The sequence below is a fragment of the Plesiocystis pacifica SIR-1 genome (assembly GCF_000170895.1).
Classification (GTDB): domain Bacteria; phylum Myxococcota_A; class Polyangia; order Nannocystales; family Nannocystaceae; genus Plesiocystis; species Plesiocystis pacifica.
This window is the reverse complement of the sequence record NZ_ABCS01000003.1, coordinates 56,357-114,027: the sequence shown is the minus strand read 5'-3', so window position 1 is coordinate 114,027 and position 57,671 is coordinate 56,357. Positions and strand designations below refer to the sequence as shown.

39 protein-coding genes (1 of these 39 cut by a window edge) are annotated in these 57,671 nt (G+C 71.1%); 20 read left to right on the top strand and 19 right to left on the bottom strand.

Annotated features, from left to right (window positions below; translation table 11 throughout):
• The 5 genes from PPSIR1_RS02565 to PPSIR1_RS02545 all read right to left on the bottom strand — a co-directional run.
• A protein-coding gene (locus PPSIR1_RS02565) for a TlpA family protein disulfide reductase (RefSeq protein ID WP_006969417.1) crosses the window boundary here: on the bottom strand, nucleotides 1-352 show its 5' portion. Its footprint begins 209 nt before the window's first position; only the first 352 of its 561 coding nucleotides appear in the window; it begins with the start codon at nucleotides 350-352; its stop codon lies off the left edge, out of view.
• 113 nt (nucleotides 353-465) lie between these two features.
• Nucleotides 466-1,293 carry a hypothetical protein gene (locus tag PPSIR1_RS02560; RefSeq protein WP_157595137.1) on the bottom strand — a complete coding sequence of 276 codons (828 nt, stop codon included), beginning with the start codon at nucleotides 1,291-1,293 and terminating at the stop codon, nucleotides 466-468.
• 25 nt (nucleotides 1,294-1,318) lie between these two features.
• A complete protein-coding gene (locus PPSIR1_RS02555) occupies nucleotides 1,319-2,002 on the bottom strand; it encodes a glycosyltransferase family 2 protein (RefSeq protein WP_006969415.1) in 684 nt (227 codons plus the stop codon).
• A gap of 149 nt (nucleotides 2,003-2,151) precedes the next feature.
• Nucleotides 2,152-3,234: a prenyltransferase/squalene oxidase repeat-containing protein gene (locus PPSIR1_RS02550; protein ID WP_157595136.1), complete on the bottom strand. Its 1,083-nt coding sequence runs from the start codon at nucleotides 3,232-3,234 to the stop codon at nucleotides 2,152-2,154.
• An 11-nt stretch (nucleotides 3,235-3,245) separates the two neighbouring features.
• Nucleotides 3,246-4,391: a radical SAM protein gene (locus tag PPSIR1_RS02545; protein ID WP_006969413.1), complete on the bottom strand. Its 1,146-nt coding sequence runs from the start codon at nucleotides 4,389-4,391 to the stop codon at nucleotides 3,246-3,248.
• A gap of 89 nt (nucleotides 4,392-4,480) precedes the next feature.
• Between PPSIR1_RS02545 and PPSIR1_RS02540 the strand changes: the two genes are divergently transcribed.
• The 5 genes from PPSIR1_RS02540 (at nucleotide 4,481) to PPSIR1_RS02520 (ending at nucleotide 9,535) form a co-directional block, all read left to right on the top strand.
• Entirely contained in the window at nucleotides 4,481-6,301 is a 1,821-nt protein-coding gene (locus PPSIR1_RS02540) for a hypothetical protein (protein ID WP_006969412.1), read from the top strand.
• Complete coding sequence (locus PPSIR1_RS02535; protein WP_006969411.1) at nucleotides 6,294-6,755, top strand: hypothetical protein; 462 nt, start codon at nucleotides 6,294-6,296, stop codon at nucleotides 6,753-6,755. The genes PPSIR1_RS02540 and PPSIR1_RS02535 overlap by 8 nt, the downstream gene beginning before the upstream one ends.
• 131 nt (nucleotides 6,756-6,886) lie before the next feature.
• Nucleotides 6,887-7,678 (top strand): FadR/GntR family transcriptional regulator, encoded by a 792-nt coding sequence (locus tag PPSIR1_RS02530; protein ID WP_045115264.1) that lies wholly within the window; start codon nucleotides 6,887-6,889, stop codon nucleotides 7,676-7,678.
• A complete protein-coding gene (locus PPSIR1_RS02525; protein ID WP_006969409.1) occupies nucleotides 7,675-8,364 on the top strand; it encodes a sterol desaturase family protein in 690 nt (229 codons plus the stop codon). The genes PPSIR1_RS02530 and PPSIR1_RS02525 overlap by 4 nt, the downstream gene beginning before the upstream one ends.
• A 16-nt stretch (nucleotides 8,365-8,380) precedes the next feature.
• The gene (locus PPSIR1_RS02520; protein WP_006969408.1) at nucleotides 8,381-9,535 is read left to right on the top strand and encodes an ATP-dependent DNA ligase; all 1,155 of its coding nucleotides are present in this window, start codon (nucleotides 8,381-8,383) and stop codon (nucleotides 9,533-9,535) included.
• Between the two features lie 57 nt (nucleotides 9,536-9,592).
• On the opposite strand, the gene PPSIR1_RS02515 is transcribed toward PPSIR1_RS02520, so the two are convergent.
• Nucleotides 9,593-10,273, bottom strand: coding sequence for a cadmium-containing carbonic anhydrase (locus PPSIR1_RS02515; protein ID WP_006969407.1), 681 nt, complete (start codon nucleotides 10,271-10,273; stop codon nucleotides 9,593-9,595).
• An 85-nt stretch (nucleotides 10,274-10,358) separates the two neighbouring features.
• On the opposite strand from PPSIR1_RS02515, the gene PPSIR1_RS02510 reads away from it, so the two are divergent.
• The 3 genes from PPSIR1_RS02510 to PPSIR1_RS02500 all read left to right on the top strand — a co-directional run bounded on the left by PPSIR1_RS02510 (nucleotide 10,359) and on the right by PPSIR1_RS02500 (nucleotide 13,420).
• Nucleotides 10,359-11,420, top strand: coding sequence for a hypothetical protein (locus tag PPSIR1_RS02510; protein WP_006969406.1), 1,062 nt, complete (start codon nucleotides 10,359-10,361; stop codon nucleotides 11,418-11,420).
• A 48-nt stretch (nucleotides 11,421-11,468) separates the two neighbouring features.
• Entirely contained in the window at nucleotides 11,469-12,878 is a 1,410-nt protein-coding gene (locus PPSIR1_RS41645; RefSeq protein ID WP_053335302.1) for an RICIN domain-containing protein, read from the top strand.
• A gap of 146 nt (nucleotides 12,879-13,024) precedes the next feature.
• Nucleotides 13,025-13,420 carry a hypothetical protein gene (locus PPSIR1_RS02500; RefSeq protein ID WP_006969404.1) on the top strand — a complete coding sequence of 132 codons (396 nt, stop codon included), beginning with the start codon at nucleotides 13,025-13,027 and terminating at the stop codon, nucleotides 13,418-13,420.
• Nucleotides 13,421-13,580: 160 nt separating this feature from the next.
• Here the strand turns inward: PPSIR1_RS02500 and PPSIR1_RS41640 are convergent, their stop codons facing one another.
• The 6 genes from PPSIR1_RS41640 to PPSIR1_RS02470 all read right to left on the bottom strand — a co-directional run bounded on the left by PPSIR1_RS41640 (nucleotide 13,581) and on the right by PPSIR1_RS02470 (nucleotide 23,485).
• Entirely contained in the window at nucleotides 13,581-14,294 is a 714-nt protein-coding gene (locus PPSIR1_RS41640; RefSeq protein ID WP_006969403.1) for a YceI family protein, read from the bottom strand.
• 69 nt (nucleotides 14,295-14,363) lie between these two features.
• The gene (locus PPSIR1_RS02490) at nucleotides 14,364-15,329 is read right to left on the bottom strand and encodes a diacylglycerol/lipid kinase family protein (RefSeq protein ID WP_006969402.1); all 966 of its coding nucleotides are present in this window, start codon (nucleotides 15,327-15,329) and stop codon (nucleotides 14,364-14,366) included.
• 25 nt (nucleotides 15,330-15,354) lie between these two features.
• The gene (locus PPSIR1_RS02485; RefSeq protein WP_006969401.1) at nucleotides 15,355-16,416 is read right to left on the bottom strand and encodes an NAD-dependent epimerase/dehydratase family protein; all 1,062 of its coding nucleotides are present in this window, start codon (nucleotides 16,414-16,416) and stop codon (nucleotides 15,355-15,357) included.
• Between the two features lie 12 nt (nucleotides 16,417-16,428).
• Nucleotides 16,429-21,225 carry an AMP-binding protein gene (locus PPSIR1_RS02480; protein ID WP_006969400.1) on the bottom strand — a complete coding sequence of 1,599 codons (4,797 nt, stop codon included), beginning with the start codon at nucleotides 21,223-21,225 and terminating at the stop codon, nucleotides 16,429-16,431.
• Nucleotides 21,226-21,228: 3 nt separating this feature from the next.
• Nucleotides 21,229-22,809, bottom strand: a complete 1,581-nt coding sequence (gene larAH / locus PPSIR1_RS02475; RefSeq protein ID WP_006969399.1) for an NPN-dependent hydroxyacid isomerase, LarAH14/15/16 family — start codon at nucleotides 22,807-22,809, stop codon at nucleotides 21,229-21,231.
• A 10-nt stretch (nucleotides 22,810-22,819) separates the two neighbouring features.
• Nucleotides 22,820-23,485, bottom strand: coding sequence for an HAD family hydrolase (locus PPSIR1_RS02470; RefSeq protein WP_006969398.1), 666 nt, complete (start codon nucleotides 23,483-23,485; stop codon nucleotides 22,820-22,822).
• Nucleotides 23,486-23,803: 318 nt separating this feature from the next.
• On the opposite strand from PPSIR1_RS02470, the gene larC reads away from it, so the two are divergent.
• The 7 genes from larC (at nucleotide 23,804) to PPSIR1_RS02435 (ending at nucleotide 33,470) form a co-directional block, all read left to right on the top strand.
• Nucleotides 23,804-25,090, top strand: a complete 1,287-nt coding sequence (gene larC, locus PPSIR1_RS02465) for a nickel pincer cofactor biosynthesis protein LarC (RefSeq protein WP_157595135.1) — start codon at nucleotides 23,804-23,806, stop codon at nucleotides 25,088-25,090.
• A complete protein-coding gene (gene larE / locus PPSIR1_RS02460; RefSeq protein WP_006969396.1) occupies nucleotides 25,087-25,920 on the top strand; it encodes an ATP-dependent sacrificial sulfur transferase LarE in 834 nt (277 codons plus the stop codon). Before larC ends, larE begins: the two co-directional genes overlap by 4 nt.
• 4 nt (nucleotides 25,921-25,924) lie before the next feature.
• Nucleotides 25,925-26,737 carry a nickel pincer cofactor biosynthesis protein LarB gene (gene larB / locus PPSIR1_RS02455; RefSeq protein ID WP_006969395.1) on the top strand — a complete coding sequence of 271 codons (813 nt, stop codon included), beginning with the start codon at nucleotides 25,925-25,927 and terminating at the stop codon, nucleotides 26,735-26,737.
• Nucleotides 26,737-27,393, top strand: coding sequence for a hypothetical protein (locus PPSIR1_RS02450; protein ID WP_006969394.1), 657 nt, complete (start codon nucleotides 26,737-26,739; stop codon nucleotides 27,391-27,393). The genes larB and PPSIR1_RS02450 overlap by 1 nt, the downstream gene beginning before the upstream one ends.
• A gap of 113 nt (nucleotides 27,394-27,506) precedes the next feature.
• Nucleotides 27,507-29,999, top strand: coding sequence for an ATP-binding protein (locus tag PPSIR1_RS41635; protein WP_006969393.1), 2,493 nt, complete (start codon nucleotides 27,507-27,509; stop codon nucleotides 29,997-29,999).
• Between the two features lie 217 nt (nucleotides 30,000-30,216).
• Nucleotides 30,217-32,190: a hypothetical protein gene (locus PPSIR1_RS02440; protein WP_157595134.1), complete on the top strand. Its 1,974-nt coding sequence runs from the start codon at nucleotides 30,217-30,219 to the stop codon at nucleotides 32,188-32,190.
• A gap of 266 nt (nucleotides 32,191-32,456) precedes the next feature.
• Nucleotides 32,457-33,470: a FliH/SctL family protein gene (locus PPSIR1_RS02435; RefSeq protein ID WP_006969390.1), complete on the top strand. Its 1,014-nt coding sequence runs from the start codon at nucleotides 32,457-32,459 to the stop codon at nucleotides 33,468-33,470.
• Between the two features lie 172 nt (nucleotides 33,471-33,642).
• Here PPSIR1_RS02435 and PPSIR1_RS02430 read toward each other — a convergent pair whose 3' ends face one another.
• Together PPSIR1_RS02430 and gloB are read right to left on the bottom strand one after the other, a co-directional pair.
• The gene (locus PPSIR1_RS02430) at nucleotides 33,643-34,281 is read right to left on the bottom strand and encodes a DUF1353 domain-containing protein (protein ID WP_006969389.1); all 639 of its coding nucleotides are present in this window, start codon (nucleotides 34,279-34,281) and stop codon (nucleotides 33,643-33,645) included.
• A gap of 130 nt (nucleotides 34,282-34,411) precedes the next feature.
• Entirely contained in the window at nucleotides 34,412-35,296 is an 885-nt protein-coding gene (gene gloB, locus PPSIR1_RS02425) for a hydroxyacylglutathione hydrolase (RefSeq protein WP_198154438.1), read from the bottom strand.
• 87 nt (nucleotides 35,297-35,383) lie between these two features.
• Between gloB and PPSIR1_RS02420 the strand changes: the two genes are divergently transcribed.
• The 3 genes from PPSIR1_RS02420 to PPSIR1_RS02410 all read left to right on the top strand — a co-directional run bounded on the left by PPSIR1_RS02420 (nucleotide 35,384) and on the right by PPSIR1_RS02410 (nucleotide 42,591).
• Nucleotides 35,384-37,138 carry a sacsin N-terminal ATP-binding-like domain-containing protein gene (locus tag PPSIR1_RS02420; RefSeq protein ID WP_006969387.1) on the top strand — a complete coding sequence of 585 codons (1,755 nt, stop codon included), beginning with the start codon at nucleotides 35,384-35,386 and terminating at the stop codon, nucleotides 37,136-37,138.
• Complete coding sequence (locus PPSIR1_RS02415; RefSeq protein ID WP_006969386.1) at nucleotides 37,117-42,111, top strand: hypothetical protein; 4,995 nt, start codon at nucleotides 37,117-37,119, stop codon at nucleotides 42,109-42,111. The genes PPSIR1_RS02420 and PPSIR1_RS02415 overlap by 22 nt, the downstream gene beginning before the upstream one ends.
• 120 nt (nucleotides 42,112-42,231) lie before the next feature.
• On the top strand, nucleotides 42,232-42,591 hold the full coding sequence (locus PPSIR1_RS02410) for a hypothetical protein (RefSeq protein WP_006969385.1): 360 nt from the start codon (nucleotides 42,232-42,234) through the stop codon (nucleotides 42,589-42,591).
• Nucleotides 42,592-42,840: 249 nt separating this feature from the next.
• Here PPSIR1_RS02410 and PPSIR1_RS02405 read toward each other — a convergent pair whose 3' ends face one another.
• Nucleotides 42,841-43,536, bottom strand: a complete 696-nt coding sequence (locus PPSIR1_RS02405; RefSeq protein WP_006969384.1) for a hypothetical protein — start codon at nucleotides 43,534-43,536, stop codon at nucleotides 42,841-42,843.
• 85 nt (nucleotides 43,537-43,621) lie between these two features.
• Nucleotides 43,622-49,132 (bottom strand): protein kinase domain-containing protein, encoded by a 5,511-nt coding sequence (locus tag PPSIR1_RS02400; RefSeq protein ID WP_086000942.1) that lies wholly within the window; start codon nucleotides 49,130-49,132, stop codon nucleotides 43,622-43,624.
• A 277-nt stretch (nucleotides 49,133-49,409) separates the two neighbouring features.
• Here PPSIR1_RS02400 and PPSIR1_RS02395 point away from each other — a divergent pair, with 277 nt between their 5' ends.
• On the top strand, nucleotides 49,410-51,491 hold the full coding sequence (locus tag PPSIR1_RS02395) for a tRNA(Met) cytidine acetyltransferase TmcA domain-containing protein (protein WP_006969382.1): 2,082 nt from the start codon (nucleotides 49,410-49,412) through the stop codon (nucleotides 51,489-51,491).
• Here PPSIR1_RS02395 and PPSIR1_RS02390 read toward each other — a convergent pair.
• The 3 genes from PPSIR1_RS02390 to PPSIR1_RS02380 all read right to left on the bottom strand — a co-directional run bounded on the left by PPSIR1_RS02390 (nucleotide 51,484) and on the right by PPSIR1_RS02380 (nucleotide 55,305).
• Entirely contained in the window at nucleotides 51,484-52,371 is an 888-nt protein-coding gene (locus PPSIR1_RS02390; RefSeq protein ID WP_157595133.1) for a CHAT domain-containing protein, read from the bottom strand. The two genes, PPSIR1_RS02395 and PPSIR1_RS02390, sit on opposite strands and share 8 nt — an antisense overlap.
• Nucleotides 52,372-52,604: 233 nt before the next feature.
• On the bottom strand, nucleotides 52,605-53,168 hold the full coding sequence (locus PPSIR1_RS02385; RefSeq protein ID WP_006969380.1) for an RNA polymerase sigma factor: 564 nt from the start codon (nucleotides 53,166-53,168) through the stop codon (nucleotides 52,605-52,607).
• A gap of 88 nt (nucleotides 53,169-53,256) precedes the next feature.
• On the bottom strand, nucleotides 53,257-55,305 hold the full coding sequence (locus tag PPSIR1_RS02380) for a serine/threonine-protein kinase (RefSeq protein WP_157595132.1): 2,049 nt from the start codon (nucleotides 55,303-55,305) through the stop codon (nucleotides 53,257-53,259).
• A gap of 560 nt (nucleotides 55,306-55,865) precedes the next feature.
• Here PPSIR1_RS02380 and PPSIR1_RS41630 point away from each other — a divergent pair.
• Entirely contained in the window at nucleotides 55,866-57,533 is a 1,668-nt protein-coding gene (locus PPSIR1_RS41630) for a serine/threonine-protein kinase (protein WP_006969378.1), read from the top strand.
• Nucleotides 57,534-57,671 lie beyond the last annotated feature (138 nt).

The following is a 57,671-nucleotide window of genomic DNA, read 5'->3' as shown; positions in this document are numbered from 1 at the left end:
GGCGCCGGGTCTCGAGCGCGCCCCGGTCGAGGTTGACCCCGTAGACCCACAGCTGCTCGTGCTCGTCGTAGAGGGCGTCGATGCTCGGGAGCTCCTGGCGGCACGGCCCGCACCAGGTCGCCCAGAAGGTCATCAGGGTCACGTGGCCCTGGAGGTCGGCGGCGCTGAGCGCCGTGCCGTCGTCGAGGGTGGTCTGGAAGTTGGGTACGGGCTTGCCGGCCTGGGCGGGCTCCGAGCCGCCGAAGCTGCAGCTGACGTCCGCGCCGCTGAACATCAAGGCGCCGACGCCCACGAGGACGGCGAAGCAAGCGGCGAGCTGGATGCGGGCGGAGCGGATCTCGTCGGGGTCCATGGGCGCGGAGCGGAGGGCAAGCGGGGTACCCTCGGGATCATTCCACAGCAATGAACAACCGGTACCCGATGGCTCCATTTCGGGTTTGAGGAGGGACGGGGGAAGTCGAGCCGTCATCGGGCCGCCGGCTCGGGCGCCACGGGCCGGCTCGTCAGCTTCGCCGTGAAGGTCGTGACGCCGATGCTAGGGTCCGGACCGATCAGAAAGTCGACGCTCGATCCAGCCTGGACCTTCACGTCGATCGAGTAGTCGACCGGATCATTGCGCATCGCGGTCGAGAACAGCAGCTCGCCATCGACGAGCACCCGCGCCTCGCAGCCGCCGCTCCAATTTTCTCCCCACGGCATGGTCTTACCCGCTCGACCCGAGATCGAGATCTCCGCCGCCACCGGACTCTTCCAGCGCCGCACGGCCCAGTGCTCGACTTGCTCGTGAGATCCCAGCGGCATCGCGGCGTTGGGGTGCCCGCCCTCGGCCCACAGCGAGGTGTAGACGCGACCGTCCTCCAAGTACCACAGCGGCCCGGTGACGAATTCAGAGTGCGCGCTCAGGCCGTTGATCGGATCGTCGCCGAAGTGCTGCAAGAGCTGGAAGTCCTCCCTTGGCGAGTAGCGCCCATCGGCGTCCGCGGATCGATCCCAGTACCCGTAGAACCAGCCGTGCTCGCCCTGCTCGCCCGAAAAGTCTGAGACCGAGTCGGCCGAGACCTCCCCGGGCGACGCGCGCTCCTCCGCGGGAGCTTCGACCGAGGCTCCCCCAGGACGGTGCTCGCTCGCCGCATCGGCGCCGACGCAGCCGACGCACAGCGCGAGCGTCCACCCCCCAACCGAGGACGCGATCTGCCGGGAGTGAACTAGGCGGGAATGAATTCGGCGGCAGCGATCCTCGACCTCGTCGAGGAGGGCGTCGATGCTGCGCACGAACAAGAGGCGCTCGGCCATGGAGAACAACAGGTGCGGCTCCGAGCTAGCGAACGCCCAGGCGCGTCAGGGCGATGCGCTTGACGATGCGCAGCCCGTCGCGGACCCGAGAGAAGTCCGTGGTCCCGGCCTCCCGCGGGCTGCGGACCACGGGCACCTCGACGACCTGCCCGCCGCGCGCGACGATCTGGCAGAGCATGTCGGTCTCGATGTCGTAGTGCCGCGCGTGGATGCGCAGGCCCTGGAAGGTGTCGCGGCGCAGGGCTCGAAAGCCCGCCTGGGTGTCGGTGACCTTGGCCCGGAAGGCGAGGTTGAACAGGCCGTTGATGGCCTGGGTGCCGACGCGGTTGAGGCCCGAGATGGCGCCGGGCTCGAAGGTGCCCAAAAAGCGCGAGCCGATCACCAGCTCGACCTCCTCGGTGAGGGCGTCGACGAGCAGGGGAATCTCCGAAGGGTCGTCCTGGCCGTCGGCGTCGAGGAGCACGACGACGTCGCCGCGCAGGTAGGGCTGGGCGTAGGCCAGGGCCGCCCCCTTGCCGCGGTTCTCGGCCAGGCTGAGCACGCGGGCCCCCGCCTGAACGGCGATCTTGGCGGTCTCGTCCCGGGAGCCGTCGTCCACGACCACGACCTCGTGCAGGTCCGGCGTGTGCTCGAGGCAGCCGGCGATGACCGAGGCGATGGCCTCGGCCTCGTCGTGGGCCGGGAGCAAGACGGTGACGGAGCGGGGCATGACTCGGGCCAGGTCATGAGTATCAGGGGAGTTTTCGCGGGGCCAGGGTTCGCGCGCAGTGGCGTCGAGGCAAGCCTCGCGGGCACTCCCGGGGAGCGGGCGACACTGCGACGACGCCGCGCCCGTACGCGCGGAGCGGTTCGGGCGAGTCAAGCGAGCCAGGGATCGGCGAGACCGATCCCTGGCTCCGCGCGAAGCTGCGCAGCCAGGACCGTGCGCAGGGCCTGGACGGCGAAGGCGGTGCACCAGCTGTTGAGGTCGGGCGAGGCATCGGGCCCGGTCCCAACTCCTGGCTCGAGGTAGCTCAGGGCGCCCAGCGGATGCTGACGCCGGGCGAGGGCCTCGACGCCCGCGGCGATGGCCGGGGCGTGGGCCCGCGGATCGACGGCGGCCCACAAGCGCACCGCCTGGGCGATGACGTCCGAGGGTCGACGCCCCGCTTCGAGGGCGCTGTCTTCGGGGCTTCGGCCCTCGCTCAGGACCCAGCACGGCAGCGCGCCGTCGGGCTCCTGGATGCTCGCCAACCACGCGGCGCCGCGGCGCAGCTGCGCGTCGAGGGGGTCGCTCGCCCCCCGGAAGCGGCGCAGGGCCAGGGCGCCCTCGAGGGCGTAGCAGCTGGCGTGGACGTAGCTGCGCCCGTCGTCGTCGGCGAGGCCAAAGCGACCGCCGCGCTCGAGCTGAAGCAAGGGCTCGAGCTTCGCCAGCGCGGCCCCGGCCTCGGCGGCCAGCTCGGGCCCGAGCTCGAGGCGGACGCGGCCCAGGGCCCAGGCCAGCTTGAGCTGGTGGCAGGCCCAGCGATCGCTCCACCGCCGCGAGCCCGGCTCGACCCCCGAGCCCGGCCAGCGCGTGGCCACGGCGTGGACCAGCCCGCGCGCGAGGCCGCGAAGCGACGCCTCGTCGACCGCGACCCCGGCCGCCCGCGCGGCGAGCAGGCCCGAGAGCGCCATGGCCGAGTCGAAGGTGTAGAGCCGCCCCGCCCGGCCGACGTAGCCCCGGCCCTCGGCGTCGACGTGGATCCGCGCGCTCAACCACCGAGCCGTGCGCTCGAGGGCCGGCGAGCCCGGGCGCGCCTGGGCCACGACGCTGAGCCACAAGCCCGCGGCCTCGGGGTAGGCGTAGCCCGGGTGCGCCGCGTTGACCCACGAGGGGATGGCCCCGCCGTGGTCGAGGGCGAGCTGCTCGAGCCAATCGAGCATGGCGGCCACGCGCCGCTGGAGCTCCGCCGTGTCCATCACCGGGCCCTTCACCGAGCGAGGACCAGCCGGAGCGAGCGTTTGGCGGTCTGGGAGAGCGTGTGCGCGGGGTTGCCCGCGAGGGCGGGGTAGGCCTCGCAGGGCGTGAAGCAGCCCCCGCACGCCAGTCGCTGGACCTCGCCCCGGGCCTGGGCCACCTCGTCGCCGTGCCACAGCGTCGCGAAGCTGTGCTCGCGCAGGTTGCCCAGCGGCCGATCCCACACGTGGCAGGGGTAGAGCTCGCCCTCGGGCGAGATGAACGCGGTGCTGCGCAGGGACTCGCAGGGGATGCCCGAGCTCTCGCCGCGCTCGACGAATTCGAGGTTGATCAGGAAGGCCAGCTCCATGAGATCGACGAGGGACTTGGGCGGCCCGCGGCGCTCGACGTGCTCGCGCACCGCCCCGCCCCGCGGGCGCCCGGGCGCGGGCTTGAGCTCGGGCGCCAGGCCCTCGCGGTCGCCGTTGCCAAAGAAGTGCTCCGAGATCTGCAGGCGGTTCCAGTGCCACTCGCGGGCCTCGAAGTCCGGGAAGCGCTCGCGCAGCGCCGCCCCCAGGGCCTCGAGGGTGGGCTGGCTCTCCCGCGTCAAGGTCGTGCCCACGAACACGTCGACCCCGTCCATGGCCCGCAGCGCGGCGAAGGTGTCCATGGCCCGGGCGAAGGCGCCCTCGCGCCCGCGGATCTGGTCGTGCACCGCCTCGGGCCCGTCGACGCTCACCGTGACGATGAGCTGGATCTCCGGGCGCTCGGCGATGAGCTCGGCGCAGGTCTCGACCACGCGCTTGGTGAACCATCCGTTGGTCGGGAAGTGCAGCACCGTCAGCGCCTGGGCCGTGCGCGCGATGGTCAGCATCAACGCCTTGGCGTCCTTGCGCAGGAAGGGCTCGCCGCCCGTGACGTCGAGCCAGGTCAGGCGCGGGAGCTGGCGCATGATGTCCGCGATCTCGGGGACCGAGAGCTCGTCGCGGCGCGGGTCCTCCCAGGTCCGGCACATCGAGCAGCGCAGGTTGCAGCGCCGGGTCACGTCGAGCACCAGGCGGTTGGGCGAGTCCGGCCGGCGCACCCAGGTCTCGGTCAGACGACCGATCATCTCGGCGCGCTTGCCCAGGCGGGCGAGCAGCGAGGCCGTGCGGGCCGGAGCCTGGGCGGGGGAGTCCAAGGACCGTCAGCATATCAGCCGCGCGCCGCCCCGGCTCCCGCCCGCCCGGTGTGCCTTTGCGTCGGACTCGGGCATCATGGGCCCGCGCGATGGAGTCCAGCGACACGAGCAACGCGAAGCCCGCAGGGCTCGTCGGCGTCCTGAGCCGCTGGTCCGTGGTCTGGGGAATCACCGCGCTCTTCGTCGTCGCCGGGCTCGCCCTCGGCCTCGGCGGCCGGGCCCTCCACGACGAGGGCGTGCTGACCTGGCACTACGCCAGCATCCTCGCCGCCGAGCCCGTCGCGGGGCTGTTCTTTCAAAAGCTCCGCCCGGTCCTCGCCCTCGTCTACGCCCCCGTCGCGCTCCTTGGCTTTCGCGCCTTCGTCGTCTTCCACGTCCTCGTCGCCGCCGCCGCCATCCCGCTCTCGGCGGCCACCGCCGCCAAGCTCGGCCAACGCCACGTCGCCGTGCCGGCCCTGGTCCTCGCGACCTCGCCGCTGCTGCTGATGACCGCCGCGGGCGGGCACTCCAACGCCGACCTCGTCACCGGCCTGCTCCTGGGGCTGTTCCTCATCCACGTCCGCGACCGACCCGTCGCCGGAGGGGCCGTACTCGGCGCGCTGCTCCTGGTCCGCTCCGAGGTCGCGCCGATGCTCGCGGTGATCGCCGCGGGCGAGCTCGCCCTGGCCTGGCGAGCGGCGGACAGCCCCTCGCGCGAGGCCCGACTCGGCGCGCTGAAGACCGGGCTCGTGCCCGGGCTGGCCATGGCGATCGTGCCCGTCGTCTACGTGCTCTTGGGGGTGCTCTACCACCGCGATCTTTTGTGGGCGCTGCACTACCCGCCCACGCTCACCGCGCCCGCCGACAGCACCTGGGTCGAGAGCGGAGACTTGCCGCGGCGCCTCGTCGAGAGCGGCGAGGCTCTGCTCGCGCTGAGCCCGGCGTGGGGGCTGGCGCTGCTGTTGCGGCCGCGGGAGCTGGTCGTGCGCGAGCGGTGGATCGGCCTGGGTGTCGCGGTGTGCGTGGTGTTGCTGCGCGGGCTGCCGATGATCGGGCTGTTCAACTTCGACACCTCGCCGCGCTACTTGATGGTCGCGCTGCCTGGCTTGGCGCTGATCCTCGGGCGGCAGCTCGAGGGCTTTGGGCGCCACGCGGGCAGCGACGATGGCGACGGGACTCGCCCTGTGGCGTGGGGCGGCGTGGTCAGCCTGCTGCTCCTCGGCCTGCTCGCGGCCCTCGCCTTCGACACCCTCCAGCTCCGCACCGAACGCGGGGCCGCGCCGCCCCTGCTGGCCTTCGTCGGCGTGTGGGCGCTGTGCCTGGCGCTGTCCTTCCTGCGCCCGCGCGTGCGCCCGATGGCGGTGACCGTGACCTGGGTGGTCGCGGGGCTGAGCGCGGCGCCCTTGCTCGGGCCCGGGACCGGGCTGGTCGTGCCGCGGCGCACCCTCGACGGCATCGCCACCTGGTGGGTCGAGTCGGGCGCGCACGCGGACGGGTTGCCGGTGATCACCAACTTCCCCCTGACCCGGCCGTGGCTCGAGCACGAGGGCTTGCTCGACGATCCGGACCGCGTCCAGCTGATGCTCCAGCACGACATGGTCCACGAGCTCGACGCCCTCCTCGACGCGGAGGTCGGCCAGGACGAGGCGATCCTGCGCGCCCTCGACAGCCACTTTTACGGCCGGCCGATCCTGGGTCGGGAGCGAGACGGCAGCGAGGTCGGCGAGGGCCGGCACCCGCGGGACTGGAGCGAGGGGAGCGTCGTGATCTTCGTCGACGACGAGCGCCTCGACCGGACCATCGACCTGGAGCTGTGGCACCGACACCTCGACATCGAGGTGCAGCAGAGCTCGGGCGGCAACGCGGGGCTGCTGATCGGGCGCATCGTTCACTGGCCGCGGCCGCCTGCGGAGGAGGGCAGCGGTGACTGAGTGGATCGACCGCGCGGTGGTCGGGCTGGCGGTCGCGCTCGCGCTGTTTTGCCTGGGCCGCTACGCGCAGATCAGCTTGGCGATCGACTTGGAGACGCACGAGGTCGTCAACGAGGCGCCGCCGCGCCCGCCTCCGCCGCCGCCCTATGGGGAGGAGGCGCGGGCGCTGCTGGGTGGGCTCGAGCCGGGCACCGAGGTCGCGCCTGGGTGGGAGGTCTTGCGTGTCGAGGGGCCACTAGATGATGGGGCGATCCGCGTGGTCCACCGACGTGAGGCGCAAGAGGTGAGCGTGTGGCTTCGGCCGCGGGGGAACGATGAGCGGCCGCCGCCGGCGCATACGGAGAAGTGGGATGTGTTCTACGACCGGCCGAATCCGCCGGAGCCTCGGATGGCGCGAGAGGCGCTGACTGCGATGATGAACAACGTGGTCGAGCGGGTCGCGGCGAACGAGTAGGCCCCTGGCGGCCGTCTGTTGGCCTGGAAGGCGGATCCGCTCCTGGACTGGCCAACCATTCGGCCGCACGCACGATGATCAAATGGTCTGACCAGTTGACCATAAAACCTCGAGGTGACATGGTCATTGAGATGTCCCTCGAGCTCGAGCCCGTCCCCCGCAGCTCCCTCTCCGACGGCGTCTTCGAGCAGCTGTGCGCCTCGATCCTCACCCACCGCCTCACCCCCGGCGACACCCTCCCCTCCGAGCGCGAGCTCGCCACCACCCTCCAGGTCAACCGCGGCGCCATCCGTGAGGCCCTCAAGCGCCTGTCCCAAGCCGGCCTCGTCGAGCAGCGCCACGGCGGCGGCACCTTCGTCCGCGACTACCGACGCAGCGCCGACCTGAGCCTCCTGCCTCGCCTGCTGTTCTCCCCCGACGGCGAGGCCAACCTGCCCGTCGCCCGCTCCATCATGGAGATGCGGGCCGCCCTCGCCCCCGACATCGCCCGGCTGTGCGCCGAGCGTCGCAGCCCCGAGCTCCTCGCCAGCATCGACGAGCACGTCGCCCAGCTCGCCCGCGCCTTCGAGGCCCTCCCGGCAGACCCCAGCCTGGCCGCCCCCGCGGCCCGCGAGCTCGAGCCCCTCCAGCTTTTGTCCCTCGAGCTGTGGGACCGCATCGTCCAGGGCGCCGACAACATCGCCTACCGCCTCGCCTTCAACACCCTGCGCCAGACCTACGAGCAGATCCGCGACGCCCTGCTCCTCCCCCTGGCCAAGGAGCTGTGCGCCATCGACCGCTACATCGAGCTGCTCGACGCCATCCGCCACCAAGACGGCTTCGCCGCCCACCGAGCCGCCACCGCCATCGTCCAGCTCGGCAGCGGAGGCATGAACGCCGCCTTCGAGCTCCTCGAGCACATCCACACGGAGGACCGCCCATGACCGCCACCGGCCGCCGCACCGTCCGCGACCGCGACCTGAGCCTGGCCCAGGCCTTCGCCGCCTTCGCCCGCGAGCTCACCCCCAAGCTCCTCACCCTCCACCTGCTCGCGTGGCTCGGCTACCGCGTCCAGGTCGCCCTCGGCGATCCGCTCAACGCCCTCACCTGGGCCGACCTGGCGATCGTCGCGGCCATCCTCGCGGTCCACCCCTTCGCCGAGTGGATCATCCACGTGTTCATCCTCCACCACCGCCCGCGCACGGTCACCGTCCTCGGCAAGCCCCTGCGCTGGGACTACGACGCCGCCCGAAAACACCGCCTCCACCACCGCGACCCATGGGACATCCGCCATGTGCTGATCCCCCTGCCCATCCTCGCCTTCGGCCTGTCCCTCAACGGCAGCGTCGCCCTGGCCGTGCTCCCCACCCCGGGTCTGGCCGGCACCTTCGCGGCCACCATCGCCGCGATCGTCCTCTACTACGAGTGGATCCACTTCCTCGTGCACACCAGCTACCGACCCCGCGGCGCCCTCTATCGCCGGCAGTGGCGGCTGCATCGCCTGCACCACTTCAAGAACGAGCGCTACTGGCTGGGCGTGACCCGGCACTTCGGCGACCGGGCCCTCGGCACCTTCGCCGACCCCGAGAGCGTCGAAACGTCCAAGACCGCCCGCACGCTGTTCGAGTGATCGCTATCATCTCCGCGTGACCCAAAAAGTCGTGCGCTCGATCGAGCTGTTCTTCCAGGAGCAGCCCTCTGACAAGGTCTACAACGCCAAGCTGCTCGAGACCGACAAGGGCTACACCGTCGCCGTCGAGTGGGGCCGCCGCGGGGCCAAGCTCAACTCCGGCACCAAGGCCATCGACGTCCCCCTGGCCAAGGCCGAGAAGGCCTACGACAAGGTCGTCAAGCAAAAGCAGCGCAAGGGCTACGAGGTCCTCAGCGACGACAACTTGCCCGCCGAGGTCGCGCCCGAGCAGGGCCAGGGCTCGGCGAGCAAGGCGGGCATCGAGCGGCGCGGACGCGTGGGGCCCATCGCCCAGCTGCTCAACAACGCCGACGGGGACGCCCTCGACGGCTACTTCGCCGACGCCGAGATCGTCGCCCAGCAAAAGCTCGACGGCATGCGCCTGCTCGTCCACGTCCGCGACGAGGGCATCGTCGCGACCAACCGCGACGGCCAAGAGACCAGCCTCGGCGGGGCCCTGCGAGACGCCTGCGCCCTCGCCCCCAAGGGCACCAGCCTCGACGGCGAGCTGCTCGTCGATCCGCCCTGCTACTGGGTCTTCGACACCCTCGCGTGGGCCGGCGAAGACCTGCGCCAAGAGCCCTACGCCAAGCGCCACGCCGCGCTGAAGCGAAAGCGCAAGCTCTTTGCTTCCCCGCTGCTCGAGCTCGTGCCGCTGGCCAAGACCGAGGCCGACAAGCGCAGCCTGTTCGCCACCTTGCAGGCCCAAAGGGCCGAGGGGATCGTGTTCAAGCGCAAGGACGCGCCCTACATCAGCGGCCGCCCGCCGTCCGGGGGCACGCAGCTCAAGTACAAGTTCGTCAAGACCGCCGACGTGTTCATCACCGCCAACGCCGGCAACGCCTACCAGATGGCCGTCTACGACGACGCCGGCAAGGCGCGGCAGGTCGGCAAGGTGTTCGCCGGGACCACCAACGACAGCCGCGCGGACCTCGACGCCATGCTCAGCCGCGGCGAGACCCCCGTCGCCGAGGTCCGCTACCTCTACGCGACCAAGGACGACATCCTCTACCAGCCCGTGTTCGTGCGCGCGCGGACGGACAAGGCGGCCGAGGCCTGCGTGCTGAGCCAGCTCGAGTACACCGACCGCAGCAACGTGGCGAAGCTGTGACGCGAAACGAGCGGCCCGCACCGCGGACCGCCCGAATTCGCTGCGGACCGCGCTGGCTCAGTTGACGATGATCCGCGCCTTGCGGACGTCGGACAGCAGCTCGACGGTCTTCGCCGCAACCGTCAAGTAGCGACCTGCATCGATGTTGAACTTGTCGGTGATCCACGCATCGACCACGAAACGCTGCGACTCCCGGCTGGGCTCGAAGGTCGTGTCCGTGACGAGGTTGATGACCACCTCTTGCTCTTCATGTGCCCCCTCCAGGGTCTCGTAGACACCGCCTTCGGACAGCACAATTTCACTGCCCTCCTCGGCCGAGTAGTTTGGCGGAACGATACCCTTGGGCAGCTCACTGGCCTTGAACTCGTCTTCCTTACCCTCCGGAGCCAGGTTCATCAGCTTCCCTGTCTTCCACAGCTTGAAGTAGCCGCACCCCATGGGCGGAGGCTCAGCGTGTTGGTCTCCGTGGACCGAGGGCACGTGGCCGAACGCAGCGACGTCGCGAGTCGCTTGGACCAGCCCGGCGACGTCGCGAGCGTCGCGCATCGAGGCGATGGCGTAGACCCCACCGAGGGTCTTGGGCCCGTTCATGGCCGGGTGGAAGGAGGGCCGCCCGTCGACGCACTTCATGAGCCCGTCGCCGCCGACGTCGACGATGTCGCTGACCTCGCTGCGGGGCACGATCGTCGCCGTCCAGCCGCGCGCCTCGAGGGCCGCCTTGATGTCTTGAGGGGTCATGGGCGCATCATACTGCCCCCGCGGGTGGGTGTTGACCCAAATGGCGGGGGCTCGGGTCCGGGCTCCGCTACCATCGCTGCGCACCATGGGCATGATCTCGCGCAAGAAGCAGCCCTACCCCATCTCCCCGGGACTGCGCGCCTACCTTCGCCGGCACCGGCGCGAGGTCGAGCTGCCGATCCGCTACGAGGACCTGACCTACTACGGCGATACGATCCCCGTCTACGACAAGCGCGGCCGGGACACGCTGTGGGAGAGCGTGCTCTACCCCGCCCACGAGCGCCGCCGGATCCACCGCGAGCTGGTCGGGACCTACGCCAGCTTGCGGGTCACGGGCGAGCGCGGGCTGATGGAGCACCTGGTCACCGACCGCGTCGACGTGTGCTCCTACGGCAACACCCAGCCCTTCCGGGTCCGCATCCTCAACACCCTCAACGAGAACTTCGACTACTTCTACGTCAAGAAGGCCGACGCCTCCCGGGTCTACGGCCTCGAGCTCGAGCACATCCTCTCGCCCAACCGCCTCGAGTTCATGACCTGCGGCGACACCCTGGTCGAGGAGCACATCGCCGGCATCCCCGGCGAGACCTTCATGCGCGAGTATCTCGAGGACAAGCACCTCGACGAGGTCCGCCTGGCCAAGGAGTTCGTCAAGTTCACCGAGCGCTGCTTCGTCCGCCTGCTCGGCGACATGCACTCGGGCAACTTCGTCGTCGACATCACCCCCGACTTCGACGAGACCAGCTACCGCCTGCGCGCCATCGACTTCGATCAGCAGAGCTACGAGAGCAACATCCGCGTCTACCAGCCGAACTTTTACATCGAGAACAACCCGATCGTGTTCCTGGGCATGAAGTGCATGGAGCCCAAGACCACGCTGCAGTACCAGCAAGAAGAGCGCAGCCTGATCCGCCACCGAGCGCGGACCGAGGCCGCCCGCCTGCGCGATCTCCTCGACACCATGAAGGCCGACCACCTCGCCCCCGAAGAGCACCTCATCGCGCTGCGCGACGACCTGGCCACCCACTACGACGACCCCAGCTTCCGGGCCTGCGCGAGCATGGGCGCGCTCGTCGAGGCCTCGCTGGCGACCCTGGGCTGGGAGCCGAGCCGCGGTTCGCGAGCACAATCGGTCGAGATTGGCTGAGACCGGCTGAGATTGCTGCGGCGTAACGTGGCCCGCAGCTTGGGAGCCATGGCAGCGATCACGCTTCATCCCCAGCAACACATCGTCATCACCGAGCGCGGCACCGGCCGCGTGCTCACGGGCCTGGACAAGGGCCAGCCCGCCCAGCTGCGCGAGTGGACCGGCGCCCCCAACCAGCAGTGGGTCATCGAGAACATCGAGGGCCGGCTGCGCAACGTCGGCACGCAGCTGTGCCTCGACGTCAGCGGCGCGTCCAAGGACGACCGCGCCGCGGTGATCTGTTGGGACGACAACGGCGGCGCGAACCAGCGCTGGCGCCTCCAGACCCTCGAGGGCGGCGGCTCCCGCCTGCTCGCGGGGCACACCGGCAAGGCCCTGACCCCGGCGGGCGGCGAGCTCGTTCAGGATCACTGGACCGGGGCCGCGAATCAGCGCTGGGAGGTGGGCGCCGTCGTCCACGACAACCAGCGCGTGGCCTTTCGCTCCCACCACGGCAAGGTGCTGTCCGCCAACCCCAGCGGCGCGCTGAGCAACCTCGTCACCCACGTCAAGTCCTGGGAGCACTTCACCCTCGACCGCATCGGCGGCGCCGAGGATCGGGCGCTGAGCTACGGCGACCAGGTCAGCCTGCGCAGCCACCACGGCGCCTACCTCTCGGCCCAGCCCGACGGCGGCCTGGTCGCCGATCGCTCCGCGGTCGACAGCTGGGAGCGCTTCACCCTGACCCGCACCAACGGCGACGCCTCGCCGGGACCGATCCGCATGGACCACGTCATCGCCCTGCGCAGCCACCACGGCAAGTGGGTCATGGGCCACAGCGACGGCACCGTCAACGCCCAGGCCCCGAGCCCGCGCAGCTGGGAGCACTGGCGGCCCCTGCCCATCGACGGCTTCCCGCTGCGCTTCGAGCACGTGAGCTGGGCGAGCGCCCACGAGGCCATGCTCGTCTACGTCTTCTACGCCCACTGCGTCCGCCCGGCCGTGGGCATCGAGGTCGACGTCGCCAACTTCTTCTCGGACGTCGGGGTCTACATCGCCAAGTTCGGGGCCTCGGTCGCCTTCGAGGGCGCGCCCAAGCCGGGCCTGCTCCTGGCCGCCGCGGGCGGGGCGATCGCGGGCGGGGCCGAGATCGCCAAGTGGATCGACTCCGACCGCGACCAGGACGACCTCTTCGTGCGCCGCGGGGGCAAGCGGATCTGGCCGTCCGGCGAGGACTACGAGGGCATGAAGGGCGGCGACGCCCGCGACCTCGACCTCCAGGTCGAGTTCACCGGCTCCGTCGACATCGAGCTGATGGACTACGACAGCGGCAGCGCCGACGACGTGCTCGGGGTCCTGCGCGTGAAGGCCGAGGGCCTGGAGCTGGTCAACGGCGGCTCGCAGCCGTTCACGGCCTTCGTCGGCTCCAAGGCCGAAGACTCGCTCTACGAGCTGGTCTACGTCGTCGCTCGGGCCTAGCAACGAGGCTCGGGAGTGGGCCCCCAGAGAATTCTTCCGCGGCGAGTGTAGGGATCCCGAAGGGCTCAACACCATGGAGAGTGAGCGCCGCGGCACACACCGACGCGGCGCCGCCCCCAGCCACAAAGACCCGAGGAGCAAGGAAAATGGGAGACTTCGTTCAGTTCTACACCAACGGCGGCCTGTTCATGCACATCATCACCCTGACGATCGGGGCCGCGGTGGCGATGCTCGTCTACGAGTCGGCGCTGAAGCGTCAGGACAGCAAAGAAGGCGAGCCCCAGGGAGACGAGGCGCCCTCGCCCTACCTCCACCTCGCCGACCGCCTGGCCTGGATCGCCGTGGGCCTCGGCGTCGTCGGCTCGCTGTTCGGCTTCTTCGACATGTGCGCCGCGCTCCAGAGCATCGACCCCGAGCTGCGCGTGGACGCGACGCTGCGCGCCTCGGGCATCGTGCCCACGACCCTGGCCTGGGGCTTGATGACCGCCCTGCCGGTGTGGATGGCGACCACGGTCCGCGGCCTGCGTCGGGCCCGGGCCTGAGCGCCAGCCCTTCAGTCACCACGCATCGGCCGCGGGGCTCTGTCCCCGTGGCCGATTGCGCGTGCAGCCGTTCGGCTCAGGGACTGTGAAGTTTTCACAGTCCCTATCTATTTTAGCCGTCGTGGACGACGCCACGCCCTCCCTGCCCCACGTCCTCGACTCACTTGGGCCGCGGGAAGCTCAGGTCGATCTCCAGAGCCACCGCGTCGTCCGCTAGCTCCGCCTCCATGCCGGCGTAGGTGATGCCGAAGGCCTTGGCGCTGATGTCGAGGGAGGCGCTGGCGCGGACGAACTCGGCCTCGCGCTCGAGGGTCGCCTCGAAGCTGAGCTCCTGGGTCACGCCGTGCAGGCGCATGGGGCCGGTGACGGTGTAGTGCCCGGGCGTGTCGGCGACCGGGGTGATCGCCGTGGCCTCGAAGCCCGCCTCGGGGAATGTCTCGGCGTCGAAGAAGTCGGCGCTCTTGAGGTGGTGGGTCAGCCCGGGCTGATCGGCGACGACCGAGCCGGTCTTCACCCGCACGGCGAAGGCCATGGGCTCGCCCTTTTCGTCGAGGGTCAGCGCGGCCGAGAAGTCCTCGAAGCTGCCGATGTGGCCGATGGTCGCTCGGGCGACGGCGAAGCCGACCTTGCTCGTCTTGGGGTCGGCGCGCAGGGCCACGGCCTGCTCGATGTCCCCGTCCCCGCCGCTGACGACCTCGTCCGGCGCTCCGACGTCGCCGCCCTGGCCCGGGTTCTCGCCGGGGCTCGCTTCAGCAGCAGGCGCGGGTGCCTCGGCCGCTGCCTCCAGCTCCTCGTCCTCGTCTCCGGGGCATCCCAGGGGTCCGAAGCTCGCGAAGAGCAGCGCGCCGCCCAAGGTCACGATCGCCATGCGCATGTCCAGACCCTAGCAACGCCCGCGCCCTCGCCCCAGAGCCGGGCGCGGGCAAGGACTGCGGCGTTGGACTCAGCCGACGCGCAAACGCAGCGCGTCGACCTGGAGCTCGAAGCGCGCCGGCAGCTGGCCCACGGGCTCGCCGTCGACCTCGATGGGGACCACGGCCTGATCCCACACCGGGCGCATCTCGACGCTGCGCGCCCGCCCGTGCTCGACGCCGCGGACCCGCAGGTGGCGGCCGTCGAAGACCTTGGCCAGGGTCGCGACGAGGGTGCGGCGGGACATGCCGGTGACCTCGACGCAGTCGAAGGCGCCGTCGTCGATGGCCGCGTCGGGGCACACCCACATGCCCGCGCCGAAGTACTGGCCGTTGGCGACGATGCCGAGGGTCAGGTCGACGCGGCGCTTGGGCCCCTCGTCGCGGCGGACCTCGACCTGGACGTTGCGCCAGCCCGAGATGCCCTGGAGCGTGCCCAGCAGGTACTTGAGGGTCGGGCCGAGCTGGGCGTCGGAGTCGTTGACCCGGCGCACGACGTCGCCGCTGACGCCGACGCTGGCGACGTTGAGGAAAGGGCGCAGCTTGGGCTCGCCGTCGCGGCCGACGTAGCGGGCCACGCCGTAGTCGACGCGCCGGGCCTCGGCCGCGCACAGCCGGTCGACCTGGCGCGAGAGCGAGGACCGCCCCCACATGCGCTGGAAGTCGCCGCCCGTGCCCGCGGCGAGCACGGCCAGGGTCGCCTCGGGGAAGCGGTTGCGGCCGGTCTCGGGGTCGACGAAGCCGCCGAGCACCTCGTTGGTGGTCCCGTCGCCGCCGACGGAGATGATCGTCGAGGCCCCGGCCTCGAGGGCCTCGCGGCACAGCCAGGTCGCGTGCTCTGGCGCCTCGGTGTAGCGCGCGCGCAGCCCCGGGAAGCGGATCCGCATGGTCTCGCGCAGGGTCTTCCAGGTCTCCTCGGCCCCGCCGCTTTGCGCGTTGGGGTTGACGATCGCCACCGTCGGGCCGGTGGTCGCGGGGAGCTTGGCGACTGCGCTCATCGAAGAGACCTCGGGCTCGACAACCTCAGCGGGCGGGACGCAGCACCACGACCCCGCGCGCGCGCAGGTCGGCGACGGTGTCCGCGAGGGTCAACATCGGATCGCGCGCGGACCAGCCCAGCTCGTTCTCGGCGCGGGTCGAGTCGACGTACCAGTAGTACTGGGCGAGCTCGATGCTGGCCTCGTCGGGCAGGGCGTCGTCCTCCCCGAGGATGTCCTGGGCCTGGCGCACGAACCACTTCGTGACCCGCTTGACCGCCTTGCGATCGGGCAGCGCGAACACGGCCCCGCCGAGGTCGGCGACCCGCGAGATGCGGTTGACGAAGGTCTGGATGGTGCAGTTGCAGGACACCAGCAGGTAGCGGCGCCCGGCCTTGCCCGCGTCGAGGGCCTGGATCATGCCCCGGGCCGCGTCGCGGGCGTCGACGAAGGCGTAGCCGCCCGCGGGGACCACCGGCATGCGCTGCTCGAGCACCCGGCGCACGTCCTCCGTGGAGCTGCCGTGCAGGTCGCCCGGGCCCAGCAACAAGGCCGGGTTGACGATGACCACCTCGAAGCCCTCGACGTTGCGCTCGAGGGCCGCCTGCTCGCCGTAGTACTTGGAGCGGTAGTAGGGCCAGCGGTTGATCAGCGACAGCGGCGGCGAGTCGTCCTCGTTGGCGACCTGGTCGGGGTCGTCGCTGACCCCGATGGTCCCGCTGGTGCTGGCGACCACGGCCCGGGTGACCCCGGCGGCCTTGCACGCGTCGAGCACGACCTCGACGCCGCGGATGTTGACGCGGGTCATCTCGACCACGTCCGTGGAGCCGCGCGAGACCTTGCCCGCGCAGTGCAGCACCGCGACGCAGCCCTGGGCCGCGCGCTCGATGCTCTCGGCGTCGAGCACGTCGCCCTGGGCCAGGGTCAGGCCTGGCAGCTCGCGCAGGCGGGCCGCGGAGGCCGAGTCGGGGTCGCGGACGAGGGCGACGACCTCGCGGGCTTCCCCCCCTGCCTCACTGCTTTGAGCGCCAGAGGTCAGCGCGACCGCGACGTGGTAGCCCAAAAAGCCCGTCGCGCCGGTGAGCAGGATCTTGCCGGTGTCAGCCATTCGCTCAGCTCCTCACAGGTTGAAGGCCCGCTGGAAGACCTGCAGCAGGGCGATGTCGTTGGACTTGACCTTGCCGGCCACGAACTCGGCGACCGAGGGCGTGTAGCTCTCGCGCACGATCTTCTCGAAGATCTCGACGGAGGTCTTGAGCACGCAGTCGGCCTTCCCGCCCTCGGGGCGCCCGGGGACGAACTGTGCCGCCTCGGCGGTGAGCTTCAGGGTCCACTTCCCGTCGGGCGCGCTGCCCAGGGAGAAGTAGAAGCTGGTCGGCTTGTCGACGGCTCCGGCGACGAAGCGGCCCTTCAGATCGTCGAAGATCTTGGCCGTGGCCGAGGGCCCGGTGTCGACGGCGATGGGCGCCGCCGCGGCTGCCTTGACAGCCTCGGCGTCCCCGCCCGCGGCGGCGACGGCCTCGACCCGCGCGGCGGCCTTGACGTTCTCGGTCTCGAGGTCGAGCTGCCCGCCGTCGCGCAGGGCCGCGACGGCCGCGTGGGCCAGGCGCGCGACCTCGCGGTAGGTGTCCGAGCGCTTCATGCCCTTGGTCCGGACCTGCAGCTGCTCGACGGTCAGCGGCGGCCCGATGCGGACCTCGACCTTGCGGCTGCGCGGGACCGTGGCGCCCTTGGGCAGGGCCTTGTGCGTGCCGCCGAGCCACAGCGGGAGCAGGTCGACCTGGTGGGTCATGACCAGGTGGCCGATGAGCGGCATGAACTCGCGCATGACCCCGTCGGTGCTGCGCGTGCCCTCGGGGAAGATCAGCACCGTGCGGCCGCGGTCGAGGTGCTCGCCGGCCTGCTCGAGGGCCTTGCGCAGCCCCGAGCGCCGGTCCAGCGCGGCCATGTTGGTGAAGTTCTCGAAGTAGGCTCGGGCCCACTTGTTCTTGAAGAAGTAGTCCTCCGCGGCCAGGGCCACGATGCCCGCGCCGTAGCTGCCCAGGCCGTACTTGGCCAGGCCCATGTCGAGGTGCGAGGCGTGGTTGCAGACCACCAGGGTCGGGCGGTTGTGGGGGATGTTCGCCTTGCCCCGGATCTTCACGTTCATGAAGGTGTCGTAGAAGCTCAGCTGGCCCACGGTCAGCGCGGCCTTGGCCGGGTCGCGGATGAACTCGGGGACGTAGAAGCTCTCGTCCTCGTCCTTCTCGATGGTCCGGGTGCGCGAGGGCTCGGGCTTGGCGGCCCGCCCCGACACGCGCAGGAACACCTCCTCGAGCTCGCCCACGGTGCGCAGCTCGGACAGGTTGACCTCGGCCAGCTTGGGCGCCGAGGCCTCGAGCACGGAGGTCAGCTCCACGACCATGAGCGAGTCGAAGCCCAGGTCGTTTTGGATGTCGTGCTGGGGCTGGACCTCTTCGGGCTTGCGCTTGGCGATGGACGCGATCGCGCTGCGGACCACCGAGGCGGCGCTGCCCTTGCCGCCCCGACCCCCGCTGACCTTGGCCGCGGCCACGGCCTCGGCGGCCGAGCGCAGGGTCTCGAGGATGCGCTTGACCTCCTTGCGCTTGACCTTGCGGGTGGTCGTGCGCGGAAGGTCGACGTCGGTGAAGTGGATCACCGTGGGCCGCATGTGCCGGGGCAAGTTGGCGATGGCCTTGCGCAGCTCCTTCTCGCACTCCTTGCGCCGGGCGACGCGGTCGAGGGTCTCGCCCTCGAAGCCCTCGTAGTCGGGCACCACGAGCACGGCGACGCGCTCGGCCCCTTCTTTTTCGCGGTCGGGGATGCCGACGATCGACAGCTCCTTGACGAAGCGCGGGAGCCCGAGCATGACCTCGACGTCGTCGGGGTAGACGTTCTCGCCCGAGGCCGAGAGGATGACCTCCTTGGACCGGCCGACGATCTTGAGCCGGTCCTTGGAGTCGAGCTTGCCCAGGTCGCCGGTGCGCAGCCAGCCGTCCTCGAGGACCTCGGCGGTCGCATCGGGGGCGCCCTCGTAGCCGACCATGACGTTGGGGCCGCGGGCGAGGATCTCGCCGACGCCGTCGTCGTTGGGCTCGTCGATGCGCAGCTCGACGCCGGGGATGGCCTTGCCCACGTTGCCGCCCTTGTTGCGCGGCGAGGCCTTGGACAGGGTCAGCACCGGCGCGGCCTCGGTCAGGCCGTAGCCCTCGGCGAGGTGCAGGCCGAGGCCCTGGAAGGTCTGGTGGACGTCCTTGGGCAGGGCCGCGGCGCCGGAGACCAGGTACTTGAGGTTGCCGCCGAGCTGCTGGTGCACGGGCCCGAACAGCACCCGGCCCAGGTCGACGCCCAGGGTCTTGCCGATGTTGCGGTTCAGGTCGAGGGTCAGATCGAAGATCTTCTCCGTCAGCCGGCCGCGCTCGCGGACCTCGTTGACGATGCGCCGCTCGATCAGCTCCCACAGCGCGGGCACGCCGATCATCCCGGTGATCTGCGCGGCCTCGAGGCCCTCGACCATGCGATCGCCGTTGATCTCGTCGAGGTAGACCACCCGGGCCCCGCGCGAGATCGGCAGCAGCATGCCGCAGGTGAACTCGAAGGTGTGGTGCAGGGGCAGGACCGAGAGCACGCGGTCTTGGTGCTCGAGGGGGAACAAGGGCGCGAGCGCGGCCACGAGCGCCGTGAAGTTCTCGTGGGTCAGCATCACGCCCTTGGGGTCGCCGGTGGTCCCCGAGGTGTAGAGCACGCTTGCGAGGGTGTCGTCGCCGATCTCGACCTCGGGCAGCGCGGGCGCGGGGGCGTCGGGGCCGACCTCGGCGGCGACCTCGTGGAGGTCCCAGCGCGGGCACGACTCGGGCTCGAGCTCGACGACGTGGTCGTCGAAGAGCGCGAGCTTGGCCCCAGACTTGTCGAGCACCGTCGCCAGCGGGCCGGCGGCGTAGTCCTTGTCCACGGGCACCGCCGCGGCCCCGCAGCGCAGGATGCCGAAGTAGGCGATGCCCCAGCAGGGGTGGTTGCGGCCGCCGATGGCCACGCGGTCCCCGGGGCGGATGCCGTGGGCCCACAATTTCTCGGCCACGGACGCCGAGCGGCGCTCGAGGTCGCGGTAGGTGATGCGCGTGAGCGTGGGCGGGTCGCCCTCGAGGCGCTGGAACACCAGCGCGTGCTCGTGGCGCTCGCACATGTCCTCGAGCATGGCCACGAGGTTGTCGTGGCGGCGCCGGGGCTTGACCTCCTTGCGCAGCTTCTCCTCGAGCAGCGGGATCGAGTACTCCTCCACGCCCTTGTGGTGGATCTCGAGCCAGTACTCGCGCCAGTCGATGTCCTCGGGGTTCCAGGGCAGCTTGGCCCGGTCCGCCTCGCTCAGCGAGGCCATCATCGCCCGGGTGTTCTTGGCCGAGAAGCGGAACTCGTTGCGGGTGATGAAGGGGATGAAGGCCTCGAACACCATCTCGACGTTCGAGGCGGTCTTGGCCAGGCCCTCGGCCTGCTTGCGCACCGGCGCGGTCCAGCGCTTGGCCGGGGTCTCGTCGAAGCGGCCGAGCAGCTCGGCGACCTGGTTGGCCCGGCGCTTGACCGTGGGCGAGGACACCCGCTCGTAGCGCTCGAGGGGCACGATGTCCGGCTCGAACAAGGACTGGACCTGGTTGACCAGGGCGTTGCCCTTGCTGCGGTTCTTGTAATAGCGGCGCTTGGCCAGGCCGATGAGCTCGCCAGCGCGGCGGGTCTTGAGCGGGTTCGAGTCCGAGGAGCAAAACTGGTAGCAGACCTCGTAGCGGTCGGCCATCAGGGCCGCGAGCGCGCCGATCATGCCCGCCGAGCACAGGTCGACGGGGATCGCGTCGTAGTAGCAGTGGTCCCCGACCGGGATGTTCGCGTGGCCCTTGTAGGCCAGGTACATGATCGGCGTGGAGGTCGAGATGCCCTCGCACCAGCCGACCTTGGGGAAGCTGATCGCCGACTCGACGATGGCCGGGCGGACGATGGTCAGCTTGATGCCCGAGCGCAGCAGGACCTGCTCGCCGATGCTCTTGGTGTAGGTGTAGATGTTGGGCCAGCCCCAGAAGGTGGCCCGCTCGGCGCCGGCTTCGATGAGCCGCTCGCGGACGAAGCGGCGCTTGACCTTCTCGAGCTCGTCCTCGAGGGCCTTGCCGCGCAGGGGCTCGTGGCGCGCCTTGAGGCTGCGCTTGGCCTCGTCGAGGAGGTGAGACTGGCGCGGGGCGTCCTCGGCCCGGCGCCGCGTCGAGGCGACCAGGTCGGTGCACTCGGCGATCTCGCGCTCGGCGTCCCAGTGGCTGACGTCGAGCTCGTCGGCCCGGGGGAAGGGGAACTCGAGGGTGTTGCGCTCGGGGATGACCCCGTCGCGGGAGCCGACGACGTAGCAGGTGCTGGTGTGCATCACCGGCACGTCGAAGCCCGCCTTCTCGCTGAGCGCCTTGCACAGGGCCACGAGGTTGCGGGCGCCGTGGGCGTTGACCTTGAGGGCGTCGTCCAGCGGCGGGTTGAAGTCGACCACGCCGGCGACGTTGACGATGGCGTGGATGGGCTCGTCGATGGCCTCGACGTCGATGCCCATGTTCGGCCGGGTCACGTCGCCGTTGACGGCCACGACCTTCTCGCGGAAGAAGGCCTCGGACGCGGCCCCGGGGCGGCGCTCGCGGATGCAGTCGAACACCGGCGAGGGCACGATCTCAGTCCACCAGCGCTCTTCCGAGGTGATGGTCTTGCGCGCGCGGACGACCGTGTAGACCCGGCCGATCTGCGGGTAACGGTCCAGGAGCATGGCCAGCCAGACCTTGCCCAGGAAGCCCGTCGCGCCGATGACGACGATGTTCTTGCCCGCGAACACGGCGCCCACGTCGATGGGCGGCAGCTCGCTCGCGGGGGCGGCAGCGGAGGTGGTGTCCAGCTCGGTCACGGCTCAGACCTTCATGTCCGTCATCATGATCGGAGCAAAGTTGGCGCAGGTGATCTGCGGGTCCCTGGGCGCGCTCTCCTTGGCCATGCGGATCGCCTCGGTCATGTTCGGGGCGGTCTCGTAGCCGAGGATCTCGGGCACGTACTCGTTGTCGGCGCCGACGACGATGCAGCGCCCCTGCCAGGCGCGGCCGGCCTCGCCCCAGTACCACATGTAGAAGGGGTGGTTGGGGTGGTAAGCGTTCCCGGTCCGGTACATGCGGATGTAGGCCGGGTTGCGCGAGAACTCCTTCTCGAAGCGCTTGTGCAGCTCGACCGCGTCGCGGGTCTGGGTCAGCAGCTTGTGGAAGAACTCGACGTAGGGCGCGTGCTGATCGTGGTCGAAGCGATCGCTGCACGGGTGGGTGATGATCATCGTCCCGCCCTTTTTGAGCAGGGGCTGACCGCGGTGCAGGTTGTGCAGGTAGCCCTGCGCCATGACCTGGACCAGCAGCGGGTTCAGGAAGGCGTTGACGTTGTAGGGCGAGATGTAGGGGATGCCGGTGATCTGGATGTCGGCCTGACCCTGGATCGGCACGCAGTACTGCTCGTAGCACTTTTGCACCGAGCGCGCGTGGGTCGGCTCGGTCGCGCCGGCGAACACCCCGGTCACCCCGTAGGGCGCCGGGAAGCGCATGAAGATCTCCTCGCGCAGGCCGTTGGGGCACTTGTCGAGGGCGAACAGCACCGTGCGCAGGGCGAGCTTCTCGCGGGTCGTGTACTCGTCCGGGTTCTTGCCCAGGAAGTCGAGGTTGCGATCGAACATCCGGTTGTTGATCGTCGTCTCGATGTGGAACACGTCGAGCTTGTCCTGCACGACCTTGCCCACGCGATCGATGATCGTCTGGATGTGCGAGGTCTCGGGCTCCATGTAGCTCCGAGTCTTGCGCAGGGCGTAGGGGTTGTGGTGCGCCGACAGGGTCTTGCCGCCGCACAGGCCCACGCCCACGGACTTGTGCCCGCCGTTCATGGGCACGAAGTTGAGGTTGACGTAGATCAGCAGGTCGGCCTCGACCGCGGCGCGGTTGAGCTCGACGACCTCGTCCTTGTCCGTCAGCCCCAGCTCCGCCATGTTGGCCGAGTCCTCGGCGTCATGGTTGTAGAGGTGGTCGGGCCAAAAGCGGTCGAAGATCCGCTTGCCGACCATGCGCTGGATCTCGCCCTCGGTCATCCGCCGGTGGTAGGCGAGCGCGATGATCAGATCGATGTCCTCGACCCCGTAGTCGTCGAGCATCTCGAGCACCACGCTCAGCACCCGCTCGCGCACGTCGGGGGTGCGCATGGGCGGCAGCGGCATGGAGATGTCGTCGATGGCGATGGCCACCTTCATGCCCGGGCGCAGCTTGGCGTAGAGCGGCTCGCAGCCCAGGGGGTGGGTGATGGCGTAGCGGATCGCCGCGTCGAGGTCCTTGATGGGCTCGAGGGGGGCGTTGGGGTAGATGCAGCGCGTGCCGACGGGGAGGTCGACCTCGATCAGGGTGTCGCCGCAAAACTGCACGCGCGGGGCGCTGTGCTTGTCGGTGTAGACGATGTTGGGGCTGGTCATGTCGTCTGTCCTAGTCGTGCGCGAGCTCGATGATCGGCCACTGGTAGGTCCGGGCCAGGCGCAGGAGCTGAGCGTCGGGGTTGATCACCGCGGGGTGGCCGACGACCGAGAGCATGGGCACGTCGGAGTAGGAGTCGGAGTAGCCAAAGCAGTCCTCGAGCTCGTGCCCGTGGTCGCGGGCGTGCTCGGCGATGAGCCGTGACTTGGTCGGGCCGGCGACCACCGGGCGCAGCAGCTTGCCGGTGGCGTAGCCCTCGTGGATCTCGAGGCGGTTGCCGACGTAGTGGTCGGCGCCCAGGTCCTCGGCGAGGCGCTCGAGCAGGAAGTCGAGCGCGCCGGACACCAGCACGACCTCGTGTCCGAGGTCCTTGGCGCGGGCGACGATGTCCTTGGCGCCGTCGTAGATGTTGTCCTTCATGCACCAGCCGTAGGCTTCGTCGGCGAGGACCTGGATCCGGTCCTCGGACGTGCCGCGGAAGCACTCGAAGAGCAGCTCGTTGAAACTTCGACGGTCACGCATTTCCGCCACGAGCAGCTTGGGCGCGCGCATCAGCAGGCGTCCGAGCTTCTTGGCAGAGCGCAGCGGGTTGATGTCGTTGGCCATGTACCAAACGGCCGTGTGCATCAAGTTGCTGCTGACCAGCGTTCCGTCGACGTCGAAGTAGCTCGCAGTCATGGGGGCCTCTTCGGCGGCGGGGGCCGAGACGGCGCTCGATAACCCGACATGGCGTTTGGGTCCAGTCGTGAACGGGCCTGCACGAGGGCGAATGGGCTTCGCGACGATGATCCGCGGCCTTTGGAGGGAAGTTAGAGTCCGCGAAAAATCCTGCGCAGGTGCGAAGCTCGACGACGGCAAGAGCAAGCGCACGCAATCCCTTCGACGCCTTCGTGGCACGACGTCGACGCGCGCAGCGTCCGCTCAATCCGGGGCGCGGGCGACCCTGCTCGGCTGACGCTGGCCGCCGCGCCTAGGATGCTGTACAGACGCAGAACCGTGTCCACGGCCAATTCCAGCGCGCGCACCGTCGGCGTCGTCGATCCTTTTGGTGGGCTCGCGGGGGACATGTTCCTCGGCGCCCTCTTGGACCTGCGTGACGGCGAGGGGCAGGCGATGGTCGAGCCCCAGTGGCTGCGCGGGCAGCTGGCCAGCCTCGATCTGCCCGACTGGCAGCTCGAGGTCGAGGCCACGAGCCGGCGACACCTCGGCTGCACCAAGGCAACCTTTGTCGTTCCCGACGAGGAGGGTCACCGCCACCTCCCGGAGATCCGCGCGCGCATCGAGGCCTCGGCCCTCAGCCCGCGGGCCAAGGCCATGGCCGATCGAAGCTTTTGCGTGCTGGCCGAGGCAGAAGCCGCGGTCCACCGCATCCCCGTGGAGCGCGTGCACTTCCACGAGGTCGGGGCCGCGGACGCGATCCTCGACATCTGTGGCGTGAGCGCGGCCCTCGACCGCCTGGGCGTCGACGAGCTGGTCTGCGGGGCGCTCCCCGGGGGCTCCGGCACGATCCGCTGCGCCCACGGAGACATGCCCGCGCCGGCCCCCGCGGTCGTCGAGCTGCTCACCGACTTCGTGGTCCAGCCCGGCGTCGGCGAGGGCGAGATGGTCACGCCCACGGGCGCCGCCTTGCTGCGCGCCTGGGGCCGACCGCTGCGCGCCGGCGAGCTCGCGGGCACCCGGGCGCTCGCGGGCTACGGGGCCGGCACGCGCAGCTCGAGCATCGTCCGCGTCAGCCTCATGGAGCCCCGCGCGGCCGCCCACGCCAACGCCTCCCAGTCGCAAGCAGGCAGCGATCTGCTCCGCGACGAGGTCCTCGTGCTCGAGACCCACCTCGACGACGAGACCCCCGAGCGCCTCGCCTGGCTGTCCGAGCGCCTGTTCGAGCTCGGGGCCGTCGACGTCGCCTACGCGCCGCTGACCATGAAGAAGGGTCGGCCCGGCGTCGCGCTCACGGCCTTGGTCCCGCCCAGCCGGCGCGAGGCCGCCATCGCCTGCATCCTGCGCGAGAGCGCGGCCCTCGGCGTGCGCGAGCGCGTGTCGGCGCGCACCGTGCTCGCCCGGCACAGCGAGACCGTCGCCACGCCCTTCGGCCCCGTGTCGATCAAGCGCGCCGGCGAGCGCTACAAGATCGAGCATGAAGATCTCGCCCGCATCGCGCGCGCCCGCGGATTGAGCCTTCAAGCGGTGCGCGACGTGCTTCGCGGCTACATCGCGGCCGAAATCGTGGCCAAGGTCCTGGGCAAACAGCAGGCCAAGGCCAAGGCCGAAGGGAGCCCGGGATGAACGCGCACCTTCCGCATCCGACCATCGCCGAGGACCTCGCGCGCCTCGAGTCGACCCTGCGCCGCTACGGACCGACCGTCACCGCCTTCTCCGGCGGCGTCGACTCGACCCTCGTCGCCGTGGTCGCGGCCCGGGTCCACGGCGAGCGCGCCCTCGCGGTCACGGGCGTCTCGCCCTCGCTGGCCGAGAGCGAGCGCGCCTTCGCCAGCCGCGTCGCCGCCGAGCTCGGTCTTCGCCACCGCCTCGTCGACACCCACGAGATCGAGCGCGCCGGCTACCAGGCCAACGCCGGCGACCGCTGCTACCACTGCAAGACCGAGCTGTTCGAGCGCCTCGTCGTCTTGGCCAAGGCCGAGGGCTTCGCCTGCGTCGTGTCGGGGGACAACCTCGACGACCTCGGCGGGCACCGCCCGGGCATGCTCGCGGCCGAGGAGAACGCGGTCCGCAAGCCCTTGATCGAAGCCGAGCTCGGCAAGGACCAGATCCGCGCCCTCGCCCGGCACCTGGGCCTGCCCAACCACGCCAAGCCGGCCGCGCCCTGCCTGGCCAGCCGCGTGCCCGCCGGCACCCGCGTCGACGCGAAGGTCCTCGCCATGGTCGAGGCCGCCGAGGCGGGCGTGCGCGCCCAGGGCTTCGCGGTGTTTCGCGTCCGCCACCACGGCGAGGTCGCGCGCATCGAGGTCCCCGCCGCCGACCTGCCCCGGGCCATCGAGCGCCGCGTCGAGCTCATCGCCGCGTGCAAGCGCGCCGGCTACCTGTTTGCGACCCTCGACCTGAGCGGCTTCCGCTCGGGCTCCCTCAACGTCCTCAACCCCAAGGTGCGGAGCTAGAGCGATGAGCGCCGCGGCGACCTCTGCCCAGATCCTCGACGCCCTGCTCGCCGGCGAGCTCGACCGCGACGCGGCCCTGACCAAGCTCGAGGGCCTGCGCCCTTCGGCCCCCTCGGCCGTGGAGGCCCTCGACGACTACGCCCGCATCGACCACGACCGGGCCAAGCGGCGCGGCTTCCCGGAGGTCATCTACGGCCCCGGCAAGACCACCGAGCAGATCGTCGGCATCTTCGGTCGGCTGGCCGCGCACAACCCCAACGTGCTGTGCACCCGGACCACGGCGGAGACCGCCGAGGCCGTGCGCGCCCGCCTGGTCGAGGACGGCGTCGGCGTCGAGGCCCTCGAGTACGAGCCGCGCTCGGGCCTGCTGAGCCTGTGGCGCGAGCGGGAGGTTCGCTACCCCGGGACCATCGCGGTCGTGTCCGCCGGCACCTCGGACCTGCGCGTCGCCGTGGAGGCCGAGCGCTGCGCGACCATCATGGGCAACCGCGTCGAGGCCCTCGCGGACGTCGGCGTGGCGGGCCTGCACCGCCTGCTCGCCGTCCGCCCGACCCTCGAGCGCGCCCGAGTCATCGTCTGCGTCGCCGGCTTCGAGGCGGCCCTCCCCTCGGTGGTCGCCGGCCTGGTACCCTGCCCGGTCATCGCCGTACCGACCAGCACGGGCTACGGAGCGAGCTTTGGCGGCCTCTCGGCCCTGCTCGGCTGTCTGACCAGTTGCGCCGCGGGGGTGACTACGGTCAACATCGACAACGGCTTCGGGGCCGCCTACGCGGCCACGCTCATGAACCGCCTCGGGACCGAGGACCCCTCACGCTGATGCTCGCCGCGCTCACCGGACTGCTCGTTGGAGCCTGGCACGTCGTCAGCGGTCCGGATCACCTCGCCGCCATCGCGCCCCTGGCCAGCGAAGAGGCGAGCGGTGACGAGCGACCGGACTGGCAGGGCGCCCGCGCGGCCACGGCCGTCGGCCTGGCCTGGGGCAGCGGCCACGCCCTCGGCGTGTGGCTGGTCGGCGGCATCTTGCTGGCCTTCTCCTCCGCCCTGCCCGAGCACGCCCTCGAGAGCCTGAGCGTGTGGAGCGAGCGCCTCGTCGGCGTGGCCATCGTCGGCGTCGGGCTGTGGGGGCTGTGGCGGCTCCGCTCGGGCCGCGACGCCGGTCACCACGACCACGACCACGGCGCCCCCGCCCACGGCCGCCGCTCCGCCGGCATCATCGGCCTCGTCCACGGCCTCGCCGGCAGCGCCCACGTCTACGGCGTGCTCCCGGCCCTGGCCCTCGGCTCGACGGCGAGCGTCGCCTACCTGATCGCCTTTGGGCTGGGCTCGATCGTCGCCATGGCCGCGTTCGCGGGCTTGCTCGCCGGTCTGCTCCGGCGCCTGCCGGGCACCCGCGAGACCGTGCAGCGCTGGGCCCTGGGGCTGAGCTCCGTCGCCGCGGTGATCATCGGCGCGGCCTGGGTCGCGCTGAGCTGAACGGCCCTCACCGGCCCTGATCGCCCCCAGCCCGGCCTGGGGCCGCAAATAGTGGTCCTAGGACCACTCTGGCAGAGCTTGACGGCCGATCCAGGGTGCGCCACCGTCCGGACGTGGTGGGCGCTCGAGACGAGACCGCAGACATCCACGGGGAGGCCCTCGGCCTCGCCCTCGACGGTCACGGACCGATCGCGGTGCACGTCTGCGACGCGCCGGGGCTGTTCGTCGAGCGCTTCTCCGAGCTCATCGACGGCCGCGAGGACGGAGCCCGCCTGGTCGCCTCGCCCTGCGCCGACGATGCCTGCTTCAACGCCCTCGACAAGGGCGTGGAGGTGCTGGTCGCGTGGATGGCCGGCGACGCCGAGCTGGGCGCGTCGATGAGCGAGGCCCTGGCCGCGGAGGCGTTCGACGTCGAGTCGCTGACCCGCGTGTTCCCCCGCTTCGCCCGCCTGCCCGTGTTCGCCGAGGCGGCCAGCCCCGCGCCCAAGCTCCCCGGACGCACCGGCCGCGAGCCCCACGAGCAGCGCCTGCGCGGCTTCCGGGCCTTCCGCCGCCTGCTGGTCCTGCTCGGCCGCGAGCGCCCCATCGCCCTGCACCTGCGCGACCTCGAGCGAGCCGACGCCGACTCCCAGGCCCTGCTCGAGGTCCTGCTCGCCGACCCCGTCAACCCCGAGGGCACCGGCGAGGGCGCGGCCTTGCTGTGGGTCCTCGACTACGCGACCGAAAAGGGCGCGGACGAGTCGAGCGAAGCCGAGGCGGTCCGCGAGTCGACGCCGGCCTGGCTCGCCGCCCGGCGCCTGGCCGACGAGGGCGAGCTGATCGTCCTGCGCGGAGAGGGGCCCGCCGCGACCCCGCCCGCCCCCGAGCCCCCCGCGGCCGTGGCCCTCGACGACCTCGACGCCCTCGTCGACGCGGGCTTCCTAGCCCTCGAGCGCCTCGCCTTCGCCCGCGGCCACGACCTGCTGCTCGCCGCCCTCGAGCGCTCGGCCAGCGGGCGCGAGCCCAGCCTCTCGCCCTCGCGCCGGGCCGAGGTCCTCGAAGGCCTCGCCCAGGCCCTCGTCGAGCTCGGCGAGCGCCGCCGGGCCGCCCGGCGCAAGCTCGACGCCGCCGAGCGCCACGCCGCCCTGTCCAAGCACGAGCGCGCCCTGGCCCTCGAGCTCGACGCCGCCGCCCTGCTCATCGCCGACGGCCGCCTCGCCGACGGCTGGCGCGTGCTCGAGCCCCTGCTCGTCCGGCTCGACGTGCCCATCCCCGGCTCCTCTGCCGAGGCCTTGCTGCGCGCCAACTGGCGCCGCGGTCGGCTGCTCATGCGCCGCCGCGAGCTGACCGCCCCGGGCATCCGCGAGCACGCCTCGCCCCAGACCCGCGCCCGCCTCGACGCGCTGTGGTTCACCGCCACCCGCCTGGCCGTGGTCAGCCGCGCGCTCTCGGACGCGCTGCGGACCTACCACCTGGACCTGGTCCTGCGCCACGGCGACGAGTCCGACCGGGCCCGCGCCCTCGCCTACGAGGTCGCCGTCGAGAACCACATCGGCGCGCCCTTCGATCGCACCGCCCGGCGCCTCTACGAGGCCTGCGCGGAGCTGTGCGAGCGTACCCAAGACGGCGTCGACGAGGCCTGGCGCCAGACCGCGAGCGCGTCCAACGAGTTTTGCATGGGCCGCTGGCACCGCTGCGCCGCCGCCTGCGAGGCCGCCGACGCCCGCCTCGAAGAGCACGAGGGCGTCGCCTGGGAGCGCTCCATGGTCGCCAGCTACCACTGGTTCGCGCTGGCGTGGATGGGCAAGTTCAACCGCCTGCGCCCCATGCTGGCCACCGCCGCCGCCCTGGCCGAGACCCGCGACGAGCCCTTCAACCTGCTCGAGGTCTACGCCGGCCAGCCCGTGCTGATGTGGCTCGCCGACGGCAAGGGCGAGCTGGCCCGCGACCGCGCCCAGGCGGCGCTGGCCCGGGTCAGCGCCCCGCCCGGGACCCACTGGCCCGTGGCCAGCTACCGCCGCCAGCACTACTGCGATCTGGTCGCCCACACCCACGCGAGCCTCTACGCCGGCGATCCCTCCGCGGCCTGGGCCGCGCTGCTGCACCAGTGGCGCGAGCTCGAGATGGCCTACTTCGTCAGCATGCGGACCGTCGGGCTCGAGCTGCGCTTTGCGCGGGCCCGCGCCGCCATGGGGCTGGTCGAGGCTCGGCGCCGCGGTCAGCTCGACGAGGCCCGGCTGCACGCCCAGCCAGGCGGCGCCGGCTGGGACCCCGCCCGGTGGACCGACGCGCGCTTGCTCGCCGACGCGCGCAAGCACATCGACGCCATCGCCAAGGATCCCATCGCCTGCTTTGCCCCGGCCATGGCCAAGCTGCTCGACGCGAGCTACGTGAACCTCGAGGGCGATCGGGCGCGGGCGCGGGTGCTGTTGGACGAGGCCGTGCGCGGCTTCAGTGCCGTCGACATGCGCCTCCACCGGGAGTGCGCGCGCTTGGCTCTGGGTACGCTGATCGGCGGGCAGGAGGGCGAGGACGTCCAGGCCCAGGCCCAGGCGTGGATGGACGCGCAGGGCGTCGTGGATGCTCGGCGGCTGGCGGCCTCGCAAGTCGTCGGCTTCGGGCTGTGATCTGCCCCCGCAAGAGTTGGGGGACCGGGGACGCTTCGTCGCTGTCCGATCCTCCGCGGCGGCGGAGTAGTCCCTCGTCGCGGCCCGCTCTACCGATTGGGGTCGAGCGGAAGTGCGCTCTGGGCCGCTTGGCCCGCCGAAAATAGCGACTCGCTCGGCCTCTCGCACTGCGCTTGTCTCTTGAGCGCGGCTTCTCGCCCTCGCTAGCGTTTTGGGCATGGAACGAGATGTTCAGATTCTGGTGCGGGTCATCAACCTGGCCAAGGCCCTCGGCGCGACCGAAGCATTGGGGGTCGTCCTCGAGAACCCCGACGCCATCGACGTGGATACCCTGGTCGTCCCGATCTTGGCCGCGGCGCCCCACGCCAGCGAGCTGACCATCGATCGCGTCCGCTTCGTGGGCAAAGGGCGCATCGAGGCGATGCTCTCCGCGGTGCTCGACAAGGGCGCGGCGCCAAAGGAGGAGGGGCAAGCCCTCGATCCCGAGTTCATCCGCAAATACTTCGGCGTCGAAGTCGACGAGCAGGGCGGGCTGATCCGAGATGGGGAGCGCGTCGAGGGCTGGACGAATGCACCACAGCCCTCGGCCGACGCCTCCGGTGATGGCGGGGAGGGTGATGGCGCAGGAGCGGACGAGGCGTCCGCCGGAGGAGGAGAGGTCCTCGACATCGAGCTGCCCGAGGCGCTGCTCGCCGAACTCGACGGGGTCGAGGGGGGAGGTCCCGCGAACGACGACGGGGGCGCCCGGGAGAGCACCCTGCGGACCATGGCGGAGTTCAGCGCAGGCCTGGGCCTGGCGCTGCTCGGGCGCGACTGCGACGACGCGGCCACCAGGCTCGAGGCGGCAAGCGAGCGCGTGTCGGAGCTCGGGGCCGAGGAGGACGACCCCTTCACGAGCATCGCCGGGGAGCTCGCGCGCGCAGCCCAGGAGCTGCGCGACGGCACCCGCCCCGATCGCAACGCCCTCGCGGAGCTCGCGGGGAACTTCGACGTACAGCTGCGCGTCGAGGCCGAGCAGCCCGAGGCCCAGCAGGGCGACCTCGATGGCATCGACGTCATCGACGCCATCAATGGCACCCTCCGGGCCCTCGCTGGGGACGTCCGGGACCTCGAGGGAGCTCTCGAGCGCCACGCCGAGGCGCCGCGGGTGCTCGAGACCTCCCTGCTCGCGGGCGCGCCTCCTTTCGAGGCGATGGCCGCGGTCCATTCCTGCGCGGCCCTGAACGCCGCGACTACGACCTTGGCCCTGCGAGCCCTCGAGCTCAACAGCCAGCTGGTCACCTTGAGCCCGAAGCTGCCCCTGGCCTTCATCTCGCTGTTCGGCAAGCCCTGCAAAAAACCCGGGCTGATCAGCTGCCGGATCGTCGAGATCAAGGCTTTTCCGCTGACGCGGAGCATGACCTTGGCGGGGGCCTTCACCCTGCCTTCGGGCTTCATCACCAAGGCGACGCAGTTCAACACCGTGGTCCAGGAGATCGTAGACCTCATGAAGAACAGCAAGTTCCCCAAGGTCACCGCGGCTCAGATCGCGGCGATCTTGTCAACGGACACGCTGAAGAAGCTGCTCAACCTGGTGCTCAAGAAGATCATCCCGCTGGCCAAGCTGCGCGAGTACTTGGCCCTGAGGCTGGCGGCGATCCCTGGCCTGGGCCTGTTTGCGGGCACCCTGGCCGGGGTCTACGCGGTCTCGGTGGTCTCGACGGCGGCGGCGCTAATCCTCGCCGAGGCGGCGCTGGGGAGCGCCTCGCTGACCCAGCTGGGCTTTTGCGTGACCATCGAGGTCAAGGAGTGCAAGGCCAACGGCTGGTCCAACGTCGGCATCGGCCCGACCAACCAGATCGTGACCTCGTACCGCCGGGTCAAGCTCAACCCGGTCACGTCGATCGACTCGGGCTCGCCGACCTTCGAGGCGACAAACCTCGGCATCGAGGTCAAGCGCATCCTCTTGCTGCAGTCCCTCAAAAAGCGGCTCATCGAGGCCCAGGCCAAGCGCCGGGACAACTCCCTGACCAAGGCCGAGAAAGTCGCGCTCGCGGCCGAGGTCCGGACCCTCCAGGTCAAGATCAAGGCCTTCGCCGACGCGCAAAAGGCCATCGACGCCGTCGAGGCGGGGGCCCTGAAGTTCCTGTGCGGCAAGGTCACCAAAGCCGGCTCGGTCAAGGGCCTCGACAAAGAGGCGAAGTGCCGTTGAGCGGCGCGCGGCTCAGCTGGCGAGGGCCAGCCACGCACCGCCGATGATCACGGCGGCGCTCGAGGCCAGGCCCCGGACCCAACGCTGCACGGTCTCGCGGGAGCCAGGCACGATGGCGAAACAGCCTCTGGGGAACTGGGTCTGAAGTCCGTCCCGAATCCGAGCCGGTCGTCCCGGCCCTGGGCCGTGCCGTCGCCCCGGCCACGCGCAAGTCCTCGAAACTCCTGCGTCTGTCCCTGGCCCGGACCTCGCAATGGACCGGCGCCATGGACCGCTTCACCGGCGCCCACGAGGGCCTCGTCGAGATCCTCCAGGTCATGCCCCGGCCGCGCTTCGCTGCGCTCGTGTGCCCGCTCGTCGGGATCAACCCAGACGAAGTAGCGACCATCCACGAGTGCCCGAGCAGCGTCCTCTTTCCCCCGAGCTTCAACCCCGCGCCCGGCCTGGCCCGCGGCCTCGTGCGCGGTCGCTCGGCCTACGCCGACCTCGTCGTCGAGCTGCGCACCCACGGGGGCCGACGGCTGCGCGTGCTCATCCTCGAGGTCCAGCTCAGCTACGACCGGGGCAAGCGCGAGCTGTGGCCCCTGCTCGAGGTCGGCGTCTCCCGGTCGGCCGACGTCGCGGCCCGGTTGATCGTCCTGTGCCCCAACCCCGAGCTGCGCGCCAAGCTTCGCCGCTTGGTCGTTCCCCACTGCGTGCGCTCGCCCGTCCTGCTCGAGGCGGAACACATCCCCATGATCTGCAACTACACCCAGGCCAGGGCCCGGCCCTACGAGACCATCCTCGGAGCCGTCTTCCACAGCCGTGAGCCCCGGGTCAACCAACTCGACCAATTTCGCAAAATCGCCGGCCTACGCGCCGCCTACGTCGCGCTAGCGACCCTCGATCCTCTCGCCCAAGTCCGTCTGTCGACCGTCATCATGTCCATCGCCCCCGAACCCCTCATCGAACGAGCCCTCACCGAACTCCGCGACTCCGGCGAGTTCCCTCTCCGCCGCTTCGAGCTCTTCAGCGAGACCGAGCGCGGCGGCCATAGCTTTGCCCGCGGCCACCGGGAGGGCCGAGCCGAGGGGCTCGAGGAAGGTCGAGCAGAAGGTCGAGCAGAAAGCCTAGAAGAAAGCCGGCGAGCTCTCCGCGCCCTCGTCACCAAGCTCCTCGAGCAAAAGTTTGGCCCCCTCGCGCCCGAACACCGGAGCGCCCTCGCTGCTGCCTCCAGCGCCGAGCTCGAGCAAATCGGAGCGCGCTGCGTCGACGCCGTCGACATCACGGCAGTATTCTAGTAGGACATCGGAGAAGTCCTCACGACACCTCGCTTGGTCTTTTCGCCGAGCTCTTTGTCACCAAAACTTGCGGTGGGATCCACCACAGCGGCGTTTGGCTCCGCGATCTCGACGAAAATCCACGGCGCGAGGAGCCGCGATGACTTCTCCGATGTCCTGCTAGCCTCGAACCTCAGAGCTCCATGCGACTGGGGTCGATGTGCTCCCAGTCGTACAACCTCAAGTCCGCGAGCATCTCATCGTCGAGTTCGTCGTTGTCTCGCTCGACCTGACGGCCACCCAAGAACCCTTGGGGGGTGGTCTTGGTCCCCAGTAGAGCCTGGATGTCCCTCTGGATCTCCCGACCGAGCTCGATTTCCTCCTCGAGCGTGAGTTCATGGTCCTCGCCACCGTGAGTCCAGAACCGATTGTGTTTCGAGCCATAGGTCCGAACTCCCCACCTCATGTTTCTCGCGCGCCCGGGTCGTACCCCGTGCTGGAGCAGCATCATGTAAAACAACTCGTCAATCTGCTCTCGCACGTCACCTCGTCGGTTCTTCTCGAGCCCCTGGTCAACCTTGGCAAGGATGTCGTCATAGGGAGGATGCCTTCGAGCTGCCGGGGTCTTGTAGAGATAGTCATGGACAACTGCGGCGCGCTCGTACTTGGGCATGAAGGGGTGCCCCATCGCGGTCCATAGGTACTTTGGGATGCTTGCGCCATCAAAGTGACGAAAATTCCTGGGGACGAACGCGTCGGCTTTGAGCGCGCCGATCCTCGTCGTGAAGTCAAAGACCAACACTCGCTTCCCCGCGTCATCGTGGACGGTCACCGGCCATTTGTGTGTCATCGACACGACTATGCCATGGCCATGGATGTCGAGCCGACTCCGTTCTGCGATGATTTTGCAGCGCTCGGGTCCAGCGACTAACCCGAAAGCCGATGGGTTGCGCCACCACCAACTACAGCGGCAAGTTCGACTCAGGCAGCTGCTTGTAGGCCTTCCCGTCCTTGAGCGCCCGTAGGGCGGCGAATGCTTCCGCGCCGTCGTTCAAGCTCGCCTCCGGGCTCCCCGCCCGCAGCGAAGCGAGGATCGTCGGCGAATCCACGCGCAAGAACGGATTCGTCGCGCGCTCGAGGCCGATCGTCGAGGGCACCGTCGACTCCCCGCGCGCTCGAATCGCCCACACCTCGCGGATGCGCTCAGCCAGCGCGGCGTTGTCCGGCTCGACGCTCCACGCAAAGCGCAGGTTGTCCTGGGTGTACTCGTGGGCGCACACGACCTTCGTCGACTCGGGCAGCCCAGCCAGGCGCTGCAAGCTCGCGTGCATGGTCGCCGCTGGGCCGTCGAAGAGGTAGCCGCAGCCCCCGGCAAACAGCGTGTCGCCGCAGAACAAGAGCTCACCGAAGCGATAGCTGACGTGCCCGTCGATGTGCCCTTCGGTGAGCATGACCTGCCCCTCGAGCGCCCCGAGTCGAACCACGTCGCCCTCGTCGACGGGCTCGCCCTTGGGACCGTCGAGGCCGGGGATGGTGCCCAAGCGCGAGCGGCTCCCCACCACCCGCAAGGCCCCCAAGCGCTCGGCCTTGTCGAGCGCTTTGTGCAGCCCGATGTGGTCCGGGTGGGTGTGCGTGGTCAAGATCGTCGTCAGCCTGAGCCCGTGCGCCTCGACGTACTCCAGCACCGGCTCCGCCACGCCGCCGTCGATCGCCGCCGCCTCTCCGGTCGCCTCGCAGACCAACAGCCACGTGAAGTTGTCCGTCCAAAAGGGCACCTGATGGAGCGTCGCCGCCCCTCCTGCGTCGACACTCATGGGGGCTCGGGGCGCGCTCACGACGTGCTGCATGCCCCGACTCTACCCCTAACTCGGCTCCACCTCGGCCTCCGGGTCCCCGCCCCCGGGGTCCGCGCGCTCCGCTATCATTCCCCGCGCATGGCGAAGCGAGACAAGGACAAGGCCGGCGGCGAGGCCATCAACGTCGGCCAGGCCCTCGACAACCTGGTCCACCAGTTCTCCGATCCCTGGTCCTTCCTGCGCGAGCTGATCCAAAACGCCATCGACGCGGGCAGCTCGGAGATCGACGTGCACATCGAGCACCAGCCGCCGGACGACCCCAGCGGCGACGACCCGGGCTTGATGGTCATCGAGATCGTCGACACCGGCGAGGGCATGGACCGGGACATCATCGACACCCGGCTGACCCGGCTGTTCTCCTCGGCCAAGGACGGCGACTACACCAAGATCGGCCGCTTCGGCATCGGCTTCGTGTCGGTGTTCGCCATCGAGCCCGACGTGGTCTGCGTCGACACCGGGCGCGCGGGCGAGTACTGGCGCGTGCTGTTCAAGGGCGACCGCAGCTTCGAGCGCATCTCCCTGGACATGCCCGTGGAGGGCACGACGATCCGCATCTACAAGCACGCCGACGCCGACGCGGTCGAGGACGCGCGGCGCCGGGCCGGGCGGGTGCTGGAGTATTGGTGCAAGCACGCCAAGGTCGAGATTCGCCTCGACGGGCGCCAGATCTCGCGGCCCATGGCGCTGGGCGATCGGGCCAAGGGCGCCCGGGCGCGCTGCGTGATCCGCCACGAGGAGGAGGGCACGCGCGTGCTCCTGGGCCTGAGCCCCAAGACCCAGGCGCTGCGCGGCTACTACCACGGCGGCCTGACCCTGCACGAAGAGCGCGAGAGCGAGGACTCCGAGCTCGACGCGGCCCTGGCCCACCTGACCTTCAAGATCGACTCGCGCTTTTTGGAGCACACGCTCACCCGCGACAACGTCATCCGCGACGAGAACTACGCCAAGGCCATGGGCATCGTCCTCGACCTCGCCCGCGGGCCGCTGCTGGTCGCGCTGTTCGACGCCATCGAGGCCCACACCCGCGCCCAGGACGAGGCCCGGAGCTCGGGCGGGCTGGTCCCGCCCCGGGACGCCGAGCTCGACGCCCACCTGCGCCGGGCGCTCTACCGCGTCGCCAAGGGCGACCTCGAGCTGCCCAAGGGCCTCGGCGCCCGGCCCATCCTGCCGACCCTCGACGGGCCGCCCTGCTCCCTCGACGAGGTCCGCAAGGTCCACCGCGGGCGGCGGACCAAGGTCTGGGTCGGCGCCGAGGCGTCGCCGGTGACCCGGGCGCTGCGCGAGCGCGGGGATCTGGTCCTGCGCGCCGAGCCAGACACGGCCCTGCGCTTCGCGCTCGAGCGCCACCTCGACGAGGCCCTGCCCACGACCCAGGAGCTGTGCACGGCCCTCGAGCTCGACCCCCAGAGCCCCGCGGCCCAGGTCGAGCGCCCCCGCTGGCAGGCCCTGCGCGCCGCCTTGACCCACCTGCTCGGCGTCCAGGGCCTGCGCGTGTCGGCCCTGCACCTCGGCCACCTCGACTACCCCGGCTCGCCCGTGGCCGAGCGCGTGGCCATCACCCAGGGCAGCTTCGGCGAGCTCACGCCCACCGCCGAGGTCGGCGAGCTCGGCAGCGGGTGGTTGACCAGCAAGCGCTGCGTGGTCCTCAACGCCGACCACGGCACGGTCGCCCACCTGCTCGAGCTCGCCGGGGCCGAGCCGGAGCTCGCGGCCTACCTGCTGCTCAAGCTCTTTTACCTGCACGGGGCCGAGGGCGAAGGCCTGGACTCCACCCTGGACAGCACCCTGGCCACGGCGGCCGCGGAGGCGCGATGGCAGCGCTCGACGCCCTGATGTCCGAGCTGAGGGCCGACGGCGCCCTCGACTCGACCGGACAGTTCACCCTCGACCGCGAGCAGGCCCGGTCGAAGATGCAAAAATTCCAGCTCGCCGACGCGCGCCGCTACGTGCTCGAGCTGGTCCAGGCGGCGGTCCTGCGCGGGGCGACGCACATCGCCTTCGACATCGACGCCGACGACATGCGCCTGTCCTTCGACGGCCAGCCCTTCACCGCGGCCGAGGTCGACGACCTCTACGGCTCGCTGTTCAACGACGAGCAGGGCCGGGCCGTCGAGGGCGTCCGCCAGCTCGCCCTGGGCCTCAACGCCGCCCTGGGCTTGGCGCCCAAGTACATCCAGCTCGACAGCGGAGGCGTGGCCGTGACCATGCGCCCGGGCCAGGAGGACGCGATCAGCGAGCGCGGCGCGGCCCTCGACGGGACCACCGTCCACGTCCGCCAGCGCCTGTCCAGCCGGGTCGTGCTCGACTTCTTCCGCAAGTTCGCCGGGCGCCTCGAGGAGACCCGCTACCTGCGCGAGCGCTGCCTGCACGCGGCGCCGACGATCACCGTGGGCGGCAAGCTGATCTCGGCCGCCGGGGAGACCGGCGCGAGCGCGAGCCTGACCCGCTGGGCGCCCAAGTCCCTGGCCGAGGTCGAGTTCACCGGGGCCGGCTTCCGCGGGCGCATCGCGATCGTCGACGACCCCGACGTCGCGACCTTGCGCCTGGTCAAGAGCGGGGTGTGGATCGACCTGCGCCGCCTGCCCCAGTGCGGCACCCACCTCGTCGCCTACGCCGAGAGCGAGGCCCTGCGCAAGGACGTGTCGCAGGCGGCGATCGTCCAGGACCAGGCCTGCGTCGACATCGTCGACGCGCTGTGGCGAGCGCGCTGGCGTGCCTGGGCCGCGGCCCTCGAGCGCCACGCCGCGGTGCCCAAGCGCAGCAACCACATCCGCCAGCTGGTCCGCACCCAGCTCCTCGACCACTCCTCCCTCGACAACATCACCGGGGATCCCGTGGCCCTCGCGCTGTGCGAGCAGGTGGTGTTCGTCGACTGCCGCCAGGGCGGCGGGCCCAAGCGCGAGGTCAGCCTCGCCCAGCTCATCGCCCTCGTCGAGGCCGACGAGACCCCCGAATTCGCCGTCCAGCGCTTCACCGAGATCGCCCGGGAGGGCGCGCCGATCGTCGAGCTGACCCAGTCCGAGGCCACGCGCCTGCGCCGGCTGCTCGGCTCCCTCCGCGACCGGACCCGCGACCTGCACCGCCTCGAGCAGCGCCTGCACGGCTACGCGCTGTTCAAGAGCCGGAGCGCGGAGGCCGTGGTGCCCACGCGCCAGGGCATGCTGGTGCGCCACGACTTCGAGCTGAGCACCGACCGCGGCGCCGTGCGTGGCCAGCTCGCCGTGGACTCCGACCTGTTCACGGCCCCGGAGCGCGACCACCCCCTGCGCGCGTGGTTCCTCGCCGAAGGCTGCCAGCTCGGGCGCACCGAGTTCGACGTCGCCATCCCCAACCTGTGGCTCGCCGTCGAGGCCGAGTTCACCCCGACCTGGACCTACGACGGCCCCGAGCTCGACGCGGTGTTTTGCGAGGTCATCGCCCGCAGCCTCGCCCAGCTCGGCGGGCTGCTGCGCATGCTCCACGCCCGCGCCGGCAACCAGGACCAGCGCGCCGCCGCCCGCGGCCTGCTCAAGCGCTGGCTCTCGCTGATGCTGGTCCCGGGGCGGCTGCAGCGGGTGTTCGAGATCATCGGCGCGGACGAGTCCGACGCCGAGGCCTGGGCCCTGCCGCGCGCGACCTTGGTGCCCGAGCTGAGCCTCGAGGCCCTCGCCCACCCCGAGCGCGTGAGCCCCTCGGACCAGGTCCAGCCCGCGGACCTGGTCAGCATCCTCGACCTCCCGCTCTTCCTCGACTTCGAGAACAACCGGCTGAGCGTGCGCGCCCTGGCCTTCTTGCTCGAGCGCGACGGCGAGCTGCGCTACCTGCCCTGGCGCACGACCATCGAGCCGCTCCAGGCCCTGCCCGGCGTGCTGCGCCTGGGCGTCGACGACCTGGCCATGGTCAAGGTGCTGTTCGGCGCCGACAAGGTCCGCTCGTGGGCCGACGACCTCGCGCGCCGCCGGGCCAAGCGCGAGCACATGGCCAAGGAGCCCCAGGGCTTCGGGGCCGCCCTCGAGCACTACGTCGAGTCCCTCCGCGCCCAGGGGGTCGAGGCGCCCCCCTTCACGCGCAAGCTCCCAGGGCCCCGCGACGGCTTCATCGCCCTGGCCGTCGACCCGCGCTTTGACTTCTCGGCCCCCGGCGAGTGGGACGAGGCCATCGAGCGCGACGAGAGCGACGCCCGCAAGTCCAAGAAGCACCGCAAGCGCAAGTCCAAAAAACCCGACAGCCCGTCCATCAAAGAGCTCGCGGATACCCTCGACGAGAGCTGGGTCGAGGTCCTCCACGAGCGCCGCCCCCTGTGCGACTTCCCCCTCCGCCTGGGCCTGCCCCTGCTCATCGCCTACGTCGAGGACCCCGCCCTCGCGCCCACCCCGAGCTGGGACGAGGTCGAGCGCGAGACCGAGGCCTTCGTCGAGCTGCGCCTGGCCCTGCGCGCGCAAGGCCTCGCGCTCTTCGACCAGGTCGTCGCCGCCTACACCCCCGAGCGCATCCCCAGCCGCACGACCCGAGACTGGCTGGCCAAGTACTTCCTGGTCGCCGCGGCCATGGAGCTTCACGAGCGCGCCCGCGGTCGCAAGCGCGGCAAGCGACGCAAGGACCGCGGCAAGGACGAGCCCCAGGCAGCAGGGACTCCGGTCTTTGACCGCGTCCGCGAGCTCGCCATCTTCCCCACCGTCGATCGCCGCATGGTCAGCTTCGCCGACGTCCAGGCCGACCTCGCCGCGCAGCTGGCCGACAAGCCCAAGCGCACCCCCGAGCTCTACCTCGTCAGCGACGAGCACCCGTGGGCGAGCCTGCGCGAGCCGAGCATTCTCCGCCTCGACGACCAGCAGCGCGAGGCCCTCGAGCTGATGCTCGAGCACGCGCGCAGCGGCCCCGAGCCGACCTTCATCGACGGCAGCGAGCGCATCCGCCTGGCCTACCTCAACAGCGAGATCGAGGGCCTCCCGCCCATGACCGAGGTCGCCCTCGACCCCGAGTCGGTGTGGGCCAGCGCGCCGATGTCCGACGCGCGCTGCGAGGCCGTCGTGGGCCTGTCTCGGACTCGCCGCAAAGGCATGCACATCGTCGTGGGTACGGCCGGCAAGCGCGTGAGCGAGGTCGGCCACGACTTCGCCCTGCCCCTCGACGCGGTCATCCTCGACAAGGACCTGCCGCTGCTCTCGGCGACGGAGGTCGACGTCCGCAGCAAGCGCTTTCGCAACCACCTCCGCCGGATCCGACGCTCGGCGCCCGGGCTGATCCTGATCCTGTGCCAGCGGCTCCAGGACAGCCCGGCCGCGCGCACGCCCCAGGCCCGCGGCGTCGTGCTCGCGCACCTCGACGACGAGCTGCGCCAGGGCAACGAGCGCCGGGAGGCCCGCGAGCGCGCCCTCTCGGCGTGCATGCGCCTCCCGCTGTTCACGGACCTGTTCGGTCGGGTCTGGTCCCTGGCCGAGCTCGTCGACTTCGTCGGCGGCGAGGGCAAGCGGGTCGACGTCCTCGACATCAAAAAGGGGCGCGACCCCGCCGTGGAGTTCGCGTGGGCCCGGGTCATGGCCATCACCGACGACCAGATCGACGCCGAGGCGCTCGGCTGGCTCGTGCTCGTGCTGACCGGGGCCGAGCGCGAGGTCGTCGCTCGCGTGCTCGAGCCCAAGACCCTGAAGCTGGACCACGAACAGCTGCGCGAGCAGATCCTCGCGCGCGCCCGCGCCCCGAAGGTCACCGTCCCCAAGAAGCTCGACGCCGTGTCCATCGTCAACCGCAAGGCCCAGGCCTCCGGCGGCCTCGACTGCACCCTGTGGCTGCCCCTCGACTGCAGCCCCTTCGAGGCCGCCGCGGACGCGCAGCTGCGCGTGATCTTCACCCGCGGCAAGACCCCGGTCGTCCAGTGGAAGCTCGTGCCCTTCCTGCCCTGCCGGGCCGTGGTCACGGGCGCGGCCGAGGGCGGCTCGATCACCCTCGACGGCCGCTCGCAGGCCAGCCTCGAGCGCCAGGTCGCCGTGCTCTACGAGAGCCTGCTGGCCAAGGCGCGCGGCAACAAGCTGCCCCGCGCCCAGCAGGACCTCGCCCTCGAGTACCTGGTCTTCGTCCAGGACGCGCTGACCAAGCTCTCCCCCGATGACGAGCAGTACGGCCGCATGCGCAAGCGCTTGACCAAGCTCAGCGCGGGCATCGACGAGCTCATCCCGGCGAGCCTGCGGCTGAGCCTCGAGCGGATCCACGCGCCCCCGCAGAGCCCAGCAGAGGCCAAGAACGAAACCGCGGCCAAGGTCGAGGTGAAGGCAGCCGCCAAGGCCCCCGAACCCGAGCCAACGCCCGAGCCCGAGTCGGCGCCCCCCGAGCACGGCGAGCTATTTGGCGGCGCGGGCTCGACCCCCGCCAAGCTCGAAGCCAAGCCCGAGTCTCCAGCCTACGCCAACGGCTCCGAGCGCCTGCTCGCCGCCCTCGAGGAGGGCCTGCGCTGGACCTGGGAAGTCCACGGCGAGAACGTGCTGACCTTCAACGCCCTCCGCGACATCCGCCTGGGCCCCTCGGAGCGCCCCGCCGAGCAGCGCATCGCCGAGACCGACGCCCGGGGCATCGTGGTCAACTCGCTGCACCCCATCGTCCAGCGCCTGCTCGCCGTCGACCTCGCCGAGCCCCTCGACGCCGTCGACCTGACCTTCCTGATCACGGCGATCTACTCGCTCATGAACCGCTTCGCCTCGGCCATCGAGGACGCCCACGAGGAGGCCTACCTCGGGCGCCTCGCCGAGACCCTGGCCGTCGGCGCCCGCATCCAGGGCAACCAAGTCGTGGACGTGGGGCATGGAGGGCGTGGCGTCGTCCACGACGGCTAAAAACATCGAGCACCCCTTCGAACACTCGGGCTCGAACAGACCTCCAGGTCAGTCCTCCGAGGGCAGCGTCAGTGCTACGCTGAGAGCTCCCCGCCGGCGACTGTTGACGGGTGTTGGACGATGGCCCACCTCGACTTCGCACCGCGAGCGCTCCTGCTCGCCCTCGTCGCGGGCTGCCCCCTCCCCGACGCCGAGCTCACCGAGGGCATCGAGTACACGGAGCAGGAGTGCGAGGGGATGGTCTCCGAGCCGGGCGCAGGCGAGCTCGGCCGCTTCGTCCTCCCCAACCACCACGCCCACGAGTGCCCCCCAGTCTTTGATCCCGAGCTGTTCAACGACGTCATCGAGCACGCCTGCATCCGCGAGACCGTCGCCCTGTCCGTCGAGTGCGGGCCCTTTCGAACGGTTGAGCAGGACTGCGGCTACCTCGTGGTGCTCAACCACGCCGACGAGCTCGACTGCCCGCCGACGGGGCCCTGAGCTCGCTCAGAGGGTCGGCCAAAACGAGTTTTGCCCGACCCTCTGTCTACTTTAGCCGTCGTGGACGACGCCACGCCCCCCTGCCCCACGTCCACGACTCAGGGACTGTCAAGGAATCCACGCCCCCGCTTGCGGGGGCGACCACCAGCCTTCTCGAAGGTACGAGCTCCATTGCCCACCGAGCCAAAGCGGAGGAGCGGAGCGACGAAGCGCCCCCGGTCCCAGGCGCCTGTGGGGGCAAAACAGAACTCAGAGATCGCCGAGCGGGTCGAGGTCTGCGGGCGCCCGGAGACCGCCGCGCCGGTGCATCTCCCGGTGCTTGGACGGGTCCTTGGGCCTCTTGGCCTGCTCGGGCTCCCTGTCGGCGCCGGGCTCATCGCAGGGTTCATCCTTGGGTTCATCCACGGGCTCGAGCTCCGGCGGGACGAGCCCACCCTCGACGGGCTCGAGCTCGATGGGCTCAGCCCGGAGACCGCCCGCGACGGCGTAGTCCGGCTCCGGCTCGTTGCTGCCGTCGTCGTCGCAAGGGATCACCTCGTCCGCCGGGACCTCGACGCGAAGCGGGTCCTGCTTGGGCTCGGCGTCGCCGTGGGGGGTGCACGCGGCGAGCAACATGCCGCCGAGAGCGAGGGACAGGCGATGGTTGGCGCGCACCGTCGGGGCCCGGGTCTGGGCCCGAGTCAGCGCCGTCGCGGGCACGAAGGCCGGCTCGGGGCGAAAGCGGATCGAGCCGTCGCTGCGCGGCACGTAGGACACGCAGATGTCCTTGCCAGCCTCGCGGTTCATGAGCGCCCGCGCCTCGGACTCGGTCATCTGCGAGAGCAGGTGCACGTCCTTGGTGCAGTGCTCGCAGAACATCTGACGGTCCTTCGCGCTCACCCCGCTGCGATCGAGGTTGATCGGGCAAGGGCTGGTGATCGGGAGCTGGTCGACCTGGATGCTCATGTTCCCCGTCAACGAGGCTAGCACCGCTGGGCTTGCAGGCAGGCCCGCGGGCGCGATCGCCCCTCAGTGTCCCGACGCGCCTCGTTCACTGCGCCGCGTCGAGCTCGTCGAGCGGGCCGGCGTCGAGGGGCAAGAGCAGGTGGAAGGTCGTCCCGACCCCGGGCTCGCTGTCGAGGCCGAGCTGGCCGCCGTGCTCGACGGCGATCCCGTGGCTGACGGACAGGCCCAAGCCGGTGCCCCGGTCGCGGGGTTTGGTCGTGAAGAAGGGGTCGAAGATCCGATCGCGGACGGCGTCGGGGATGCCGCCGCCGCGATCCTCGACCTCGAAGCGGATCCACCGGCGACCGCCCTCGTCGACCTCGGCCGCGCGGATCGTGATGCGCTTGTCCGGATGCTCGCCGCCAAAGCGATCGTTGAGCGCGTCGCGGGCGTTGGTCAGCAGGTTCATGATGACCTGACGAATCTGCTGCGGGTGGCAGCTCAGGGCCGGCAGCTCGGGCGAGACGTCGACGGTGAGCTCGACGCCGTCCTTGCGCATCAGCGTGCGGACGAGCGGGAGCGTGGAGTCGATGATGCGCTGCGGCGCGATGCGTTCGTGGTCGGGCTCTCGCTCCTGGCGCGAGAAGGTCAAGAGGTCCCGGACGATGTGCATGACCCGCTTGCTCTCGCCGGTGATCTCCGTGGCGAACTCGGTGATCGCCGGCTGGCCCCGGGCCTCGTCGAGGATCAGCTCGGCGTAGCCCATCACGCCCTGGATCGGGTTGTTGATCTCGTGGGCCACGCCCGCCGCGAGGGTCCCGAGGGACTCGAGGCGCTGGTTTTGGCGGACCTGCTGCTCGAGGCGCTTGCGCTCGCTGACGTCGCTGAGGATGGCCAGCAAGCGCCCGCTGCTCGAGTCGACGGGGGCGATGCGGGCGACGAAGCTGCGCCGCTCGCCGGCCTCGTCGAGCAGCTCGAGCTCCCGCTCGCGGATGTCGGCGAGCTCGACGGCCTCGCGGATCGCCTCGCGCCACGCCGGCCGGCTCTCGGCCTCGAACAGCGCCTCGGCGAGCTCACCGACGAGCGCCTGCGTCGAGAAGCGGCCGAGGGCATGGTTGATGAACTCGACGCGGCCGGCCGTGTCCATGACCAGGATCGTGTCCGGGGCCCCGCTGACGAGGGAGCGCCAGCGGGCCTCGCTGCGCTGGAGGGCGTCGTAGAGCTGAGCGTTGTCGAGGGCGCTGGCGGCCTGGGCGACGAGGAAGCGCAGGATCTCGAGGCGCTCGCTGGGGAAGCCGTGGCTCGACAGGCGGTTCTCGAGGACCAGCGCGCCGACCCGGCGCTCGTGCTTGTCGATCGGCAGGCACAGCAGCGAGCGGACCATGTTGGTCGAGATGTAGCTGTCGCCCGCGAAGCGAGGCACGCTCGCGGCGTCGTCGAGGATCACCGGCGTCCCCGTCCGCAGCACGTAGTGGATCACGCTCATCGGCAGCTGGTCGTGGAGCTCGGCGATCGGGACCGGCTCGGGCTCGGTCCGGGTCTCGCGGCCGTCGCTGTGGGCGACCACGCCGAGGACCTCGCCGCGCGCGAGCAGCAGCACGCCGCGGTCGGCTCCGGCGCTGGTCACCGCGCCGTCGAGGACCCGGCCGACGACCTCCTCGAGGCGCAGGTCCTCGCTGATCAGGTTCATGGTCTGCACGACGGTCGTGAGGTCGAAGATGCCGGGGCTGGAGGAATTGCTGCTGCCCGAGAACGCGCTCTCGCTGAACAAGGAGGTGCTGCTGTGGGTCTGGTCGTCGTCGGCGAGCCCGCGGGTCAGGGAGTCCTCGCTCGCCGCCTCGAGCCGGGCGACGACCGCTCGGGCGCCGAGCCGCCGCATGGCCTCGAGGGCGAGGTCGCGAGCCCCGCGGGCCTCGGCGCGGCGCTCGAGCTTGCGCGCGAGGTCGGCGAGGCGCAGGCAGGCGAGGCCCTCGAGCAGGGGGTGGTCCTGGGCGTGGGCGAGGTCGCTGGCCCGGCGGTACGCCGCGATCGCCCGCTCGCCGCGGCCGCGCAGGCGCTCGCTCTCGGCGCGGAGGATCTCGAGCATCGCGCCGAAGTTCTCGGGCGCGGCCTGGCCGTACTGACGCGCGGCGCTCAGGTAGCGACGCAGCCGTCGACGGATCCGACGACGCTCGGCGGTGGGTCGGGCCCGCTCCCAGCGCTCGACCTCGACGATCGCGGCCCACATCGCAAAGGGGATGATCTGCCAGGTGCCGAACAGCGTCTGCTCGAAGCCCTCGACGTCCTCGGCGAGGTCGGCGAAGGCCCCGTCGAAGCGATCCAAGAGCACCTTGGCGGCCATCCGGGCGCTGGTGTCGAGCGCCATCGAGAGCGCGCTGATGTTGGCCTCGCGGCCTTGCTCGCGTCTGATGAGCGCGTCGATGTCCTCGAGCTCGCCGGTCAACAATCGGGCGAGCAGCAGGTGCCGGGCGGTGCTCGAGCGCTGCTCGGCCGAGCCCCAGCGATCGACCTCGACCTGCCAACGCTGGCCGCGCTCGATCACGTCCGCGAGGTGAGCCCCGGCGTAGAAGGTCTGGCCGAGGCCGATGACGATCGACCAGCCGCCGAGGTCGAGCTCGCCCGCCTCGGCGAGCTGCGCCACGAGGGGCTCGAGCTCGTGCTCGTAGCTGCGGAAGGGGCGACTGAGCGGCCAGATGAACAGCGCCGCCGAGGACATCACCGGGGCCCGGGCGGCGGCGATGAAGGGCTGCTCGCACAGGGCCAGGGCGTGGTCGCACAGCTGCGCAGCCTCGACGGGCTGGCGCAGAGCCGTAGCCGCCGCGATCGCAATCTGCGAGAGCGCGATCGGGGCCAGCGGATCGAGCTGCGCGCGGGCGCCGAGGTGAATGTGAACCCCAGACAGGACCACGAACAGGTTCTTGTCCTCGAGGTAGGCCGGGGACTTGAGCGCCTCGATGATGCGGCTCGCGGCGATCGCGTTCGGGTCGCTCAGCGCGGGCCGGGCCAGCCACTGCTCGCGGGTCACGGACTTGACCTGCAGCCAGGCGCGCGCGACCCAGAGCACGACCCGGGGGGTCGAGCAGCGCGCGGGGAGGTGGATGCCGTAGCGACGCAGGCCCGCGAGCCCGACCTCGAGGGCCTCCGCGGCCCGCTGGCGAATGAGCAAGATCGACACCCGCCGCGCCACGACCCGGCTGTGGTCCTCGGACCCGAGCTCGCCCTCGAGCAGGGCCTCGAAGGCCGCGTCGGCCCCGTCGGCGTCGCCCGTGAGCGCGAGCGACTGGGCCCGGCCAAAGCGCGCGCGCAGGCGCAGGGTCGGGCGCGCGCCGAGGACCTGGGCGTCGAGCAGCGACGTCGCCTGCTCGAAGTAGGGCCGGGCCACGGCCCACGCGGCGTTGTCGAGGGCGCGCTCCCCCGCTTCGGTGGCGAGCTCGGCGAGCAGCACCCGCTCGTCCCCCTCCAGCTGGCCCCCCGCCTCGGCGCCGCGGAGGTGGTCGACGAGCTCGAACAGGCGCTCGCCGAGCCCCTCGCGCCCGAGCTCGGCGAGCAACTCCCGGGCGATCCGAGCGTGGAGGGCCGCGCCGCGATCGACGTCCGCGAACCCGCGGGCGAGGACCTGGAGCTGCTCGTGGGCGAAGCGGTGGCTCCCCGAGCCGGCGTCGATGAGGCCCTCGCGCTCGATGCTGCGAAGCGCGGCCGCGAGGGCCTCGCCGTCGAGCTCGGCGACGCGCGCGAGCAAGGTGATGTCGAACGCGATCCCGAGGTGGGCCGCGCAGCACAGCACCCAGCGCGCGTCCTCGGGCAGGCGGTCGAGGCGGGCCGTGAGCAGGCCGAGCACGTCCTCGGGCAAGCTGGCCGCGGCGAGCGCGTCGAGGTCCCAGGTCCAGCCTCGGGCCCCCGGCTCGAGCAAGCGCTCGGACACCAGGTGGACCAGGAATTGACGCACCAGCAAGGGGTTGTTGCCGGTCTTGCGCGCGAGCAGCTGGACCAGCTCGCCGAGCTCCTCCAGCGGCCGCCCGAGCACGTCAGCGAGCAGCTGCCCGAGCTCGGCCTCCGCCAGGGGCTCGAGCGCCAGGCGCTCGACGGGGCGCCCGGCTCGCTCGATCGTCTCGAGCAGCGCGGCGATGGGCCTGTCGCTGGCCTCGTCCTTCCCGCGGTAGGCGAGCACGAACAGCACCGACGGCCCGGGCTGCTGGATCAGATCGTCGATGAGCTCGAGGCTCGCCACGTCGGCGTGGTGGAGATCGTCGAGCACCAGGACCAGGGGTCCGGCCTCGGCGAAGGCGCTGAGCAGGCGCCCGAAGGCCAGCTGGAGCCGGTTGCGCGCCTGCCCGGGCTCGATCGCCGGGGCTGAGGGGCGCTCGCCCAGGACGAGCTCGAGGTTGGGGACGAGGCCCGCGACCACGCCCGCGAGCGGCCCGAGGAGCGCGCCGAGTCGCTCGCGCCAGTGCGCCAGCGCGTCCTCGCTCTGGGTCAGCACCCGACCGACGAGCTCGCCAAAGGCGGACGCGAACCCGCTGTAGAGGCGCGGGGACTCGCCGGCCTCGAAGCGACCCAGGGCCAGCTCCCCCTCGACGGCGAGGACCCTGGCGTCGAGGCTGTGGACGAGCGCGCTCTTGCCCACGCCGGCGCCCCCTTCGAGCGCGACCACGCGCCGGCCCTCCCCGTCGACGACGGCGCGCAGGGCCGCGGCCAAGCGCTCGACCTCGCCAGCGCGGCCGTAGAGGCGATGGGGGAACTGCAAGGTCGCGGCGTGGTCGCGCAGCCCGAGGGCGAAGTCGGGCTCGGCCTCGCCGGCCGCCAGCGACTCCGCGAGCCGCTCGAGATCCACGAGCAGGCCCCGGGCCGACTGGTAGCGGAGCTCCGGGGCCTTCTCGAGCAGCTTCATGACCATCGCCGAGAGCACCTCGGGGAGCGCTGGGCACCACGACCTCGGCGGCTTCGGACGCCGCGCGAGGTGGGCGTGGACGATCTCGAGCGGGGTCACGGCCTCGAAGGGCCGGCGACCCGTGAGCAGCTCGTAGAAGGTCACGCCGAGGGAGTAGAGGTCGCTGCGAAAGTCGACCCCGCGCTTGGTCCGTCCGGTCTGCTCCGGCGACAGGTAAGGGAGCGTGCCCGCGAGCAGATCGGGGTCGTGGATGCGCCGGTGGCTGTCCTCGAGCAGCACCGAGATGCCGAAGTCCGCGAGGTGGACCGCGCCGGTGCCCCGCTCGATCAGCACGTTGCTCGGCTTGATGTCCTGGTGGATGACGCCGCGCTCGTGGACCGCGGCGAGGATCTCGACGAGGCGGATGGCGACGGGCAGGAACACCCGGACCTCGAGCGCCCGGCCGCCCGCGAACTGACGGAGGTTGCGCGAGTCGACGGACTCGAGCAAGAGCACGAGGTTGTCCCCGAGCCGCTCGAGGCCGATGGGCTTGACGACCCCGTCGATGTCCAGGGACTCGAGCAGGCGAAACTCGTGGCGCACCCGAGCCTCGACGCCGGGCGCGTCGACGTGAAAGACCTTGGCGATGACCTTGCCGTCATCGCTGTCGCGGACGATCTCGTAGACCCGCTTGCGCGCTCCGCTTCGGAGCAATCGCGAGCGGCCGTAGCCTGCCAGGGGGAGTGACACGATCCTTCGAGTCTAGGCCGTTTTGGGTTGGAGAATTTTCTCGCGCAGCACTGTAGTGCTCGGGAGTTCGCCAGATCACCAAGGCTGCGTGGGACATCGCAATCGGAATTGCGACCGGAATTTTGTGCTGGCGGTGGCGCGATTCGCAATGCGCAGAGCACGACCTTCCGAAACCGACCCTGTCGAAACGAGCATGAACCCGGCAGTCACGGCAGCTCGAGCGGACGGCGCAGATCGAGCTCGGGCTCGGACCGCCGGGGCTGTTAGATCCCATGGGGTGACCGGCCCCGAGCTCAGCGAGCGCCACCGCCGATTGCTCGTGATCCGCGACGAGGCGGGCCTCGAGCTGGTCGCTCGGGGCATCGCGGAGAGCCTGGGCCCGCGCGAGCGCCCGGGCGAGCTCGCGTGGGTCACCGCCGAAGCCCTCCCCCCGAGCCTGGCGACTTTGCCCGGGCTGCGCAGCGTCCCCCTCCGCGAGCTGGGGCGATGGCTCGGCGGGAGCTTCGACCTCGTCGGCGTCGACGCCCGCGGCGGGCTGGCCATGGACGCCCTCGGTCAGGCCCACGGCCTCGTCCGCGGCGGCGGTGCCCTGATCCTCGACCTGCGCGAACACCCAGGCGCGCGATCGACCCGCGGGCGCCACCTCGCCGCCTTCCCCCACGGCGTCGAGGATGTCGGGGCGCGCCTCGCCGCCCACGTCGAGCGCACCCTCGGGGCCGCCGCCACCCCGCTCGAGCGCTGGCTCGCTCGCCCCCCGAGCGCGCGCCTGCCCCCCGACGCGGCGCTCACCGGGAGCGCCGAGCAGGCCGAGCTCGTCGCCCGCCTGCTCGCGCTGTGGTCGTCGCCCGAGCCGACCCGCGCGGTGCTGCTCGCCGATCGCGGCCGGGGCAAGTCGAGCGCCCTCGGCCTCGCCCTCGCCGGACGGACCGGGCAGGGTTCGCTCGCGATCACGGCCGGCTCGGAGCGAGCCGTCGTCGAGCTGCGACGCTTCGCCGGGCCGCGGGCGCCCTTCGTGCCCATGCTCGAGCTCCTCGCCGAGGACGCCCCCCGCTTCGACACGATCGTCGTCGACGAGGCCGCCCAGCTCCCCGTCCCCTTCCTGCGCCGCCTGGTCCTGCGCCACCCCGAGGCCCACCTCGCCTTTGCGACCACCACCCACGGCTACGAGGGCACGGGCCGCGGCTTCGGCCTGCGCTTTTTGAGCTGGCTCGAGGGCCGCGGGCCGGTGGCGCGCTTCGAGCTGAACGCCCCGATCCGCTGGGCCGCCGGCGACCCCGTCGAGCGGGCCGTGTTCGAGGCCTTGCTCCTCGACGCCGAGCCTGCCCGCCTCGAGGCCGCCCCCGAGCTCGCCCGCTTGCGCTTCGAGGCCGTGGACCGCGACGCCCTCGCGGCCGACCGCCCCCGCCTGCGCGAGCTCTTTGGCCTGCTCGTCCACGCCCACTACCGGACCACCCCCGGGGACCTCGAGCGCCTGCTCGACGCCCCCAACCTCGAGCTGCACGCCGGCCTGCTCGACGGCCACGTCGTCGCCGCGACCCTCGTCGCCCGCGAGGGCTCCCTGCCCCCCGAGCTGTGCGAGGCCGCGGCCCAGGGCAAGACGCGGCTGCGCGCCCACGCCCTCCCGGACACCCTCGTCGCGCACCTCGGGCGCACCGCGGCCGGCGAGCTCGACATGCGCCGCAGCGTCCGGATCGCCGTCCACCCCCGGCTGCGTCGTCGCGGCCTCGCCACGGCCCTCGTCGAGCACGTCCACCGCCACGCCCCGCCCTCCGTCGAGCTGTTCGGCACCCTGTTCGGCGCCACCCCGGGCCTGCTCGCCTTTCGCCGCAGCCTCGGCTACCGGCTCGTGCGCGTGAGCGCGTCCAGGGGCGCGCGGGCGGGGGAGCCCTCGGTGATGATGCTGCGCCCGCTGTCCGACCGCGCGCGAGCCCTCGTCGACGGGCTGCGCCGCGAGCTGGCGAGCGAGCTCGCCGTGCAGCTGCAGCTGCTCGCCGCCGACGACGGCCTCCCCCTCGAGCCCGAGCTGGTCGCCGCCCTGTCCGCGGGCCTCGACCTCCCCCTCGACGACGCCCCGCCGACTCCCGCCCAAGCTCGCCGCGCCGCCCGCGGCTACGCCCACGGGCCGCGCACCTTCGAGTCTCGCGCCACCGCGCTGCGGGCCTACCTCGCCCTGCCCGAGGTCCAGCCCCGCCTCGCCGCGCTCGAGCCCTCGCTGCGCCGGGTCGTCGAGACTCGAGCCCTCGCGCTGCGCAGCTGGAGCGACGCCCGAGCGGCCGCAGATCTCGACAGCTTGCCCGCGACCATGCGCGCGCTCCGGAGGGCCTTTCGGGCCCTGGTGTCCGCCGATGCCATCAGTTGAACGCCGCCGGCCCGCGGACGGAGCCGTCGGGGCTGAACAAGACCGGACGAATGCGGCGCCCGCCCACGGCCAGGGCCCCGTTCAAGCCATCTTCGTAGGCCGCCTCGATGCCCAGGTTGCGACCGAGGCTGCGGTAGAAGAAGCGAGAGAACTCGACGGCGGCGAGGTCCTCCACCGGCCCGTCCATCGCCACGATGTAGTCGATCCCGCGGGCGCCGCGGGCCATCGAGGCGGTGTCGCAGGCGCTCAACACCAGCACGCGGACGCGACCGCGGACGAGGTTGAAGAACGCGTCCAGGGCGATGGCTCGGGGCTCGCCCCCGCCGTCGCTCATGATCAAGCGGCGTTCGTCGAAGTGGCCGGAGAAGTGCAGCACGTCCAGGCGCTCCGACAACAGCTCGTCGTGGAGCTCGCCGAGGGTCACGCTGGGGCGAAAGTCGATCTCGAGGCTCGACCCACGGGTCGCCTCTCGGACGCCGCGCTGCTCGGCTCCGAGCGAGAGCGGGTCCCACCCCGAGGGGCCGCTCATGGCGTAGAGCACCCGACGAACGGCCGAGCTCGATCGCCGGCTCGCCCCCCTCGTCGCCGCTCCCCCGCGCCGCCCGAACATCGGACTGAGCCCGCCCACCCCGCTCTCGCCCACGGCCCGAAAGCCAGCGAGGGGCGTCGAGGCGAGGTCCAAGGGGCCCGCGAGGATTGGGACGATCTGCAGTCGCCCCTGCCGGGCGAGCCCGGCCGCGAACTCGAGCTGCGCGCGACGAGCCTTCGAGGCCACGAAGGCCGGGCTCAACAAGGGCATGTAGAGCCCCGCGGCCGACAGCATCGCCCGCGCCTTGAGGGTAGCGATCCGGCTGCCGTTGGTCTGCAAGAGTCGAGTCACGCACAGCTGATGCGCGCGCTGGAGGGGTGCGAGGCGCTGACGAACGCGCTGGTAGAGCTGCACATCGTCGTTGCAGTAGGCAATGTTGACGACGGGAGGAGGGGAGATGAGTCGGTGAATGGGATGAGCGTCGGGTCGAGCAGGCATGACGAGGGGGGCTCGGGTCGCACGCGGGCGCGGCCGAGTTCGGGGAGTCGAGATTGGCAGGAGGAACTATCGGGATTGAATCGGGCTCACTCGCGCCGGTAGGCGTGGACGACGGCGGCCTCGTCTGCGCGCATGCTCCTGAATTCGGCCTCGTTGAGCGTCGCCTGGAGCGAGGCGCGAGCCCGGTTGATCATCCGCTTGACCGTCGCCAAGCTGACGCCCACCGCCTCGGCGACCTCCGCCAGGCCGAGCTCCTCACCGAAGCGAAGCTCGAACACGATCTGCTCATCCACGGGCAGGCGCTGGAGCGCGGCGGTCAGCCGGCGGCTCTGGTCCAGCTGGGTGCTGATGCCCCGCGCGTCCCCGAACACCTCCGCGATGCTCACCCGCGAGGACTCGAACACCTCGGTGGGTCGCTTGCGCTTGTAGTAGTCGATCAGCTTGTTGCGGGCGATGGTCCACAGGTAGGCCTCCGGCCGAGCGATGCGCTGAGGGTCGGTGCGCACGAAGGCCAGGAGCGTGTCCTGGGTGAGGTCGTAGCAGTCGGGCTCGGCGACCTTGGCCCGGAAGAAGCGCTTGAGCTTGGGCCAGTTGGTGCGCGAGATGGTGGCGAGGTGCTGTGCTGTATGCGGCATGGAATCGGCCTTCATGAGCTACGACTGTCGACCTGGGGTAAATGGCTCACGCTGGAGAAACTTTTTTGGCAGAGCGTTGTCGCGGGTCACGAACGGCGTTTAGTCAGCGCTTGTAGCCGATGACGACCCCAGGCTCCGCTCCCCCCGTACTCCCGCGGACAAAGTCCCAGCCCATGAGCGCCCACTTCAGCGCGTCCGGCTGGGCCGCGTCGTGCACCAACAAGTGGCCGTTGGAATTGATCTCGGCGACGACCGGGTGAAGCCGGGTACCGCTGCTCGCAACCCCGGCGAGCGAGCAAGGACCGGCGCCCCTCGACTCAGGCTCATACAGCGTGAGCGACCAGCTCCGCGTCGAGCCGTCCTCGCCCCGGACGTGCATGCGCCAAACGCCCTGCTGGAGCCCGCGCAGCTCCGCGCACCTGCTCCAGTCGCTCTCCAGCCGCAACGGCTCCCAGTCCCCACCGAACAACCACTTCCCCGTCGAATGGGGCTCGATGAAGTCCTCGCTCGGGGGTCCACAATCCACGATCTCGACATCGTCGGTACGGCACTGTGTTCGCTGGCACTCGACCGTCGCCTGGCTGCCACCGCACAAGACCGAGCACTGCGACGGGCAAGGTACATCCACCAGGCCCTCGACCGCGGGCAAGGGACGGTTGCTGCGGGCGCCGAAGGCTGGCCCAATTCTCAAGGGCCGCGAGCGGCCCCCGGTGTTGATGAAGCGCCGATAGTCGCCCACCAAGGCCCCATCACGCAGCATCAGGCTAAAGACGATCGGGAAGCTGTCCTTGCGATCTTGGAGTATCCAGCGACCTTCGAACTCGACCTCGCCCGCGAACACCTGCGCCTCGATCTTCGTCGTGCCCGTCGGCGGATCGTCGTAGTCCCGGTTCTCGGACCCCACCTTGGTCAGCCGCGCCTCGAAGACGCACCCCGACTCCGGCGGCCCCACCTCGAGCTCGTAGATTCCTTGGACGTTCCGGTTTTGGTAGCGAATGTCCCACAGGTCGAGGCCGCGCAGCTGCCAGCTCCCCCGGAGCCCTGCGACCAGAGCCTCGTCGCACACGCCCACCCTCTCGGGGAGCGAGGGCGCTCGCTCGGCGGCGACCTCTGCCGTGTCCGGCGCATCGTCGCGCTCTCGCCAAGAGCGCAGCCCCATCCACGCGAAGCTCAACACCACCGCGGCCGCGGCCGCGCCCAGGCCAAGCGCCACCATCCACAACCGCGAGTCCTTCGCGCGCGCCTCGTCGTCGAGGGTCGTCCAGCGCCACTGATCGCCCCACTGCGAGGGCAGCTCGGCCAAGAGCGCGTCGAAGTTCGAGTAGCGGTGGGCCGGATCGAAGGCGAGCGCGCGCGCGAGCACGCGACCCAGAGCGCCGGGGAAGCGGCTCGCGTCGACGTAGACCAGCCCGGCCTCGGTCCTCGGCGGCGGCGTCCCCAACAGGGCCTCGTAGAGCGCGACCCCAAAGCTGAACTGGTCGCTGGCGGCGCTCGCGTGGCCCACACGGGCCTCGGGCGCCATGTACTCCCGCGTCCCGACGATCTCCGGCGCCCGCCAGTGGACGAGGGTCCCCGGGCCTCGATCGCGCGGCCGCCCGTGCAGCGCCGGCTGGTTGCTCGCCAGGCCAAAGTCCACGACCCGAGCCTGGCCGTGCTCGTCGAGCATGACGTTCTCGGGCTTGAAGTCTCGGTGCACGATCCCAGCGGCGTGGGCGTGGCTCAAGCCCCGCCCGATCTGAGCGAACACGGCCAGGACCTCGCTGCGAGACAGCGCCCCTCTCCCGAGGGTTCGGCGCAGGCTCTCACCGCGCACGAATTCCATGGTCATGAAGAAGCAAGCGACGATGACCGGCGCGGAGCCTGGGAGCGCGCCGATGTCCTCGGGCTCGAAGGTCAGCGAGCCATCCCCAAAATCGTAGACCTTGACGATGTTCGGGTGCTCGAGCCGGGCGAGGGCCTGGGCCTCGTTGGCGACCTCGTTGGCTCGGCTGCCCGACTGCGCGCCAGGATAGAGCTTGAGCGCGACCTCTCTACGCAAGTGCAGATCGTTCGCCAGGCACACCAGCCCGCGAGCGCCCCGACCGAGCAAGCGAAGCACCTGGTAGCGGCCGCCGACGACCACGGGCTTGGCCAGGCCGAGCTTCTCCAGCATCAGCTTGGATCCCACGATGTTCTCGATGTCGACGAGACCGAGATCCGAGACGACGACGCCGTCGCCTCTGCCAGGATGCTGTCGAACGCTCACTACCCAGTCATTGTCGGGGGAGTTGGTCGCCCGTGACTACTGGCTGTTTGTCGCGTTCTGGTCGCTTCGAGTCGGTAAAAAGGGCAAGTTCGCCCATCCAGCACGCCTCGACTCGCCGCGGGGAACCCTCGGTGATGATGCTGCGCCCGCGCACCGATCGAGCGCGGACCCTCGTCGACGCGCTGCGCCGCGAGCTGGCGAGCGAGCTCCCCGTGCGGTTGCGAGGGCGACGCACGAGCGGCCGCAGATCTCGACGCCTGCCGCGACCATGCGCGCGCTCCGGAGGGCCTTTCGGATCTTGGTGTCCGCCGATGCCACCGCCGACTCGCCATCGTCCCCATGAGCTGACAGGGGCGTGAGCCCCATCTTGAACACTTCACCGAGCGGACGACCGAGGGGTCGCTCGCGTGGTGTGGGAACACGGAAAGGCCCCCGCGACGCCGAGGCCCTTCCGCTAGACTCCCACCGTGGGTGAGACCCGCGGCCGAGGCGAGGGTGAGCCCCTCGCGCCCCAGGACATGACCCAGACCTTGGGCGAAGAGGCCCGCGCGAGCGCGTCCCACCGAGACCTGGAGCTCAACCTCGAGCGGCAGATCGGGCGCCGCTTCGGTCGCTTCGAGCTCCTCGAGGTCATCGGCGCAGGGGGCATGGGGGCCGTGGTCGCGGCCCACGACGAGCAGCTCGATCGCACGGTCGCGCTGAAGTTCCTGACCCGCGCGCGCCAGGGAGAGGTCGCGCGCCAGCGCCTGCTCCGAGAGGCCCGCTCCCTCGCGCGCCTGTCCCACCCCAACGTCGTCTCGATCTACGACGTCGGCGAAACCGCGGGCTTCCCCTACCTGGCCATGGAGCTCGTCGAGGGCGATACCCTGCGGGCCTGGCTCGAGCCAGAAGGACCGGCTGGAGCCGAGCGCAGCCGACTCGAGATCCTGGCCATGTTCCTCGCCGTGGGTCGCGGGCTCGAGGCCGCCCACGCCGACGGCATCGTTCACCGCGACTTCAAGCCTGACAACGTCCTCGTCGGGGTCGACGGGCGCCCGCGCGTGGTCGACTTCGGCCTCGCGCGCCTCACCGACAAGCTCGACGAAGACGAGCTCGGCGAGGGCGAGGACGAGGACGCTCCCTCGCTGTCGGCGACGATGTTCCCTCCGCCGGCCAGCGACTCCCTGACCCGCACGGGGGCGCTGATCGGGACCCCGAGCTACATGGCCCCGGAGCAGTGGTCGAGCCTGCCCACGGACGCGCGCACGGATCAGTTCGCCTTTTGCGTGGCCTTGTTCCGGGCGCTCTACGGGCGCCCCCCCTTCGAAGCCGAGACCATGCCCGCGCTGATGGCCGAGGTCCTCGAGTCCGAGCCCGCCGCCATCCCCAAGACCCAGCGCGTGCCGGCGACCCTCCACGCCGCCCTCCTGCGCGGCCTGGCCAAGGATCCCGACGCGCGCTGGCCCAGCAAGGGGCCGCTGCTCGACTGCCTGGAGCACTCCCTCGCCGCCGTCCAGCCGGGGCTGTTCGCGGGCCGCCCCCAGAAGCTCCTGGTCCTGCTCTTGCCGCTGTTTTGGACCCTACCCATCACCTGGTTCGTGCTCGAGCGCCTCGGCCTCGTGGCCTACCGCGAGTCGTACTGGGCGCTGGTCTCGGGGCTGCAGATCCTGACCATGATGGGCGGCGCCCTGGCGCTGCGCGGCCTGATCATCGAGCACGTCGGCGAGCCGCGCATCATCGGCATGCCGGTGCTGATCGCGACCTTCGTCCTCGGCCATCGAGCGATCGCCCTGGTCAGCGGGACCTCCCTCGAGATCATGTTCGCCTACGACTTCCTCGCCATCGCCGGCGTCGGGGCGATCGTCTCCTATCTCGTCGACAGGCGGCTGTGGCCCGTGGCGCTGTTCAACCTGTTCATGGCCGCGCTCGCCACCTCGGCGCCGGCTTGGGCCCCGCACATGTGGGTCGCGTTCAGCGTGTGCATGCCCCTGATCGCCGCGCTGAGCCTGACCCGAGTGACCGACCGACTCCGCGGAGACGCGACCTTGACCCGGACCGCGAGCAGCTCCCACTCCGACGGCCCCGGGAGCCGCGGCTCCGTGCGCCAAAGGGGGCGCCCCTCCGCGTCGATCCGCTCCCGCGGGAGCCAGAGCTAGCGGGCTCTCGACAAACGGACTCGGCGCACACCGACCGCGCCGGTGTGCGCCAACCTTGTCCTGCGCGCTCGCATCGCGCCCTGTCTCCCCTCGACCCCTGGGCCCCCTGCGTGCCCCCCGGTCCCGCGCCAGCTCACC

Excerpts from the sequence above, each read along its gene's own strand:
- PPSIR1_RS02560 (WP_157595137.1), bottom strand. The coding sequence starts at position 1,293 with ATGGCCGAGCGCCTCTTGTTCGTGCGCAGCATCGACGCCCTCCTCGAC.
- PPSIR1_RS02555 (WP_006969415.1), bottom strand. The coding sequence starts at position 2,002 with ATGCCCCGCTCCGTCACCGTCTTGCTCCCGGCCCACGACGAGGCCGAG.
- PPSIR1_RS02550 (WP_157595136.1), bottom strand. The coding sequence starts at position 3,234 with ATGGACACGGCGGAGCTCCAGCGGCGCGTGGCCGCCATGCTCGATTGG.
- PPSIR1_RS02540 (WP_006969412.1), top strand. The coding sequence starts at position 4,481 with ATGGAGTCCAGCGACACGAGCAACGCGAAGCCCGCAGGGCTCGTCGGC.
- PPSIR1_RS02530 (WP_045115264.1), top strand. The coding sequence starts at position 6,887 with ATGTCCCTCGAGCTCGAGCCCGTCCCCCGCAGCTCCCTCTCCGACGGC.
- PPSIR1_RS02525 (WP_006969409.1), top strand. The coding sequence starts at position 7,675 with ATGACCGCCACCGGCCGCCGCACCGTCCGCGACCGCGACCTGAGCCTG.
- PPSIR1_RS02515 (WP_006969407.1), bottom strand. The coding sequence starts at position 10,273 with ATGACCCCTCAAGACATCAAGGCGGCCCTCGAGGCGCGCGGCTGGACG.
- PPSIR1_RS02510 (WP_006969406.1), top strand. The coding sequence starts at position 10,359 with ATGGGCATGATCTCGCGCAAGAAGCAGCCCTACCCCATCTCCCCGGGA.
- PPSIR1_RS41645 (WP_053335302.1), top strand. The coding sequence starts at position 11,469 with ATGGCAGCGATCACGCTTCATCCCCAGCAACACATCGTCATCACCGAG.
- PPSIR1_RS02500 (WP_006969404.1), top strand. The coding sequence starts at position 13,025 with ATGGGAGACTTCGTTCAGTTCTACACCAACGGCGGCCTGTTCATGCAC.
- PPSIR1_RS41640 (WP_006969403.1), bottom strand. The coding sequence starts at position 14,294 with ATGCGCATGGCGATCGTGACCTTGGGCGGCGCGCTGCTCTTCGCGAGC.
- PPSIR1_RS02490 (WP_006969402.1), bottom strand. The coding sequence starts at position 15,329 with ATGAGCGCAGTCGCCAAGCTCCCCGCGACCACCGGCCCGACGGTGGCG.
- PPSIR1_RS02485 (WP_006969401.1), bottom strand. The coding sequence starts at position 16,416 with ATGGCTGACACCGGCAAGATCCTGCTCACCGGCGCGACGGGCTTTTTG.
- larAH (WP_006969399.1), bottom strand. The coding sequence starts at position 22,809 with ATGACCAGCCCCAACATCGTCTACACCGACAAGCACAGCGCCCCGCGC.
- PPSIR1_RS02470 (WP_006969398.1), bottom strand. The coding sequence starts at position 23,485 with ATGACTGCGAGCTACTTCGACGTCGACGGAACGCTGGTCAGCAGCAAC.
- larE (WP_006969396.1), top strand. The coding sequence starts at position 25,087 with ATGAACGCGCACCTTCCGCATCCGACCATCGCCGAGGACCTCGCGCGC.
- larB (WP_006969395.1), top strand. The coding sequence starts at position 25,925 with ATGAGCGCCGCGGCGACCTCTGCCCAGATCCTCGACGCCCTGCTCGCC.
- PPSIR1_RS02450 (WP_006969394.1), top strand. The coding sequence starts at position 26,737 with ATGCTCGCCGCGCTCACCGGACTGCTCGTTGGAGCCTGGCACGTCGTC.
- PPSIR1_RS02440 (WP_157595134.1), top strand. The coding sequence starts at position 30,217 with ATGGAACGAGATGTTCAGATTCTGGTGCGGGTCATCAACCTGGCCAAG.
- PPSIR1_RS02435 (WP_006969390.1), top strand. The coding sequence starts at position 32,457 with ATGGACCGCTTCACCGGCGCCCACGAGGGCCTCGTCGAGATCCTCCAG.
- gloB (WP_198154438.1), bottom strand. The coding sequence starts at position 35,296 with ATGCAGCACGTCGTGAGCGCGCCCCGAGCCCCCATGAGTGTCGACGCA.
- PPSIR1_RS02420 (WP_006969387.1), top strand. The coding sequence starts at position 35,384 with ATGGCGAAGCGAGACAAGGACAAGGCCGGCGGCGAGGCCATCAACGTC.
- PPSIR1_RS02415 (WP_006969386.1), top strand. The coding sequence starts at position 37,117 with ATGGCAGCGCTCGACGCCCTGATGTCCGAGCTGAGGGCCGACGGCGCC.
- PPSIR1_RS02410 (WP_006969385.1), top strand. The coding sequence starts at position 42,232 with ATGGCCCACCTCGACTTCGCACCGCGAGCGCTCCTGCTCGCCCTCGTC.
- PPSIR1_RS02405 (WP_006969384.1), bottom strand. The coding sequence starts at position 43,536 with ATGAGCATCCAGGTCGACCAGCTCCCGATCACCAGCCCTTGCCCGATC.
- PPSIR1_RS02385 (WP_006969380.1), bottom strand. The coding sequence starts at position 53,168 with ATGAAGGCCGATTCCATGCCGCATACAGCACAGCACCTCGCCACCATC.
- PPSIR1_RS02380 (WP_157595132.1), bottom strand. The coding sequence starts at position 55,305 with ATGCTGGAGAAGCTCGGCCTGGCCAAGCCCGTGGTCGTCGGCGGCCGC.